Here is a 54,983-nt window from a genome sequence, read left to right on the forward strand (position 1 = left end):
GCGACGTCGCCGAGCACCGCCCGGTGGGCGACGTGACGACGCTCGCGGACTCCTCGGTGATGGCGCTGATCTCGGCGGGCCTCGACAAGCCGGCCGCGGGCTCCGACGAGGGCTGACGCGAGCACCCACCGCCGCTCCTGGTACTGAGGTGGCCCGTGGGACTGGTGTGACCCACCCCGTCACCCCCGCACCCCACCCCCGTACCCCACTCCCGAACACGCACCGCCGCTCTTGGTACGGATGCGACGCGTGAGGCCCGTGCGACACCACACCAGCCGCACCGGTTACTCCTGCCACAAGAGCGGCGGTGGGTGCACGGGCGTCAGCCGCCCGACGCGCGGGCAACGGGTAGCCCGGCACGACCACGGGCACGCGTCAGCTGCCCGGCGCGCGGGCGGCTCAGTAGCGGTAGACCGTCTCCGCGCGCGGCACGCCCCGGGGGCCGTAGGGCGCCTTCTCCAGCCACGTGGAGGCGGCCTCGTCCTGCGGCGCCCGCTCGGCGGCGGCGCGCACCTCGGCGGCGCGCTCCGGCGTCGGGCGCAGGTGGGCCAGCGCCTCGCCCGCGGCGTCGCGGTTGAACAGCGCGGCCGAGCGCCGCGCCAGGGCGAACGTCTCGACCGCTGACCGCGCGGCCGCCGGGTTGGTCGCCTGCCGCGCGAGCACGACGGCGAGGGCGGCCGCCTCGGCGTCGGGCACGCCCGAGTTCAGGCCGCGTGCGCCGAAGGGCGCGAACAGGTGCGCGGCCTCCCCCACGAGGAGCACGCGGCGCGTGGGGTCGGCGAAGTCGTGCGCGACGAGCTGGAGGAACTGGTAGGTGGAGACCCAGGTGGTGCGGTCCGCGTACCCGGCCGGCAGGACGGCGTCGAGCCACGCGCGCACGCCCTCGGGCGAGGCGAGGGCCTCCGGGTCGTCGCCGTCGACCAGCTGCAGGTCCACGCGGTAACCGCCCGCGAAGGGCACCACGAGCACGTTGCGCCCGCCGACCGCGGGGTGCGCGTAGTGGAAGTGCCGCTCGTTGGGCAGCGCGGGCTGCTCGAGCTCGGCGACGTCGACCACGATGTACCAGCCCTCGTCGCGGCTGCCCTCCATGCGCGCGCCGATCTGCCGGCGCACCACCGACCGCGACCCGTCCGCGCCGATGACGTACGGCGCGCGCCAGGCGGTCCCGGCCGCGGTCGTCACGGTGACGCCCTCGGCGTCGGCCGCGACGTCGGCCACCTCCTGGTCCCACGCGAACTCGACGCCCGCCGCGACCGCCCGGGCGTACAGGTACGCCTCGATGTGGACCTGCGGGAGCGACGTGAAGTGCGGGTACGTGCCCGCCGGCGGGTCGGGGTAGGTCTTCGCGTAGACCTCGCGGCCCTCGTAGAACGTGCGCTGGGTGTTCCAGTAGACGCCGTGCGTCGACAGCTCCGCGCCGAGGCCGGGGCTCAGCCGGTCGAGGATCGTGAGCGTGTTGGAGTGCGTGAAGATCGCGCGGCTGCCCGGGCGCTGACGCCCGTCGGGCCCCGCCTCCAGCACCGTCACCGGCACCCCGTAGGAGCGCAGCGCGAGCGCCGCGGTCAGCCCCACCGGTCCCGCGCCGACGACGAGCGCCTCGCGCTGCTCATACCCCGCCATGTCGCTCCTCGGTTCGGCCCGTCATCACGAGCGCGTCGAGCACGAGCGGTCCGTCGGCGGTGAGGCGGACCGGGTTGCAGTCCACCTCCGCGACGTCGTCGTGCTCGCTGACCAGTGTGCCGATCGCGCGCAGCACCGCGGCGAGCGCCGGGCGGTCGACCGCGGGCGCGCCGCGGAACCCGGCCAGCACCGCGGACGGCAGCGCGTCGACCATCTCCAGGGCCCGCTCCGGCGACAGCGGCGCGAGCCGCAGCACCGGCGGGCCGGCGAGCTCGGCGGCCACCCCGCCCAGCCCGAGCAGGACGACCGGCCCGAAGACCGCGTCCCGCAGCGCGCCGACGATGAGCTCGACCCCGGCCGGCGCCAGCTCCTCGAGCAGGTACCGCCGGCGCTCGCCCGCCTCCGCACCGCCGTCGCCCGGGACCTCGATCGCGTCGATCGCGTCGAGGGCGGCGTCGAGCGCCGCCGGGTCACGGACGCCGACGTGCACGCCGCCGACGTCGGACTTGTGCAGCACCCGCGCGTCGAGCACCTTGACCACGACCGGCCCGCCCAGGGCCGCCAGCGCGGCGTGCGCGGCCGCGCGGTCGTCCGCGACGACGCGCCGCGGCGTGCGCAGGCCGTACCCGGCCAGGAGCGTCTTGGCCTCGTGCTCGTCGAGCGTGCGGCCGATCGAGCGCGCGGGCCCGGCGGGCTGGGTCGGTACGGCGGCCGTGGCGGGCTCGGGCACGACGTCGCGCACGGCCCGGGCCCGCGCGTCGGCCACGACCGCGGCCAGGCCGGTCGCGAGGGCGCCCGGGCTGGTCAGCAGGGGTACGCCGAGGGCGTCCAGAGCCCGGCGCCGGTCGGCCAGCGCCGCGTCGGGGCCGCCGGTCGCGAACACCACGCGGCCCGCTGCGCCCGCGCCGGCCGTCGCACCGCGGGCTGCCGCCGACGGCTCGAGCGCGCCGGGCTCGTCGAGCGCGAAGACGCCGACGACGTCGATCGCCGGATCGGCCGCGACGGCCTCGACCACGGCCGGGAAGGTCTCGGTCGGCCGGCCGGTGTCCACCGGGTTGGCCTGGTAGGTCAGCGGGGGCAGCAGGCCCGCGAGCCGCTCGCGCGTCGTCGGGGCCAGGGCCGGGAGCACGATGCCGCGGGCGCCCAGTGCGTCGGCCACGACCAGGCCCGGCCCGGCCTGCCCGGTGACGAGCCCGACCCCGACCTCGCGCGCCGCGGGCACGCGCACCGCCCGCAGCACGGCGAGCGCCGCGACGAGGTCGTCGAGCCCGTCGACGACGACGGCGCCGGCCTGCTCGAGCGCGGCCCGCGTGAGCGCCCAGGAGCCCGCCATGGCGCCGGTGTGCGACCGCGCGAAGGCCGAGACGTCGGACCGGCCGACGCAGAACGCGACCACCGGCTTGCGAGCGACGGTCCGGCGGACCGCCGTGACGAGGGCGCGCCCGTCGGCGACGCCCTCGACGTGCAGCCCGACGGCGGTCGTCCGCTCGTCGGCGGCGAGGAAGTCCAGGACGTCGGCGAAGGAGACGTCCGCGGCGTTGCCGAGCCCGACCCCCAGCCGCAGCCCGACGCCCGCGCGGGCGAGCAGGAATGCGATCGCCAGGTTGATCCCGCCCGACTGCGCGACGACGCCCACCGTCCCGGGCAGCAGGTCGGCGACCGCCGGCATGAAGTTCGCCGTGGCGCGGTCGACCGGGTTCATGAACCCGGAGGTGTTCGGGCCGAGCAGCCGGATGCCGCCCGCGCGCGCCACCGCGAGCGCGCGCTCCTGGAGTCGGGCACCCTCGGGCCCGCTCTCGGCGAAGCCGCCCGCACAGACGACGGCGGCCCGCACCCCGGCGGCGGCCGCGTCCTCGAGGGCGCCCGGGACGACGTCGGGCGGCACCACGAGCACGGCCAGGTCCGTGCCGGGCGCCTCGCGCAGGCTGCCGATCGCGGGGCGGCCGAGCACCTCCCCGCCGCGCGGGTTCACCGGGTGCAGGACGCCCGGGAAGCCCCGCAGCGCCTGGACCATGGCGTAGCCGGCCTTGCCGGGGCTCGCGGACGCCCCGACGACGGCGATGCTCGCCGGCCGGAACAGCGGCGCCAGGGCGTGACCCGCGGGCTCCACGGCCTCGTCGGCCGCCGGGCGGACGGCCGTCACCGGGCGCCCGGGCGGTCGGCGTAGGCGATGGCGCCGTCGTCGGTCACGCCGACCTCGAGCCGGCCGAGCCGCTCGATCTCGACGGCGACGCGCTGGCCCGCCGCGATCGGCCCGACGCCGGCCGGCGTTCCGCTGGCGATGACGTCGCCCGGGTGCAGCGTCATGACGTGGCTGGCGTACGCGACGAGCTGCGCGACGTCGAAGATGAGCTCGCCGGTCGACACGTCCTGGCGGAGCTCGTCGCCCACCCAGCAGCGCAGGCGCAGGGCGCCGGGGTCGCCGACCTCGTCCGCGGTGGTCACCCACGGGCCGATCGGCGTGAACGTGTCGAACGACTTGCGCGTGGACCGGTCCTCGCCGGAGCGCACCGTGATGTCCAGCAGCGGCACGTACCCGAAGACGTGGTCGAGCGCCCGCTCGGCCGGCACCCGGCTCGCCGTCCGCCCGATGACGACGCCGAGCTCGCCCTCCTGGTCGGTGCGCACGTCGCGGTACGGCAGGCGGATGTCCTCCCCCGGCCCGATCACCGAGCTGCTCGCCTTGAGGAAGACGCCGTAGTCGGCGATGGTCCGCTGCTCGTGCATCTCGACCTTGTGGTCGACGTAGTTGACCGGCGCGCCGACCACCTTGCCGGGGCGCGCGAGGGGTGCGGCGAGGCGGGCGCCGTCGGCGGACGGCGCGGACGGCAGGGCGTCGAGGTCGAGGGCCGCGAGCGCCTCGGCCGCGTCGCCGCGCTCGAGGAGCGCCAGGAGCGGCCCGCCCGGCCCGACGCCCGGGCCGGCCGCGAGGCCGAGGGCGTCCGTGACGTCCACCAGCCGATCACCGGTCACGACGACGAGGCGCGCGTCCACCGTGCTGGCTAGCCTCATCGTCGTTGACTCCCCGCTCGGCGTGTCACCGTTTGTGTGTGACACGACTATCGACGAGCGCCATAGGATGTGTCAACCATCGGAAGGAGGCCGGACATGGCCGGACCGGCAACCGGCGAGCCCCCGCGCGGGCGCGCACCCCGCACGCGGCAGGGCTCGCCGCCGAGCCTCCTGCTCACGCTCCTCGGCGACTACTGGTGGGGGCAGACCGAGCCGTTGCCCTCGGCCGCGCTCGTCGACCTGCTCGCAGACTTCTCGGTCAGCGACGTCGCCGCCCGCGCGGCGCTGAGCCGCATGGTCAAGCACGGGCTCCTCGAGTCCTCCCGCAACGGCCGGAACACCTTCTACTCGATGTCCGAGCGCGGCCAGCACGTCATGCGCGAGGGCGCCGTCCGCATCACCGACTTCGGCAAGGTGGACGGCCAGGACTGGGACGGCCGCTGGAGCCTCGTCGCGTTCTCCGTGCCCGAGGCGAACCGCTCCGCGCGCGAGGCCCTGCGCACGCGCCTGCGCTGGCTGGGCTTCGCGCCGCTGTACGACGCGCTGTGGATCTCCCCGCACCCGCGGCACGCCCAGGCCCTCGCCGAGCTCGCCGAGCTCGGGGTCACCAACGCGACGTCGTTCGTCGCGACGTCGCCCGAGACCTCGACCGAGGCGCTGCCGCCGCAGGCCGCGTGGGACCTGGACGGGCTCGCCGACCTCTACCGGGCGTTCGTCGACGAGTGGTCCCCGACCCGCGCCGCCCTCGGCAAGGGCGCCATCACGCCCGTCGACGCCCTGGTCAAGCGCACCGAGCTGATGGACGCCTGGCGCGCGTTCCCGGGGCTGGACCCCGACCTGCCGCGCCGCCTGCTGCCGGCCGACTGGCCGCGCGACCGTGCCCGCGAGCTGTTCCTCGAGACGTACGAACAGCTCGGCGCCCCGGCGTCCGTGCGCGTGCGGCAGGTCATCGCCACCTACGCGCCCGAGCTGGCCGACCGCGTCGTCCAGTTCTCCGTCACCGCGGACCCGCCCGGACCCCGGCCGGTCGCCTGAGCGTGGCGGGCGCCCCCGCGCTCAGCCCTCGAGCGCGGCCCGGAGCCCGTCCGGCAGCGGGGCGGCGCGCCCGTCGTCGTCCACGTGCACGCACGTGATCGAGCCCTCGACGCACACCTGGCCCTCGCGCAGCACGCGCCAGCCGTAGGTGATCGAGGTGCGCCCGAGCGCCGTGGGCCGGATCTCGACCACCACCTCGTCGCCGAACCGCAGCGGCGCCAGGAACTCCGCCGCGACGCGGCGCCGCGGGAACGACGTCAGGTCGCCCCAGCCGGCCCCGCGCAGCAGCTGGTGCTCCGCGCGCTCGGCCCAGCGCAGCGCCGCGGTGTGGTGGATGCGCCCGCCCGCGTCGGTGTCGACGAACTCGACGCGGACGGGCTCGCTGTGGCTGCGCACCGCTCAGCCGGCGGGCTCGAGCGGGGCGTCGAGCGGGGCGTCGAGCGGGGGGAGCGTGATCCCGCTGGCCTGGCGATGCGCGGCGAGCGCGCCCTCCCACGCCTGCCCGATGGCGTCGGCCGTCCAGCCGCCGTCGTGGTAGGTGACCCCGACCTCCTCGGAGTACGTGTACAGCGACAGCTTGTCGCCGCCGATGCCGAACGCCTGCCCGGTGACGTCGGCGGCCGCCGCGGAGGCGAGCCACACGACCAGGGGCGCCACGTCCTCGGGGCCGCCCAGCGCGTGCTCGCGGCGGACGACGGGCGGCAACGGCTCCCCGCGGTCGTACGCCTCGGCGACGCCCTGGTACACGGGGATGGTGGCGGTCATCGCCGTGATGGCCGTGGGCACGACGGCGTTCACCGTGATCCCCGCGCGGGCGAGCTCGAGGGACCACGTGCGCGCCATCGCGACGATGCCGGCCTTCGCGGCCGCGTAGCTCGTCTGGCCGAAGTTCCCGTGCTGGCCGGCCGGTGAGCCGACGAGCACCAGCCGCCCGCCCTCGCCGCGCTCGCGCATGTGCACGGCGGCGGCGCGCGCGGTGGTGAACGTGCCGCGCAGGTGCGTGGCGACGACGAGGTCGAAGTCGTCGTCGGTCATCTTCCACAGGACGCGGTCGCGCAGCACGCCCGCGTTCGTGACCAGCGCGTCCAGCCGCCCGAAGGACTCCACGGCCGCGGCGACGAGCGCGTCCGCGGTCTCGGTCGGGCCCACCGGTGCGACGACCGCGACCGCCGCACCGCCGTCGGCCGTGATCGCGTCGACGGCCGCCTGCGCGGTGGCCGCATCGACGTCGTTCACGACGACGGACGCGCCCGCCGCGGCGAGCGCCCGCGCGTAGGCCAGCCCCAGGCCGCGTCCGCTGCCCGTGACGACGGCGACGCGGCCGGTCAGGTCCGTGCCGCTCACGCCCGCGCTCGCGCCGCTCACGCCCGCGCTCACCGGTAGTACCGCACGATCATCGTGGCGGCCATGGCCGGCTTGGCCTGCCCCTCGACCTCGACGACGTTCTCGAAGACCGCCTGGAGCCCACCCGCGACCTCGGCGACCTCGGCGAGGGTCGACGTCAGCCGGATCCGCGAGCCCACGCGCACCGGCGCGGGGAAGCGCAGCCGGTCCAGCCCGTAGTTCACGCCGGTGCCGACGCCGGTCACCTGCACGACGTCGGCCATCAGGGGCACCACCAGCGCGAGCGTGAGGTAGCCGTGCGCGATGGTCCCGCCGAACGGCGTCCCCGCGGCGAAGTCCGGGTCGAGATGGACGGGGTTGTGGTCGCCGGTGAGGTCGGCGAACCGGTTCACCTCGTCCTGGGTCACCTCGCGCCACGACGAGGGACCGAACGTCATCCCGACGTGGCTGGGCAGGTCGGCGAGGGGGATGTCGGCGCGGGCCGGTGCGGTCGTCATCGTCGGTCTCTCTCTCGGTCGGGTGTGGAGCGTTTCCGACAGAAACGCCGGGCGTGTCGGTCGGAAACGCTCCACTCGGGGTGCGAACGCTCCACTCGGGTGGGCGTGGTGGTTCGGGGGTCAGCCGTCGACGCGGACGACGACGGCGCCCGCCGAGTCGCCCGCCGCGCAGCCCGTGAAGAGGCCGAGGCCGCCGCCACGCGCGTGCAGGGCGTGCACGAGCTCGGTGATCGCGCGGGCGCCGGTCGGACCCTGCGGGTGGCCGTACACGAGCGAGGACCCGTACGGGTTCATCCGCTCGAGCGGGTAGCCGGTCTGGTCGGCGAACCACAGGTCGTTGACCGCGAACGGGTTGTGCGTGGTCACCACGTCGACGTCGGCGATGTCGACGCCGGCGTCGGCCAGCGCGCGCCGGGCCGCCGCCACGGGCGCCTTGGGCATGTACGCGGGCGCCGCGCGGCCGAAGCCCGTGGCCAGCACCTGCGCGGTCACCCCGCCCCGGCCCAGCTCGCGCGCCCGGCCCTCGTTCGCGACGACGACGCCGGCGCACCCGTCCGCCGGGTGCGTCTGCGCGCCGTAGGTCACGACGCCGCCGGGCTTGACGGGTGCGAGCCGCGCGAGGCCCTCGGCCGTCGTCGGGAAGACGCCGTGGTCCGCCTCGAGCCAGTCCTCGCCCTTCCGGCGCGGGATGCGCACGGGGACCATGTACTCGCGCTGGATCGCGCGGTCGTCGGCGAGCGAGGTGAGGTACTGCTCGTAGCGCATCAGCGCGACGTCGTCGACCTGCTGGCGGGAGTACCCGCCGTCGGCCGCGGTGTTCTCGGCCGTGTCGTTCATGCTCTGGCCGGTGGTCGGGTCGAGCTTCATCGGATCGAGCACCCAGTGCTCGGCGACGGGCGCGCCGCCCGCCCCCTGCGCGCTGCTCCACAGCATCAGCGGGCCGTTGCTGGTCCGGTCGGTGATGACGCCGATCGTCGTGGCGTGCGCGCCGAGCTCCACCTGCGTGGCGAGGTGCTCGACGACGACCGCCGACGTCGCGCAGGCCCGCGAGAGCCACGGCCCGCCGTGGTCGCCGGCGCCGAGCCGGCGCGAGATGCCCGTGACGCCGTAGAACCCGTACTGCTGCGGCACGGTGCAGCCGAGCGTCCACTGCGTGATGTCCTCCGGCGCCAGCCCGCGGTCGGCGAGCGCGCGGCCGGTCACGTCGACGGCCATGTCGAGGCTGTTCAGCTCCGCGAGCGGCCCCTGCCACTTCGCGAACGGCGAGGTCCAGCTCATGCCGAAGGGGATGTACGCCTGGGTGAACCTCATCGCTGCACTCCCTCGGGGTCGGTGGTCAGGAGCTCGCGGGCCTGCGCCCGCAGCGAGCGCATGTTGAGCTTGCCGCTGGGGCTGCGCTCGAGGCGGTCCACGAGGAGCACGCGCCGCGGCTTCTTGTAGCCGGCCAGGTGCCGCCCGACCTCCGCGCGGACCTCCTCGGCGGTGAGCGTCGAGCCCGGCACGGTGACGACCATCGCGGCGACGATCTCGCCCCACCGCTGGTCGGGCAGCCCGAGCACGACGGCGTCGGTGACGTCCGGCATCGCGAGGATCACCTCCTCGACCTCGGCCGGGTAGACCTTCTCCCCGCCCGTGTTCACCACGCCCGACCCGCGCCCGAGCAGCTCGACGTACCCGTCGCCGAGCACGCGCACGTAGTCGCCGGGCATGCAGTGCCGGACGCCGCGGATGGTCGGGTAGGACTGCTCGGTGCGCACGGGGTCGCCGTGGTAGCCCAGGGGCATCAGGCCGCGGTACGCGAGCGTCCCGGTCGCGCCGACGACGTCCTGCACCTCCGCGAGGTCCGCGTCGAGCACGACGGCGCCCGGCGCCAGCCGCGGCCGGCACGGCAGGTCGCCCGGCCCGCGCACGACGCCGTAGGCGAACGGCCCGCCCTCGCTCGCCCCGACGATGTCGATGAGCGTCGCGTGCGGGGCGCGCGCGAGCAGCCGGGCCTTGAGGTCGTCCGACCAGGCCATCCCCGAGCTGAGGACGGTGCCGAGGGAGGACACGTCGAGGTCCGCCCCCGCGGGCTGCTCGAGCGCCTCCACGAGCGGCCCGACGACGGCGTTCCCCGCCACGATCAGGCGCGTCACGCGATGCTCGGCGATCGCCCGGAGCGCCGCCCACGGGTCCAGGCTCGCCGCGGACAGGAAGACCACCGCCCCGCCCAGGACCATCGCGTTCATGACGTTGAACAGCGCGGTCGCGTGCATCATCGGCGTCAGCGGCAGGCAGACGGTGGGCGGCAGGTCCTCGCGCGCCGCGATGCGCGTGACGTCGTCGAGCGTGGCGGGCGGGTCCACGGGCAGCGAGCCGTAGATCGAGAACTGCTGGGAGTCGAACAGGTTCCCGTGCGTCCAGACGACGGCCTTCGGCCGGCCCGTGGTGCCGCCCGTGAACATGAAGATCTTGTGCTCCGGTGACAGCGCGCGCGGCGGCAGGGGCGCCGCGGTCAGCGCGCCCGCGAACGGCAGGCCCGGCTCGAGGGGGGCGTCGTCGTCGGGCACCGCGAGCACGAGGCCCGGCAGGGCGATGCGGTCCGCCGCGTCCACGACGGCGGCGCGCAGGCTCGTGGGGAACACGAGCGCCTGCGGCCGCGAGACGTCCAGTAGCTCGGCCAGCTCGGCGCCGCCGTAGCGGAAGTTGATGTTGACCGGGATCGCGCCGATCTTGTACGCCGCGTACAGCGTGGTCAGGTACTCGACGCGGTTGTACATGAAGATCGCGACGGTGGAGTCCGGGCCTAGCCCGTGGCGGGCGAACGTCGTCGCGAGCCGCGCGGCGGCGTCCTCGAACTCGCGGTAGGTGAGCACCCGCCCCTCGGCGACCACCGCGGGCCGCTCCGGCACGGCGCGCGCGACGGCGTCCCACACCGAGGCGTAGTTGGCGCGGCCGAGGTCGCCGGGGGACGCCGCCGTGGCGTCCTGGCCGGCCGTCGCGGGTGCGTCGGTCACCGCTCACCTCCTCGTGACGCGGTCACGCCGTCGTGTCCGCGGGACGGGTCGCGGACGGCCCGTCGCAGGCATCGTGCGCCGTAGACACGGCAGACGTCAAGCAAAACCGTGACGATCGTCAGCCAGACGTAGAACGTCAGCGGGCGCGCGCCGGTGCCAGCCGCCGCGCCAGCTCGCCCCGCGCCGGACCCGCGAGCGCCTCGTGCAGCCCACGGAACAGCGCGACCGACGCCGTCGACGGCCAGTCGACGTCCAGGTGCTCCACCGGCAGACGGGGCACGGCCCGCAGGAGCGCGAGCCAGTCCGCCACGAGCGCCGTGAGGTCCCGGACGGCCGTCGTCGGGCCCGACCCCGGCCCGGGCCAGGCAGCCCACCGGTCCTGGAACGCGTCGTGCCGCTCGCGGATCTCCCCCAGGCGCCAGGCCGTGCGCACGCTGCGCGCGGCGGAGAAGCCGGGCACCTCGACGGCGCGGAACGCGGCGAGGTCGAGGCCCGGCGCGTCGGCGGGCACCTCGCCGAGCACCTCGGCGACGTCCACCTCGCCCGGCGCGATCCACAGGCCGTCGCGGAGCAGCCCGAAGCCGGCCCACGCGAGCTGGGCGCGCAGGCGGTGCCGCAGGTCGCGCTGGCGCTCCGGCACGGAGAACGTGACGAGCGTCCAGCCCGCGCCCTCGGGCGCGAAGGGGTCGTCCGCGAAGATCCGGCCGTGCGCGTCGCGCAGCACCCGCTCGCTCGCCGGCGTCAGGTCGTAGGCCACGGTCCGGCCCGAGCGCACGGGCGCGAGCAGGCCGCGGCGCGCCATGCGCGCGAGCGCGGCGCGCGTCGCGGGCTCACCGACGTCGAGCTCCGCCAGGACGTCGACGAGCACCGCGGACGGCACGGGCGCGACGTCGTGGCCCAGCACCAGCTCGCCGAGGAACGCGAGCAGCAGCTGCTCGGGGCGGCGCCGCACGCGGTCCGCCCCGCCCTCCCCCTCGAGCCCGGACGGCATGGGCGCGAGTATCGCAGGCGAACCTCGCCATTGACACATGTGACATTACGACTGCACGATTGCCGCTCAAGTGTCATGCATTGCGCGCCACGCATCACCGCGGCCGGCCTGGCCGGGCCACGCACGAGCCGTTCCGCGAGCCGAGATTCAACGCAGAATTGAGGACCCCCCATGACCCGACGTCCCGCCTTCGCGGTCGCGCTCGTCGCCGCCCTGTCCCTCGGGGTGGCGGCCTGCTCGTCCGACGCCGAGACCGAGCCCGACGCCCCCGACACCCCCGACACGACCGAGACGGACGCCGCCGACCAGGCGGACGCCGACCCCGTCGCCATCACCATCGGCGCCCTGAGCATCAGCGAGACGGCCCCGCTGTGGGCCGCCGTCGACGCCGGCGTCTTCGCCGAGCACGGCCTCGACGTGACCGTCCAGCCCATCCAGGGCGGCGCGCAGGCGATGCCCGCGCTGGTCAACGGCGACGTCGACTTCTCCGTCGGCCAGCCGTTCGGCGCCCTGCGCGCGAGCCTGCAGGGGCTCGACGTGAAGATCATCGCCAACTACGCCTCGAGCTACGCCGAGGGCGACGACATCAACGCCGTCGTGGCGCCGGCGGGCAGCGACATCGCCAGCCCGGCCGACCTCGCAGGCAAGCGTGTCGCCGTCAACTCCCTCGGCGCGGCCGGCGACCTGACGATCTCCGCCGCGGTCGAGGCCGACGGCGGCGACCCGAGCACGATCGAGTTCGTCGAGGTCGCCTTCCCCGACGCCAAGGCCCAGCTCGAGGCCGGCAACATCGACGCCGCCTGGGTGCCCGAGCCCTTCGTCTCGATGATCGTGGGCGCCGGCGGCAGCGTCGTCGTCTACCCCTACCAGGCGGTCCTGCCGGGCCTGCCGACGCTCGTCATCCAGGCCACCGGCTCCACGGTCGCCGACGACCCCGAGCTCGTGGCCAAGGTCCGCGAGGCGTTCGCCGCGGCCTTCGCCTGGGCGGCCGAGAACGACGACGCCGTGCGCCAGGCCCTCGTCGACAACCTGAACCTGCCGGCCGAGGCGGCCGCCGGCCTGCCCCTGCCCACGTTCACGACCGACCTGGACCGCGACCTGATCCAGGGCCTGGCGGACCTCGCGGTCGAGCACGGGTACTTCGACTCCGCGCCCGACCTGGCCCAGGTCATCGCCGAGTGACAGGCTCCATCACCATGACGGCGGTGCCCGCTGCAGCCACAGCGGGCACCGCCGTGCCTGCCCCCGGGCGACCGGCCGGACGCCCGCCCCGCACGCGGTCCCGCCGCCGCCGCAAGGCCCTCCTGGGCTTCCTCGGCGTCCTGGGCTTCGGGGCGACGTGGGAGCTGTTCGCACGGTCCGGCGTCGTGAAGCAGGAGTACCTGCCGACGTTCACGACGACGGTCGGCAGGCTGGTCACCGAGCTCGGCACCACCAAGCTCTGGTCGGTGGTCGGCGACACCGTGCTCACCTGGGCCATCGGCCTGGCCCTCTCGGTGTCCGCCGCGCTGGTGCTCGGCACCGTCATCGGGCTGGTGCCGTTCCTGCGCCGGGCGACGCACACCACCGTGGAGTTCCTGCGGCCGATCCCCTCGGTCGCGATCATCCCGCTCGCCGTCCTGCTCGCCGGGCTGTCGCGCGAGGCCGCGCTCATCGTCGTCGTCTACGCGCCGTTCTGGCAGGTGCTCATCCAGGTCATGTACGGGATCGCCGATGTCGACACCGTGGCCCAGGACACCGCCCGCAGCTTCGGGCTGGGCCGCTGGCACCGCCTGCGCCACCTCGTGCTCCCGACGGCGCTGCCGTACGTCATCACGGGCTTCCGGCTCGCCGCGTCCATCGCGCTCGTGCTCACCATCACGGCCGAGCTCGTCATCGGGAACCCCGGCATCGGCCTGCAGATCAACCTGTACCGCTCCGCGCCCGACGCACCCGGGCTGTATGCGCTCGTCCTGGTCACCGGCCTGCTCGGCCTCCTGGTGAACCTCGGCACGCGCGCGATCGAGCGGCGGGTCCTGCACTGGCACCCGTCCGTGCGCAGGGAGGGCCCCCAGTGAGCGGCGCCACCATCCGTCGGGCCGCGGCATCGTTCGCGTTCGCCGTGGGCCTGCCCGTGCTCATCGTGCTCGGCTGGGCCCTGGCCACGCGCGACACCGTGAACCTGTACCTGCCGTCGCCGGCGCGCGTCGCGCAGGCCTTCGTCGACACGTGGCTCGACCCCGAGACGATCACCGGCGACGTGCTGCCCAGCCTCGCGCGGTTCGGCATCGGCGTCCTGGCCTCGATCGCGATCGGCATCGTGGCGGGCACGGTCATCGGCTCCACGCCCTGGCTGCGCGCCCTCCTGGAGCCCATGCTCGAGTTCTTCCGCGCCATCCCGCCGGTCGTGCTCGTCCCGGTGCTCATGCTCGTGCTCGGCATCGGCGACTCGATGAAGCTCGCCGTCATCATCTCCGGCAGCGTGTGGCCGGTCCTGCTCAACACCGTCGAGGGCGTGCGCGCGATGGACCCGGTCCTCGCGGACACGTCGCGGTCCTACCGGATCCGCGGCCCCCTGGCGTACCGGTACTTCATCCTGCCCGCCGCCAGCCCGCAGATCATGGCGGGCGTCCGGCTGAGCCTGGCGATCGGGCTCATCCTCATGGTCATCTCGGAGATGTTCTCGTCGTCGTCCGGGCTGGGCTTCCAGATCGTCTACTTCCAGCGGCAGTACATGATCGCCGAGATGTGGAGCGGCACCCTGCTGCTCGGCCTCGTCGGGGTCGTGGTGGCCGCGATCTTCACCGTCGTGGAGCGGCGGGTCCTGCACTGGTACCACGGCTCGAGAGAGGTGGCACGTGGCTGAGCGCTCCGTCCTGCTGTCCGTCCAGGACCTGAAGAAGACCTACGTCAGCGCGACCGGGCCCGTCGAGGCGATCGGGTCGATCACGTTCGACGTCCGCCCGGGCGAGCTGGTCTGCATCGTCGGCCCCTCGGGCTGCGGCAAGACGACGCTGCTCAAGTGCCTGTCGGGGCTCCTGGCCCCCACCGCGGGCAGCGTCACGCTCGACGGCGCCCCGGTCACCGAGCCCCCGCGCACGATGGCGGTGGTCTTCCAGGAGTACGGGCGCAGCCTCTACCCCTGGCTCACGGTGCGCGACAACGTCGCGCTTCCGCTGCGCGCCCGGGGCGTGCCGCGGGCCGAGCGCACGACGGCCGTCGAGCGCGCCCTGGAGGAGGTCGGCCTGTCGCAGGTGCTGCACAAGTACCCGTGGCAGCTGTCGGGCGGCATGCAGCAGCGCGTCGCCATCGCGCGCGCGGTGGCCTACCAGCCGGAGATCCTCGTCATGGACGAGCCGTTCGCGGCCGTGGACGCCCAGACGCGGGCCGATCTCGAGGACCTCGTGCGGCGGGTCTGGCAGGACCTCGGGGTGACGGTGCTCTTCGTGACGCACGACATCGACGAGTCGGTCTACCTGGGCGAGCGCGTGCTCGTGCTGTCGAGCTCGCCGACGTTCGTCCAGGAGGACCTGGCGATCGACCTGCCGGCGCAGCGCGACCAGCTCTCGACGCGCGCGCTGCCCCGGTTCACCGAGCTGCGCACGCACGTGTACGAGCAGATCCAGCGGGCCAAGCGCGCCGAGACGGCTCCTACGCCCTGAGATCTGGCCGCGCGTCCGACCCCTGCTGCGGCGGGCGCGCGGCCAGCACCACCGTCAGGAGCCGCTGCAGCTCGGCCCGCTCGTCAGGGGTGAGCGGCGCGGTCAGGACGGCGTCGACGCGCGCGGCGTCGGGCATGGCGTCGCGCAGCGTCCGACGGCCGTCGTCCGTCAGGCGCACGACGTTGCGGCGGCGGTCCGCCGCGGCGCGCACGCGCGCGACCAGCCCCCGGGTCTCCAGGCGCGCGACCAGCCCCGCGACCGTCGACCGGTCCAGGTCCAGGGCGTCGCAGAGCTCGCGCTGGCTGGCCTCGCCGAGCCGGGCCAGCACGTTGAGCACGCCGAACTGCACGTTGCTCAGCCGCGGCCCGACCTCGGCCGCCCACACGGCCAGGTGCGCCTGCTGGGTCCGCCGCACGAGGAAGCCGGTGTGGTGGGCGAGATCCAGCGCAGGGCCGTGAGCAGGGCCGTCGAGGGCAGGGGCGTCGGTCACGGCCCCATCCTCCCCGGTCCGCACCGGCGCGCGGGGCCCGGCGCGGCGGGGTCTCACAGCCAGCGGGGCGGCGGGGGCGGCGGCGCACCGTCGGCGCGCGTCACGCCGCGCGCGCCGCGGCCGGTCGCCCACTGCGCGAGGTCGGCGGCGCGCCCGCGCAGCCGGACCGCGCCCTCGCCGTCGTCCCCGACGACGAGCGTCGCGTCCGCCGGCCGGTCGAGCGGCTCCAGCACCAGGGGCGGGACCGCCGCGCCCGCCGGTCGGCTCCGCCAGACGCGGACGACGTCGGCCAGCAGGGCGTCGACGAGCTCCGGCGGGAACTGCCGGAACGAGGCGCCGTGGTCGAGGTCGACGGCGTGCACCCAGACCTCACGCGTGCGCATCCAGACGGTCTCGCGCGCGGGGACCACCCGGCCCTGGGCGGTGCGCACCTGGGCCTCCCACGCCTCGGGCGCGAGGTCGCGCCACTCGACGTCGAGGTGCACGGCCGCGTGCGCGGACAGGTTGCGCAGCGCCCGGGCGGGCAGGGTCGCGGCGAACGCGATCTCCTCGTCGCGATCGGCGGGCGACGCGTACATCGGCGTCTCGACGCCGGTCGCGGCCCACTCGGTCAGGTGCGTGAGCGCGCGCGCGTTGAGCCCGACGTGCGCGGCGACGTGCCGGCGCGTCCACCCGGGCACGAGCGAGGGCGCGTCGAGCTCGTCGCCCAGGAGCTCGTTCAGCGCGCGGGAGAAGAACGCCTGGCCGCGCCGCGCGAGGAGCAGCTGCGCACGCAGCACCGGGTCGGTGGTCCGGTCGGTCCGCGCCGGCACCTAGGCCTCCGCCACGACGTCGTTGCGCAGCTCGCCCAGGCCGGTCACCGAGGTGGTCAGCACCTGACCGGGCCGCAGGTAGCGGGCGGGCGTGCGCGCGTGCCCGACGCCGCCGGGCGTCCCGGTCGCGATGACGTCGCCCGGGTTGAGCGTGACGATCTGCGACACGTACGCGACGAGCGCGGCCGGCCCGAACACCATGTCGGCGACCTGCGTGCGCTGCACCTCCTCGCCGTCGACGGCGGTCACCAGCTCCCCCACCGGCCCGCCGGACGGCGCGTCCCCGCCCTCGGCGGGCACCGTCAGCCACGGCCCGAACGGCGTCGTGGCCTCGAAGGTCTTGCCCTGGAGCCACTGCGGCGTCCGGTACTGGTAGTCGCGCATCGTCACGTCGTTGAGCACCGCGTAGCCGGCGATCGCGCGCGCGGCCGCGGCCTCGTCCAGGCGCCGCGCCCGCGCCCCGACGACGACGGCGACCTCCCCCTCCCAGTCGACCGCGTCGGCGGCGTGCGCCGGCAGGACGATCGGGTCGTAGGGGCCGATGAGCGCCTCGGCGAACTTGGCGAACAGCGTCGGGTGCGCCGGGAGCTCGCGGCCCATCTCGCGGATGTGCCGGGCGTAGTTCAGCCCGACGCAGACGATCTTCGACGGCCGGAGGACCGGCGGCGCCCAGGCCGTCGGCGGCAGGTCGGCGAGCACGTGGCGGCGCCCGTCGGCGGCCGCGGCGAGCGCCCGCCAGGCGGGGTCGCGCAGGAGGTCGCCGACGTCGTCGTGCCCGGTCTCGACGGCCGTCGCCGCGTCCACCCGGACCGCGACGGTCCGGCCGCCGCCCGTCCGCAGGGTGCCCAGGCGGAGCTCGGTCACGGCAGGTCCTCGTTGCGCCGGCCCGGCACGAACGTCCGCGTGAAGTGCAGCCGGTCGATGATCGGGCCGTCGGTGAAGCGGAACAGGTCGAACTGGCTGTCCGCGTGCAGCGACCAGGGCACCCAGCTGGGGACCGCGAAGAGGTCGCCGGTGGTCACCTTGTGCTCCGTGTCGCCCAGGACGACGGTGCCGTCGCCCTCGAACACCTGCCAGACGGCGGACCCGACCTCGTGGCGCGCCGGGGTCTCGGCGCCGGCGCGGAGGCGGTGGAACTCGCAGCGGATGGTGGGCATGACGTCGCCGCCGGTCGTCGGGTTGACGTACCGGATCGCCGCGTGGCCCTGCTCGACGGTCGCGGGGTGCCCCTCGTCCTCGAGCCGCAGCTGCTCGGTGAGCGCCCGGTCGGTGAACTCCCACCGGTACGCCGCGAGCGGCGAGCTCGTCTGGTCGTCCAGCCCGGACAGCGGGCGCAGGCCGGGGTGGGCCCACAGCCGCTCGGAGCGCGAGATCGGCGGCGAGGCCTCGTCGGTGACCCGCTCGGACCCGAACTCGAAGAACCCGACGTCGGCGTAGTGCGAGAACGGCACGTCCAGGCCGTCGATCCAGGCCATCGGGGCCGCGGTGTCGTTGTGGTGGCCGTGGTAGTTCCAGCCCGGGGTGAGCAGGAGGTCGCCGCGGCGCATCGCGACGGGGTCGCCGTTGACGACGGTCCACACCCCCTCGCCCTCGACGACGAAGCGGAACGCGTTCTGGCTGTGCCGGTGCTCGGGCGCGGTCTCGTGGCCGCCCAGGTACTGGATGGCACACCAGAGCGTCGGGGTCGCGTACGCGGTGCCCGGCAGGCCCGGGTTCGCGAGCCCGATGGCGCGGCGCTCGCCGCCCCGACCGACCGGGACGAGGTCGCCCGAGCGGCGCGCGAGCTCGTAGAGCGTGCGCCACTGCCACACGTGCGGCACCGCCTTCGGCGACGGCGTGAAGGGCATGAGGTCGTCCCGCTGCGTCCAGAGCGGGGAGAGGTTGCCGGCCTCGAAGTCGGCGTAGAGCTGCTGGAGCTCGGGTGTGTCGGCCGTGCCGTCCATCTGCTGCACCGGGGCCTCCTCGAGTGGCGTCGTCGCCGTTCGTTGGTATGCCAACGATAAGCCCGGGCGGCGCCAAGCGAAACCCCTGACGACGACCGACCGAGCCACGCATCGCGCCGCGCCCATGGTGTGATGGACGCATGGCGACGCCCGCGCCCGTCCACCGGCACGACGGCCCGCTCTCCGTCACGACGGCGGACCAGGTCCGCGCGCTCGCCCAGTCGGTCGAGGCGCACGACGGGGTCGCCGCCTTCGGCGAGCAGGCCCTGCTCGACCTGGCGAACCCCGGCGCGCAGGTCGTCCACCTCGTCGCCGAGAGGCACGGCGGGCTCGCGGGGTACGCCGTCGTCGGCCTGCGCGGGCCGCTCGCGAGCGCAGAGCTCGCCGTCGTGCCGGGGTCGCGCCGCGCCGGCATCGGGCGCGCGCTCCTCGCCGCCGTGCGGGCGGTCGGCGACGAGTTCGGCCTGGGACCGACCCTCGTCTGGGCGCACGGGGACCTCGTCGGCGCCCGCGCGCTCGCCGCGCGTGCCGCGCTCGCCGTCCGCCGCGAGCTGTGGCAGATGGCGCGCGACCTCGGCAGCCCCTTCGAGTCGCCCGCGCTGCCCGACGGCGTCACCCTGCGCGCCTACCGCCCCGGGCTGGACGACGACGCCTGGCTCGCCGTCAACGCGCGGGCGTTCGACTGGCACCCCGAGCAGGGCCGCCTGAGCGCGAGCGACCTCGCCGCGCGTCGGGCCGAGCCCTGGTTCCGCGCCGAGGACCTGGTGCTGGCCGAGCGCGCCGGCCGCGTGGTCGGCTTCACCTGGCTCAAGGTCGAGCCCGGGGCCGACGAGGGCGAGCTGTACGTGCTCGGCGTGGACCCCGACGCCCAGGGGCTCGGGCTCGGGAGAGCCCTGACCGCCGTCTCGCTCCAGCGGCTCGCCGCTCGAGGGCTGCGGCGCGTGGTGCTCTTCACCGAGGGCGACAACCACGCCGCCGTCGCCACGTACCGTCGGGCCGGCTTCGCCGTCGTCCGCCGGGACGTCCAGTACGGCTAGGGCCACTGGCGCACCCACCCCCGGGCGATGCGACGATGACGCCATGACCACGCAGCCGCGGACCCGCCGCGCCGTCGCCCCCGACGCCGACCCCCAGCAGTCCGCCGACCAGGCGGCCGAGGAGGCGACGGCGGCCGCCGACGCCGCGGCACTCGTCGAGGAGGGCGTCCCGGTCACCCCGGCCGCGCCCGGAGGCAACGGCACACCCGGCGACGACGCTGCGCTTGACGGCGCCGCGCTCGCCGACACCGTGCCTGCCGACGCCGCAGGGTCCGACGCTGCCGGGGCCGAGCTGAGCGCCGCCCTGGCCCCCGCGCTCGCGCCGGACCAGCCGCTGCCCGCCGACCGGTTCGCCGACCGCGAGCTGTCCTGGCTGCAGTTCAACGAGCGCGTCCTCGAGCTCGCCGAGGACACCGCGCTGCCCCTGCTCGAGCGGGTGCGCTTCCTGTCGATCTTCGCCTCGAACCTCGACGAGTTCTTCATGGTCCGCGTGGCCGGCCTGCGGCGGCGCATCGCGACCGGCATGGCCGTCACCGCAGCCTCCGGCCTCACCCCGCGCCAGGTCCTCGACGCGATCAGCGCCGAGGCCCACCGGCTGATGGACCGGCACGCGTCGGTGTTCTTCGACTCGGTCCAGCCCGCGCTGGACGCCGAGGGCATCTCGCTCGTGCACTGGGACGAGCTCGGCGAGGCCGAGCAGGAGCGGCTGCGCAAGTTCTTCCGCCGCCAGATCTTCCCGGTGCTGACGCCCCTGGCCGTCGACCCGGCGCACCCGTTCCCCTACATCTCCGGGCTCTCGCTGAACCTGGCCGTCGTCGTCGTGAACCCCACCACCGGCAAGGAGCACTTCGCGCGCGTGAAGGTGCCGCCGCTGCTGCCGCGGTTCATCGCCGTCGACGCGCGGGGCAAGCCGAGCGCGCCCAGCACGCGGGCCGCGGACCCGGCCAAGGGGCCGACGTCGTTCGTGCCCCTCGAGGACGTCATCGCGGTCCACCTGGACCAGCTCTTCCCCGGCATGGAGGTGCGCGAGCACCACACCTTCCGCGTCACCCGCAACGAGGACGTGGAGGTCGAGGAGGACGACGCCGAGAACATCCTCCAGGCCATGGAGAAGGAGCTGCTGCGCCGGCGGTTCGGCCCGGCCGTGCGGCTCGAGGTGGCGCAGGACATCGCGCCGCGCGTGCGCGAGCTGCTCGCGCGCGAGCTCGGCGTCGACCCCGCCGAGGTGTACGAGCTCCCGGCGCCGCTGGACCTCACCGGCCTCGACCTCATCGCCGACCTCGACCGGACGGACCTGTCCTACCCGCGCTTCGTCGGCGGCACCCACCGCGGCCTCGCGGAGGTGGAGACGGCGATGGCGACGGACGTGCTCGCCGCGATGCGTCGCCGCGACATCCTGCTGCACCACCCCTACGACTCGTTCGCCACGAGCGTCCAGGCGTTCCTCGCCCAGGCCGCGGCCGACCCGCAGGTGCTGGCCATCAAGCAGACGCTCTACCGGACGTCGGGCGATTCCCCGATCGTCGACTCCCTCATCGACGCGGCCGAGGCGGGCAAGCAGGTCCTCGCGCTCGTGGAGATCAAGGCCCGGTTCGACGAGCAGGCCAACATCTCCTGGGCGCGCAAGCTCGAGCAGGCGGGCGTGCACGTCGTCTACGGCATCGTCGGGCTGAAGACGCACTGCAAGCTCTCGCTCGTGGTGCGCCAGGAGGACGACGGGCTCGTCCGCTACTGCCACGTCGGCACGGGCAACTACAACCCGAAGACGGCGCGCCTGTACGAGGACCTGGGCGTCCTCACGTGCGACCCCGAGGTGGGCCAGGACCTCACGCGCCTGTTCAACCAGCTCTCCGGCTACGCGCCCAAGGCGCGGTTCAACCGCCTGCTGGTCGCGCCGCGCGCGATGCGCACCGGGCTGATCGAGCGGATCGGGCGGGAGACGGTCAACCACCTGGCCGGCAAGCCCGCGTGGATCCGGATCAAGGTGAACTCGATCGTCGACGAGGCGACGATCGACGCGCTCTACCGGGCGTCGCAGGCCGGCGTCCCCATCGACCTGGTGGTGCGGGGCATCTGCGCCGTGCGCGCGGGCGTCCCGGGCCTCTCGGAGACCATCCGGGTGCGCTCGATCCTCGGTCGCTTCCTGGAGCACGCGCGCATCTACGCCTTCGCGAACGACGGCGAGCCAGAGGTGCTCATCGGCTCGGCCGACCTCATGCACCGCAACCTCGACCGCCGGATGGAGGTGCTCCTGAGCGTCGGCCCGGACCACGCCGCCGAGCTCATCGAGCTCCTCGACCTCTCCATGGACGACCACACCGCGTCGTGGCGGCTGGAGCCCGACGGCACGTGGCGCCGGCACGCGCGCGACACGCACGGCCACCGGCTGCGCGACCTCCAGGAGACGTTGATCGCCCGCCACCAGCGCCGCCGTCCGGCGCGCGACAGGTGAGCGGCCGCGTCGCCGCGGATCCCGTCGTCCACGCCGCGGGGGCCATCCCCTGGCGTGAGCGCGGCGGGCGGCTGGAGGTCGCCCTCATCCACCGGCCCCGCTACCGCGACTGGTCCTGGCCCAAGGGCAAGCTCGACCCCGGCGAGTCCGTGCCGGGGGCCGCGTGCCGCGAGGTGGCCGAGGAGACCGGGACGCCCGTCGTGCTCGGGGCGCCGCTGCCGACCCTGCGCTACCGGATGCCCGACGGCTCCCGCAAGGAGGTGCGCTACTGGGCGGCCCGCGTGGCCACCGACGCCGACGCCGCCGCGCTGGACGCCCGCGACCTGGTGCACAGCGCCCCGCTCACCGAGATCGACGACGTCGTGTGGGTCTCCGCGCCGACGGCGGCGGACCTGCTCACCCGCCCGACCGACCGCAAGCCCCTCGCCGTCGTCACCGAGCTGCACGCCGCGGGGCGCCTCGCGACGCGGGTCCTCGCCGTCGCGCGCCACGGCCGCGCCAAGCAGCGGTCCGCGTGGACGCGAGGGGAGGCCAGCCGGCCGCTCACCGCGCAGGGCGAGGCGCAGGCGCGAGCGCTCGTGGAGGTCCTGTCCGCGTTCGGCGTCGCCGAGGTCGTCACGAGCCCGTGGGCGCGCTGCCTGCGCACGATGACGCCCTACGCCTCGCGCACGGGGCTGACCCCGCAGCAGGTCGACGCGCTCACCGAGGACGCCGTGCGCACCGACCCGAGCCGGGCGGAAGAGCTGGTCGCCGGCCTGCTCGCCGAGGCCCGGGACGCCGTCGTCTGCACGCACCGGCCGGCGCTGGGCGCGGTGCTCCCGGCGCTGTCCGACGCCACCCGCCGCTGGACCACGGGCACGGTGCCCGACGCCGACCCGTGGCTGCGCACGGGTGAGGTGCTGGTCGCGCACGTCGCGGGCCGCGGCCCCGACGCGCGCGTCGTGGCCGTGGAGACGCACCGGCCCCCGCACCCCCAGTAGGGGTCGCGGACGGACGTCGCGGCGGCCGGGCCGGGCCGGTCAGCCGATGATGGCCGCGAGCAGCCAGTACATGAGCGCCGCGACGGAGGCCGCGGCCGGGATGGTCAGCACCCACGCGATCGCGATGTTGCCCGCCACGCCCCAGCGCACCGCGGACACCCGCTTGGTCGCGCCGACGCCCATGATCGCCGAGGTGATCGTGTGGGTCGTCGAGACCGGCGCCTGGAACGCGAAGGCCGTCGTGTAGAGCACCGAGGCGGCGACCGTCTCGGCGACGAACCCGCGGGCGGGGTCGAGCTCGATGACGCGGCGGCCCAGCGTGCGCATGATCCGCCAGCCGCCGGAGTAGGTGCCCAGGGAGATCGCCGAGGCGGCGGCGAGCTTCACCCACAGCGGGATGCTGTCGCCGTCGTGCAGGCCGCCCGCGACGAGCGCGAGCACAATGACGCCCATCGTCTTCTGCGCGTCCTGCAGGCCGTGGCCCAGCGCCATCGCCGCGGCGGACGCGGTCTGCGCGATGCGGAAGCGCCGGGTCACCTTGTGCGGGTTGGCGTTCTTGAACATCCAGAGCAGGGCGACCATGAGGAAGAACGCGAGGGTGAACCCGATCACCGGGGACAGCACCATCGGGATGACGACCTTGTCGAGGATCACCGACCAGTGGACGGTGATCCCGGCGGCCATGCCGACGCCGGTGAGCGCGCCGATCAGTGCGTGCGACGACGACGACGGCAGGCCGAACCACCACGTGATGAGGTTCCACACGATCGCGCCGATGACGGCGGACAGGACCATGACCAGCCCGAGGTGCTGGCTGTCAGCCTCGTTGATGTCGATGATGCCGCTGCCGATGGTGTGCGCCACCTCGGTGCCGAGCATCGCGCCGATGAGGTTGAACACCGCGGCCATGAGGAGCGCCGCGCGGGGGGTCAGCGCGCGCGTCGAGACCGACGTGGCGATGGCGTTCGCGGCGTCGTGGAAGCCGTTGGTGTAGTCGAACCCCAGCGCGAACGCGACGACCACGACGACGAGGACGAGCTCCACGTGCTCAGGACTCCTTGAGCGCGATCGTCTCGACCGTGTTGGCCACCCGCTCGAAGCTGTCGGCGGCCGCCTCCAGGGTGTCGACGACGTCCTTGAGCTTCATCGCCTGGATCGGCTCGAGGCCGTCGTTGAAGAGCTCGGCGACGAGCCGGCGGTAGGTCCGGTCGCCCTCGTTCTCGAGCCGGTTGATCTCGACCCAGTACTCGGTGAGGTTCTTCATCGAGCGCAGGCGCGGCATCGCGTCGGCGGTGAGCTCCGCGCAGCGCTGCAGGACGTCGACCTGCTTGATGATCAGCTCCGGCAGCACGCCGAGCTCGTAGAGCACGACGAGGTCCCCGGCCTCCTCCATCGCGTCCATGCAGTCGTCCAGGCGGCTCGCGAGGCCGTAGATGTCGTCCCGGTCGAACGGCGTCACGAACGTCTGGTTGAGGTTGCGCATGATCGTGTGCGTCGCCTCGTCCGCGTCGTGTTCCGCCTCGCGGAGCTTCGTGGCAATGGCCTTGCGGTCCTCCTTGTCCGCGCCCAGCAGCTCGGCCAGGAGCGCGGCTCCGCGCACCAAGTGGCTGGCCGACTCGGCGAGGAGGTCGAAGAAGGAAGCGTTGCGCGGGGTGAGGCGCAGTCTCACGAGGGGACTCCCGGTCCTGAAGAGCACACGGTCGACTCAGGCTAGGGCAGTCGAGGGCCTCTCGCGCAAACGCCGGGGTGTCGCGCTCTCACCGCCGCGCCACGGGTTGTTCATACCCGGTCCACCTCGTGCTTGCCGGGCGTTGCCGCCCGCAGGGCCCGCGGGGCGGCATCTGCGGGGGTGCAGCAGCCGCGGGCGTACGGCATCCGCGGGAGGTGAGAACGACGCCGGGCCGGGAGCGCCTCTCGGCGCGTGGCCGCTCGAAGCGGCGGAAAGTGGAGCCCGGGGCTACCGCGGCCCGGCGTCGTCCCCCCACTGTAAGTGCCCCTCGCCGCGGCGGAAACCCGGCACCGAGGTGAGAACCTTCACGGCCCGCCCGGGAATACCGCGGCCGGGTCAGTCCAGGCGGCCCGCGCGCCAGAGACGGGCGGCATCCTCGAGCTCCTCGGCGGTCCGCAGCAGGCCCGAGGCGCCGCGCGTCATGCGGCCGGCGAGGTCGACGTCGTCGACCAGGTCCGCGTCCAGCGCCGAACCGGTGACCAGCACCCGGCAGAAGGCCCCCGCGCGCTCGAGCGCGACGGCCAGGTCCGCCGTGTAGACCCCCGACAGCACCGCGTCGGCCACGGCCATCACCTCCGCGGGTCCCGGCGGGCTCGCGACCCCGGCGACGGCGTCGGCCACGTGCGCGCGCTGGGTACCCAGCCGGTAGCGCTCGGCGATGGTGCGCGGGTCCCGGCGCACCCACTCGCGCAGCGCGTACAGCCGCCAGAGCGCGCCCGGGAGCGTCCCCGGTGCGCTGTCGGCCCACAGCGCCGCCACCGTGTCCAGGCCCTCGGCCTCGACCAGGCGGACGAGCCGGTCGTGCACCTGCGGGTCGTCGCTCGCGCGGCCACCCGCCACGAGCGCCCGCGCGGCGCGGTGCGCCACCTCGCCGCGCTCGGTCGGGTCCGCGCCGTCCGGCAGCTGCTCGGCCGTGTACTGGTCGAGGCTCGCCGGCCGGCGCGGCTGCCGACGCTCGGTCACCGGCCGCCCGTCGGGTCGTCGGGCGCGGGTGCATCGACCAGTTCGAAGCTCAGGGACACGGAGTTCATGCAGTACCGGTCGCCCGTGGGCGTCTGGGGGGCGTCGTCGAACACGTGGCCCAGGTGGGAGCCGCAGCGGGCGCAGCGGACCTCGGTGCGCACCATGCCGAGGCTGCGGTCCTCGATCAGCTCGACGGCGTCGTCGGCGGTGGGGGCGTAGAAGCTCGGCCAGCCGCAGTGCGAGTCGAACTTCGTCTCGGCACGGAACAGCACGGCGCCGCACGCGCGGCACCGGTAGGTGCCGAGGCGCTTCTCGTCGAGGAGCTCACCCGTCCACGGGCGCTCCGTCGCCGCCTGGCGCAGGACGGCGTACTCCTGCGGGTCGAGCTCCGCGCGCCACTGCTCGTCCGGCTTGGTGACCTCGTAGGCCATCGCGGTCTCCTTCCGTCCTCCACCATCGTCCCCCGGCGCACGCACAACGCACGCCGTGGGGCCGCTGTTCCCCCGCGCGTCCGGGAACGTTCCCAGACTTCACCCCTGCAAGACTCACCTGCGGTGGGGCGACTGCCGATCACCCCGGTAAGACCTTCCGCCGATGCGAACCACCTCCCCCAGCCCTCGTCCGAAGGAACCGCCGTGACGGAGCCGACACGCCCCCAGGGGCTGCCCGCCGCGCCGCGGACCGACCGTCGCCCGACGACGATCGGCGTCCTCTCGCCGTCGGCGGGCGGCTACTTCTTCGGCGAGGTCCTCTCCGGGATCGTCTCCGCCGTGCGCGGGTCCGGCGCGGGCCGGGTGGTGCTGCTGCAGACCGTCGACGCCGCCCGGTCCATCCACGTCGCCCCGGTCGGCGACACGACGCTGCCCCTGGCGTGGTCGCAGGTCGACGCGCTCGTCTCCATCGCCTGGGCGGCCGGCGACGAGTACCTGGCCCGGGCGCGCGCGGCTGGGCTGCCGGTGGTCATGGCCAGCAACCAGATGCCGGGCGTGGACGGGGCGGCGGTCGTCGTCGACAACGCCGCCGGCGTGCGCGCCACCGTCGACCACCTCGTCGAGCACGGCCACACCGCGATCGGGTTCGTCGGGCACGTCGGGCAGAGCGACGTGGCCGAGCGGTACGCCGCCTACCAGGACACGATGCGCGCGCACGGGCTCGAGCCGCTGCCGCTGGTCGAGTCCGTCAACCAGGTGGCCTCCGGCGGCGCCGGGGCAGCCCCCGCGGTCGCGGCCGCGCCCGTCCGCTGGACCGCCGCGGTCGCCGGCACCGATCTGGTCGCCATGGGCCTCATCGGTGGCCTGCGCGACCTGGGCGTCCGGGTGCCGGAGGACCTCGCGGTCGTCGGCTTCGACGACACCGAGGTCGGCTGGTACGCCGACCCGCCGCTGACGACCGTCCGGCAGGACTTCGCCCTGGTCGGTTCGATGGCCGCCGAGCTCGCGCTGGCCGAGGCGGGCGGGCAGGACGTCCCGCACGAGCGGACCGCCGTGCCGGCCACGTTCGTGCGACGGGAGTCCTGCGGGTGCCCCCCCAGCCGGGCCGCGGTCCCCGCGGCGGGCCGGCCCGAGGCGGAGGCGCTCGCCCGCGACCTGTGGGCCGTCGTCGGGCCGGCGGACGCCCCGGTCCCGGCCTCCACGGTGGACGACGACGCCCTCGCGGTCCTCCCGTTCGACGACGTCGACCACGCGCGCCTCGACGAGACGATCAGCGGGGCGGTGCGGCGGCTCCTCGCCTCCTCGCCGCCGCCCGAGACCATCGAGGGCTTCGCCCAGACCAGCGCCCAGCTCGTCGCGCAGGCGGCCGCGCGGCTGCCCGGCACGTCGGGGGGCCGCCGGACGCTCGAGTACACCGTCGCCCGGCTGACCGCGCTCCTGGCCCGCGAGCAGGCGCAGCACCACCGCGAGCGCGTGCAGGGCCTGGCAGGGGCGCTCGGCGGGCAGCTCGACGTCGGCCTGCGGCTCCTCGGCAGGCCGCTGGGCGACGACCCCGCGAACCTGCACTGGCTCGACATCGTCGGAGCGCGCACGGGCTGCCTCGGCCTCTGGGCGGACGACAGCCGGACGACGCTGCGGATCGCGGGCGTGCAGGACGTCGACGGGCACGGCCTGGCCTCCCTGATCGGGACCACGATGCCCGTCGAGGAGTTCCCGCCGCGCGAGGTGCTCGACCTCGCCGAGGCGACGAGCGACACCGTCGCGTTCGTCGTCCCGGTCCGCGGCGCCAGCGGCGACCACGGCGTGCTGTGCGTCGTCGCGCCGCACGACCCGGAGTACGGGCCGGCCCGCACGACCTACGACAACTGCGCCGCGCTGCTCGGGGCGGCCCTGCGCGAGCAGCACCTCCTCGAAGGCCTGCAGAAGAGCGAGGTGCGCTACTCGCTCGCCGCGCGCGCCGCCGCGGACGGCCTGTGGGAGTGGGACGCCCTGACCGGCAGCGTCTACGTCTCGGACCGGGCGCGCGAGCTGCTCGACGTCGAGGGGCCCGTCGAGCGCGCCAGCACCATCCCGTCCGTGCACCCGGACGACCGCGAGCAGCTCCGCGAGGCGCTCGCCACCGCCGTCCAGGCGCCCGACCTGCCCGTCGAGGTCGAGGTGCGCCTCGTGCGCCGCGACGGGTCCACGCGCTGGGCCGTCGTCCGCGCCCTCGGCTCGTGCGACGAGTCGGGCCGCGTGCGGGGCCTCGTCGGCTCGCTGTCGGACATCGAGCACCGCAAGTCGCTCGAGGACAAGCTGCGGCGCGCGGCCCTGTTCGACCACGTGACCGGGCTGCCCAACCGACGGCTGTTCCTGGACCGGCTCAGCCACGCGCTGGAGCAGCGGCACCGGCGGGCCAGCGCCCGGTTCGCGGTCTTCTTCCTGGACCTCGACGGGTTCAAGGTCGTCAACGACTCCCTCGGCCACCTCATGGGCGACGAGCTGCTGCAGGTCGTGGGCGAGCGCCTGCGCTCCGACCTGCGCAGCGTGGACACCGCGGCCCGCTTCGGCGGCGACGAGTTCGCCGTGCTGCTCACCGACCCGGTGCCCGAGGACCTCCTCGTGGTCGCCCGCCGCATCCAGCAGCGGATCAGCGCGCCCGTGCGCCTCGGCGACCAGGAGGTCACGGTCACCGCCAGCATCGGCATCGCCACGTCGGCCACGCCGTACTCGGACGCCGAGGACGTGCTGCGGGACGCCGACATCGCGATGTACCGGGCCAAGGAGTCCGAGCGCGGCACCGCGTGCATCTTCGACCCGTACATGCACGAGCGCGCCCTGGCCCGCCTGCAGACGCGGTCGGCCCTCGCGCAGGCGCTCGAACGGCACGAGTTCGTCGTGCACTACCAGCCGGTGGTCGACCTCGCCCACCCGCGGGTCACCGAGTTCGAGGCCCTCGTTCGCTGGGCGCACCCCGAGCGCGGGCTGCTGCCGCCCTCGGAGTTCCTGCCGCACCTGGAGGGCAACCACGCCGTCGTCGCGCTCGGCCACCAGGTGCTGGACCAGGTGTGCGCCCAGGTCGCGGTGTGGCGCGACCGGCACGGCGAGGACGTGACGGTCGCCGTCAACCTGTCCCACCGCGAGTTCTGGTCGGCGGACCTCACGGACACCGTGCGGCAGGCCCTGGCGCGGCACGGGCTGCCCGGTTCCGCGCTGGTCCTGGAGACGACGGAGTCCGTGATCCTGCCGGACCCCGAGGCGGCGGGCGCCGTCATCGCCGAGCTGCGGCAGGCGGGGGTGCGGGTGCGTCTCGACGACTTCGGCACCGGGCACTCGTCGGTGCACCTGCTGCGCCACTTCCCCGTGGACGCGCTGAAGATCGACGGCTCGTTCATCGCCGCACTGGGCACCGACGAGCAGGCGACGGCGCTGGTCTCCGCGCTGCTGGCGCTCGGCCGGGCCATGGGCACGCAGGTGCAGGCGGAGTGGGTGGAGACGCCGGAGCAGGCGGCGCTGCTGCGGGACCTCGGCTGCACGACGGCGCAGGGCTGGCTCTTCGCCCGCCCGTTGCCTCCCGAGGAGGCCGACACCCTCATCGGCACCGAGCTCGCTCCGCGGCTCGCCGCGTCGGTGCCAGCATCAGATGCCCCCGGACCGCTAACGTCCCGTCAGCTCGTCGCCGATACGAAGACGAAACGTTCCGACCAATGACGGAGAGGGGCCGCGTGATCCACATCGGCGTGCTCTCCCCCGTCACGGGTGGGTTCTACTTCGGCGAGGTCCTCGCCGGGGTGGTCCGCGCCGTGTCGGCGGCAGGTGGCCGCGTCACTCTCGTGCAGACGCTCGAGGCCGGCCGCGCCGCCGAGCAGTTCTCGTCCGCGGCGAACGTCCTGACCCCCGCCGGCTGGGCCAACCTCGACGGGTTCGTCGCGATCTCCTGGGCGGCCACCGAGCGGTACCTGCGCACGCTGCACGAGACCGGCAAGCCGCTCGTGCTCGTCAGCAACGACGTGCAGCTGGACGTCGACACCGTCGTCATCGACAACGACTCGAGCGTGCGGCAGGCCGTCACGCACCTCGTCGCGCACGGCCACCGCAAGATCCTGTTCGTCGGCAACCTCGGCCAGACGGACATGGCCGAGCGGTACGCCGCGTACCGCGCCACCCTCGCCGAGCACGGCCTGCCGCACCGCCACGTCTCCGCCGTCGACCACGTCGAGCTCGGCGGGGAGTCCGCGGCCCCGGGCGTGCTCGCCGCGATGGACGACGGCTACACCGCCGCGTTCTGCGTGACCGACCGGGTGGCCCTCGGCGTCATGGCGGCCGTGCGCGCGGCGGGCAAGCGCGTGCCCGAGGACCTCGCGCTCGTCGGCTTCGACAACGTCGAGGCCGGCTGGACGTCGGAGCCGCCGCTGTCCACCGTGCAGCAGGACTTCTCGGCGCAGGGCGTGTTCGCCGCCGAGCTGCTCCTGGACGCCCTTCGCGGCACGACCACCGAGCACCGCCGGCACACGGTCCCGACCACCTTCGTCCCTCGCGAGTCGTGCGGCTGCCGCCGGGGCGACCGGCGCCTGGGCGACGGCGTCGCGCACGCGGGCAGCCAGGGCGCCCGCGAGGCCGCGGCGGTGCTGACGGTCCTGCTCGCACACCTCGACCTGGACCCCTCCGACGGCCGGGCCCGCATCGGGCTGGCCGACGTCGACGTGCACGCCCTCGACACGCTGATCCGCACCACCATCGACGGCCTCGAGACCCGCCGCGAACCACCGGAGAACCGCCGCGCCTTCGTCGAGACGTTCGTGCGGCTCGCCGCGCGGCACGCGCGCGAGCTCGCCGAGCAGGGCCTCGACGCGGCCGAGGTCATCCAGCACTGCACCATCGGGGTCTGCGAGGGCCTGATGGCGTCGCGGACGGGCGAGGCCCTGCGTCGCGTCGACCGGCTCACCGAGTCGCTGTCCCAGCAGTACGACGTCGGGCTCGCCCTGCTGGGTGAGCTCGAGAGCGAGCCGGCCGAGCTCGGCTGGCTCGACCTCGTCCCCGCGAGCGCCGGGTGCCTGGGCCTGTGGGAGGGCCCGCCCGAGGACGGCCTGCTGCGCATCCAGGGCGTCTACGACCCGACCGGCAGCCTCGACCACCTGCGCGGTCAGCTCTGCCGGTACGAGGAGTTCCCGCCCCGGGCGGTCACCGAGGTGCCGCCGAAGGCGAGCACCGGCGCCGACGAGGAGGTCGCCTACGTCGTGCCCGTGCGGGGCCCGACCGGCGACCACGGCATGCTCTGCGTGGTCGGCCCGATCGACTCGGAGTTCGGCTCCGGGCGTGCGACGCACAACCACTGGGCCGCGCTGCTCGGCGCCGCGCTGCGCGAGCGGCGCCTGCTCGAGAGCGTCCGCCGCAGCGAGGAGCGGTACGCCGCGGCCGCCGAGGCGGCCAAGGACGGGCTCTGGGAGTACGACACCACCTCCCGCGAGCTCTACCTGTCCGACCGCTGCCGCGACCTCCTCGGGGCCGACGTCACGGTCGACGACTGGCTCGACCGCGTCCACCCTGACGACCGGCTCCGCCTGCACGAGACGACGGTCGCCGCCGTCGCCCAGGCCGGGCGGGCGGTGGAGGTGGAGTTCCGGATCGCGCCGCCCGGCACCGTCGCGCGCTGGCTCGCGATGCGCGCCCTCCTGGTCGACGGCGACGACGGGCACCAGCGCATCGTGGGGTCGCTCTCCGACGTCGACGGGCGCAAGCAGCTGGAGGAGCAGCTGCGCCAGGCCGCGCTCTACGACACCGTCACGGGCCTGCCCAACCGGCGCCTGTTCCTCGAGCGCCTGACGTGGGCGATCGAGCAGTCGCACCGCCGCGAGGACGCCGGGTTCGCCGTCGTGTTCCTCGACCTCGACGGCTTCAAGCTGATCAACGACTCGCTCGGGCACCTCATGGGCGACCAGCTGCTGGAGACGATCGGCGACCGGCTCCGGGAGGGCCTGCGCTCCGTCGACACGGCGGCGCGGTTCGGCGGCGACGAGTTCGCCGTCCTGCTCGACGGGCTCCACCCCGAGGACGTGCTCACCATCGTCGAGCGGATCCAGCGGCGGATCGCCGCACCCGTGCTCCTCGGCGACCACGAGGTCGCGGTGACCGCCAGCGTGGGCATCGCCTCCTCGGAGACCGGCTACGACAGCGCCGAGGACGTGCTCCGGGACGCCGACATCGCGATGTACCACGCCAAGGAGGCCGAGCGCGGGACGGCCTCGGTCTTCGACCCGGTCATGCACCTGCGCGCGACCGGGCGGCTGCGGGCGCAGTCCGAGCTGCGCACCGCGCTGGCCGAGGAGCAGTTCGTCGTCCACTACCAGCCGGTGGTCGCCCTCGACGGCGGCGCCCTCACGCAGATGGAGGCGCTGGTCCGCTGGAACCACCCGGACCGCGGCATCCTCCTGCCGGCCGACTTCCTGCCGGTGATGGCCGAGACCGGGACGATCGTCGTCCTCGGGCAGTGGCTGATCGACACGGTGTGCGCGCAGATCGCGCAATGGCAGCAGGAGTACGCCGGCCCCGTCACCGTCGCCGTGAACCTCTCGCACCGGGAGTTCTGGGCCACCCAGCTGCTCAGCACCGTCACGACGGCGCTGGAGCAGCACGGGATCGGCCCCGAGAGCCTGATCCTGGAGATCACCGAGTCGGTCATCATGTCCGACCCCGACGCGGCGCGGCAGATCATGTCCGACCTGCACGCGGTGGGCATCCGCATGCACATCGACGACTTCGGCACGGGCCAGTCCTCGCTGCACGCCCTGCGGGCGTTCCCGGTGGACGCGCTGAAGATCGACCAGTCGTTCATCCACCAGATCGACATCGACCACCAGACCACCGAGCTCGTGCGGATCATCGTCGGGATGGGCCGCACGCTCGGGCTCGAGGTGGTCGCCGAGGGCGTGGAGACGACCGCGCAGGCGGACCGGCTGCGGACCATGGGCTGCGCGACGGCGCAGGGCTGGCTGTTCGCAGCGGCGGTCCCCGGCGAGGAGGCGGGGCGCATGCTCGGCCGACCGCTGGGCCCGAGGGTCCCGACGCAGCGCTGACGCGGCGCGGGCGTCGCACCCCGCGCGCGCCGGCGTGCCCTGCGACGATGGCCGGGTGGGAGAGATCTGGGACCGCGTGACGGCCGTCCAGCCGCCGCCCAGCACGTCCGTCCTGGCGCTGACGGCGGCCGTCGCGGCGGCCCTCGTCCTGGTCCCGGGCCTGTGGCCGGTCGCGCGGCACGCCGTGACCGTCGCACACGAGGCCGGTCACGCCGTCGTCGCCGCGCTCACCGGACGCCGGCTCACCGGCATCCGCCTGCACGCGGACACGTCGGGGCTGACGCTCTCCCGCGGCCGGCCGCGCGGCCCAGGCATGGCGCTCATGCTCCTGGCCGGCTACCCCGGGCCTGCGGTGCTCGGGCTCGGCGCCGCCGCCCTCGTCGCCGCGGGGCGCTCGGTGCTCCTGCTCTGGGTGCTCGTCGCGGCCCTGGCCCTCATGCTGCTGCTGGTCCGCAACCTGTTCGGGCTGTGGGTCGTGCTGGCGGGCGGCGTCGGCGCCTGGGCGGTGAGCTGGTACGCCACGCCGGACGTGCAGACCGCCGTCGCCTGCACGCTGGCCTGGTTCTGGCTCCTCGCGGCGCCCCGCACCGTGCTCGAGCTCGCCGTGAGCCGTCGCCGCGCCGGCGCCCGCACCTCCGACGCCGACCAGCTCGCGACGGTGACGCACGTGCCCGCCGTCGTCTGGGTGGCGGTCCTGCTGGTCGTCACGGTGGCCGCGGCGCTGGCCGGCACGGCGATCCTGCTGCCCGACGTCGTCGCGCAGGTGAGCGGCGGTCCCCCCAACGGGTGAATCGCACATCTCGCCCACCTGGAGCCTTCCGCCCACGGCTGGGACCGAGCACAGTGGCCCCCATGACAGCGCTTGTCGTATACGAGTCCATGTACGGCAGCACGAAGGCGATCGCGGAAGCGATCGGCGAAGGTCTGGCCCCCGTAGGACCGGTTCGTGTGCTGGAGATCAGCGCGCTCGCGGCTGCCCCCGGCGGCCGCACGATCTCCCCCCAGATCGACCTGCTCGTCGTCGGTGCCCCGACCCACGCCTTCGGGCTCAGTCGTCCCAACACCCGGCAGGACGCTGCCGCCGACGCCCCGGAGGGGAAGGTGATCTCGGACGGCAAGGGGCTGCGCGAGTGGCTCGCCGAGATCAGCCTGCCGCTCGGAGGCACCCGGTTCGCCGCCTTCGACACCAAGGTCGTCCGGCCAGCCCTGCCCGGGTCCGCGGCGAAGGGCGCGCACAAGGCCCTCGTGCGGATGGGCGGCCGGCCGGTCGTCGACCCGCGCTCCTTCGGCGTGCACGGCAAGAACGGGGGCCTCGTCGACGGCGAGCTGCAGGCCGCCGGCGAGTGGGGCTCGGCGCTGGCGCGGCTCGTGGGCGCGGGCGTCAAGTAGCAGGCACGGCCGAGGAGCACCGCGCCCCCCACCGGGACGCGGTGCGCGTCAGCGTGCCAGCGCGTCCACCAGGCGGGTCAGGCTCGAGGCGAGGCGCCAGCGGTCGGCGAGCGCCATGAGGCGCTCGGGGTCCGCCGGGGCGAGCGGCAGCGCGTCGCGGACCGTCGGCAGGGGCAGGTCACGGGCGACCTGCACGACGCCCGGCGCCACCGCGAGGTAGTCGCGCGCCTGCAGGAGCCGCCCCCGCTGGGACGCGGTGAGGCCGGGGTCGCCGGACTCGGCGGCCGCCAGGATCCCCGCCAGGTCGCCGAAGCGGCGCAGCAGCGCGACGGCGGTCTTCTCGCCGATGCCGGGCACGCCGGGGAGCCCGTCGCTCGGGTCGCCGCGCAGCACCGCCATGTCGGCGTACCCCTGCCCCCCGGCGACGGCGTACCGCTCCGCCAGGCGCGCCTCGTCGACGACCTCGAGCTCGCCGATGCCCTTGATCGTGTACAGCACGCGGACGCCGGCGTCGTCGTCGACGAGCTGGAACAGGTCGCGGTCCCCGGTGACGATCTCGACCGCCGCGCGCTCGGCCGCGGGCCGCGCGGCCTCCCGCGCGGTGAGCGCGCCGATGACGTCGTCCGCCTCGTAGCCCGGCACGCCGATGCGCGCGACGCCGAGCGCGTCCAGCACCTCGGCGATGACCGGGACCTGGGGCGCGAGCGCCGCCGGGACCTCCTCGCCGCCGTCGGGCGACTGGCGGTGCACCTTGTAGGACGGGATCGCGGCCACCCGGAAGGCGGGCCGCCAGTCCGCGTCCCAGCAGGCGACGAGCCGGCCCGGCCGACGGGCGGTGACCAGGCGGGTCATCATGTCGAGCAGCCCACGGACGGCGTTCACGGGCGTCCCGTCGTCGGCCCGGACGGTCTCCGGGACCCCGAAGAACGCACGGAAGTACAGCGACGCGGTGTCCAGGAGCAGCAGGGGCCGGGCGTCGGGCATGGCGCCACCGTAGGTCATCGCCCCGACAGGTCATCGCCCCGACAGGTCAACGGCCCGACAGGTCACAGGCCCGCGCCTGGACGCGCGGGCGCGGTGCGCCGCGGTTACCGTGGTCCGACGCGGACCGGAGGGAGCGGCGGGTGCAGAGCGTGCGGGTGGTGCGGGCGGGCCGGGCGATGCGCCCGGCGAGCCCCGCTGTCGAGCTCGCGTTCGCCGGCGGCGAGCTGCGCCGGGTCCGGCGCGTGGTCGCCGCCCTGGGCGAGGAGGCCAGGTTGCCCCGTCGCCGCATCGACGAGCTGACCGTCGCCGTCAACGAGCTGGCGGCCAACAGCGTCGACCACGGCGGCGGGCGCGGGACGCTGCGCGGCTGGCTGGAGGCCGACGCGCTCGTCGTCGAGGTGTCGGACGCGGGTTCGCTCGCGGAGTCCGCCGCGGGGCAGGAGATGGGCATGGCCCGGCCGCACGCCGACTCCGAGCGCGGGCGCGGGCTGTGGATCGCCCGGCAGCTCGCGGACGACCTCGAGGTGCTCCCCGCCGGGGACGGCGCCGACGGCCGTCGCGGGACCGTCGTGCGGGTGGTCATCGCGCTCTGATCGGCACGGCGCCCTGACGGGCACCTCTGACCGGCGCCTACGCGGCCGGCCTCAGGGCGCCGGGCGCTCCGCCGGGACGATCCGCGTGTCGGGCCCGGGGAAGACGAGGGTCCGCTCACCGCTCTCGGCCCACTCGACCAGGAACGGTGGCGTCCCGTCCGGGTGGTGCACCTCGACCACCGTGCCGCGCCGGACGGCTCCGGCGACGTGACCCGACTCGACGACGACCTCGTCGCCCACCGACGCTCTCATGGCACCCTCCAGCGGGACCGCCGACCTCCCGTCCATCATGCTCCGCCGGACGGCGGACGCGACAGGGGCAGGTCAGTCGGCCGGGACCGTCCGGGCCCTCGCCCACTGGCGCAGCGCCTCGACCTGCTCGGCCATGACGACCGACAAGGGCCGCGTCGCGCTGACCTCGCGCAGGAGGTGCTGCGCGGTGACGGTGCCGCCGTCGGCGTGCGCGGCGTAGGCCGCCGAGACGACGACCTGCTCGATCTCCGCGCCCGAGAAGCCCTCGGTGGCGAGCGCGAGCGCGTGCACCGCGGCATCGTCGAGGGCGATGCCGCGGGAGCCGGCGTGGATCCGGAACACCTGGGCGCGGACCTCGGGCGTCGGCAGGTCGACGAAGAACGTCTCGTCGAACCGGCCCTTGCGGATGAGCTCGGGCGGCAGCCGCGAGATGTCGTTCGCCGTCGCGACGACGAACACGCGCCCGTCGCGCTCCGCGAGCCAGGTGAGGAACGTGCCGAGCACCCGCTGGGACGACCCGGCGTCGCCGTCGGAGGTCGCCAGGCCCTTCTCGATCTCGTCGATCCAGACCACGCAGGGAGACATCACCTCGGCCGTCGCGAGGCTCTCGCGCAGCCGCCGCTCGGACTCCCCGACGTACTTGTCGTGCACGGCCGCCAGGTCCATCCGCAGCAGCGGCACGCCGAGGACCTTCGACGCCACCTTGGCCGCGAGGCTCTTGCCGCAGCCCTGGACGCCGAGCAGGAGGATGCCGCGCGGCGGGTCGAGCTCGGGGGCCGAGCCGTCGAACGCCGCCCGGCGGATGTCCAGCCACTCCTTGACGCGGCTCATGCCCGCCAGGTCGTCGACGCCGGCCGGGTCGTACTCGAAGGTCAGCACGCCGCCGCGGTCCAGCAGCTCGTACTTGGCCTTGGCGACGAGCGGCACGTCCGCCGGCGTCACGGCGCCGTCGTGGAAGATGGCCGTCCGGGCGAGCCGGCGCACGTCGGTCACCGCCAGCCCGGCGAGGTTCTCCACGAGCATGGCCACCGACGCCTCGTCCGCCCGCACCGCCGTCCCGGTCTGCGCGACCCACTCGCGCGCGACCTCGTCGACGATCGCGCGACGCTCCGCGACGTCCGGGTAGGCCAGCTGCACCCGCGCCGCGAGGTAGGACAGCTCCTCGGGGAGCTCGACCTCGTTGCTGACCAGGACGAGCGTGCGCGGGTTGGCGTCGTAGCCGAGGCAGATGTCCTTGATCACCCGGACGAGCGTCGGCTCGGTCAGGTACGGGTGCAGGTCGAGCATGACGTAGACGCCCGGCATCGCGTCGAGCAGGAACGTCAGGACCTTCTCGGGAGGTGCGTTGAAGGCCTGCGGGGCGCCGAGGTCCACGTCGATCCGCTTGAGCCCGCGCGTCGCGGCCCACTCGAAGACCGGCAGGGGCGGGTTGACGGCGCGGGCGGCCTGGAGCACCTCGGCGACGGCGCGCGCCTCGTCGCGCGTCTCGAGGACCACGAGCGGGACGCGGCTGCGCAGGATCGCGGCGAGGTCGCCGCGCGTCGGGGGCATGGCGGGAAGGTAGCAGCAGCCCGATGGCGATGATCTAGGTCCCAGGGGCCGGCGGCGTGGCGGCCGACGGGGCCGTGACGCCGAGCTCGTCGGTGAGGAAGAGGAACGCCCGGGCGTACGGGTTCGCCTCGACCGCCCGCCGGACGTAGGCCCAGTCGATCTGCTCGCGCAGCGCCCGCGCGATGGGCAGCAGGTGCCCCATGTCGCAGTAGTGCTCCGCGAGGACGCTCAGCTGGCCGGTGAGGACGTCCGTGGCGCTCAGGACGGGCATCCGCACCGCGAGCACCTCGAGGGTGTCGGCGCGCTCGAACAGCCCGGCGTCGACGGGCTCGCCGCACATCCGGAACAGGACGTCCACGAGGGCGCCCTTGTGGAACGCCTTGAACAGCCAGTTCTCCGCGGGCTGGTGGACGTCGAGGCCGGCGTCGGCGATGGCGCGCCGCGCGACCTCGATGTCCTGCTCGCGGATGACGAAGTCGGCGTCGTGGTCCGGCTCGGGCGCCCCGCGCGCCCAGGCCGCGTACCCCCCGCAGAGCGCGTACGGGATGTCCGCCTCGGCGAGCGCGACGGCGGCGAGCCGCAGGCCGTCGTGCAGGGCGGCGCGCGCGTCGGTGGTGGTCATGGATGGTGTGTACACGAGGCGAGGCGGCTCCGCGCGTCGGGCGGGCCGGGGTGCGCGGGCCGCGGGCCGGCGCGAGACTCGAGGGGATGCGCCTGGCGACCTTCAACATCCTGCACGGCCGGTCCCCGGTCGACGGCGAGGTGGACCTGGACCGGTTCGCCGCGGCGGTCGCGGCGCTGGACGCGGACGTCCTCGCGCTGCAGGAGGTGGACCGCGACCAGCCCCGCTCGCACGGCGCGGACCTCACGGCGGTGGCCGCCGAGGCTCTTGGTGCCGAGCACCACCGCTTCGTCGCGACGCTGGCCGGCACGCCCGGGGTGTGGACCGCAGCGACGGGCGAGCTGCAGCCCGACACCGCGGCGTACGGCATCGCCCTGGTCAGCCGCTACCCGGTGGTGGGCTGGCACACGCGCACGCTCGCCGCCCTGCCCGGCCCGGTGCCCGTCTCGTTCCGGCGGGGCGGGCCGCCGACCCTCGTGCACGACGAGCCGCGCGCGGCGCTCGCCGCCGACGTCGAGGGGCCTGACGGGCGGCTCGCCGTCGTCGCGACCCACCTGACGTTCGTGCCCGGCTGGAACGCCGTGCAGCTGCGGCGGCTCGTCGCGTCGCTGGCCGACCACGACCGCCCCGTCGCGCTCATGGGTGACCTGAACCTGCGCGGGCACCTGCCCGAGCGGCTCACCGGCTGGCGCGCGCTGGCGACGGCGGAGACCTTCCCCGCGGACGCGCCCCGCCGGCAGCTGGACCACATCCTGGCCGACGGCGACGTGGTCGCCCTGGGGCCCGGCGAGGCGCGCGACACCGGCCTGTCGGACCACCGCGCGCTGTTCGTCGACATCACCCCCCGGGGGTGACCGCGCCCGGCGGGTGACCGCGCCCAGCGGGACACCGCGCGCGGGTGGCGCCGCAACGATGCGGTCCGCCCTGACCTGGGACGGCGCGAGTGTGAACGGGCAAGGCGATCGCGCCCGATGCGCGTCAGCGCGTCGCGTGTCGCGCCAGAACCGCGCCGTCGACGCCGATGTGAGCGCGAACACGCCATCGCCGGGACGTAGGTCCCAATTCCTCGGCTGCTCCCGGCGAAATCACCTGCCCAGCACCGGCGGTGTGACGTAGGTCCCGTTCAGGGTCAAGATCGAAGCGCCGGAAGACCCTGCGGCAGCCGAGCCCTCGGCAGCCGTAAGGGGACAATGATGCGGATCCGTACGTGGGGTGCCCTGGCACTCCTCCTGACCGGCCTCGTGGCGGTGCCGACCACCGCCGCCGAGGCCGCGACCAAGCCCGACGCCACCACCACCGGCGTCGCCGCCGGCGCCACGCTGACCGCGATGAGCGGCGGCTGGGTCTCGACCGGTGGCACCACCATCGCCAACAAGGTCATCACCGGGGACGTCACGTTCGCCGGTTCCAACCTCACCGTGCGCAACGTCCGGGTGACCGGGCACGTGCTGTTCACCGGCGACAACGTCGTGATCGAGGACTCCGAGTTCGGCTCGTGGGCCCTCTCCGGCACCGCCGGCGTCCAGGCCAGCCGCGTCGAGGTCTTCGGCAACACCGGCCAGGACGGCCTGCACATCACGTCCGACTCCGGGCCCGTGCAGAACGTGGTCATCCGCGACTCGTGGATCCACGGCGCCAAGGTCACGGCCAGCTCGCACTACGACGGCATCCAGGTGCGCGGCGTCGACGGCCTGACGCTCGAGCGCACGCTCGTCGAGCCGGGCAGCGCGTACGTGCCGCAGCACAACAGCGCCCTGTTCCTCGAGAACGCGAACGGCGGGAACCGGAACATCACCGTCAAGGACTCCTGGCTCTCGGGCGGCGGCTACACGCTCTACACCTTCGCCAGCAACGTCCAGTTCTCCGGCACCCAGCTGGGCCGCGGCAACTACGGCTACCTGTACCCGGGCTCGGGCGGCATCACCACCTTCTCGGGCAACGTCAGCGCGACCGGCGCGGCCCTCGCCTACTCGGGCGGGACGATCGTCGAGTCCGGCACCGCGGCTCCGACGCCCACTCCGACGCCCACCCCGACGCCGACGCCCACGCCCACGCCCACCCCGACCCCGACGCCGACGCCGACGCCCACGCCGACGCCCACCCCGACCCCGACGCCCACGCCCACCGGCCTGCCGACGGCGGCGACCACCGGCGTCGTCAGCGGCGCCACGCTCGCGACGATGTCGGGCGGCACCGTGGGGACCACCGGCACCATCGCCAACAAGGTGATCACCGGGAACGTCCTGTTCACCGGCTCGAACCTCACGCTGCGCAACGTCCGCGTGACGGGCGAGGCGATCTTCCGGGGCGACAACGTCGTCATCGAGGACTCCGAGTTCGGCGCCCTCTCGTTCTCGGGTACCGAGAACGTCACCGTCGCCCGCGTCGACGTCTTCGGCTCGACCGGCAAGGACGGCATCCACATCACCGCCGACACCGGCGCCGTGCGCAACATCGCCATCCGCGACACGTGGATCCACAACCCGCAGGTGCTGCCGGAGTCGCACTACGACGGCATGCAGGTGCGCGGGGTCGACGGCCTCACCCTCGAGCGCACGCTCATCGAGCTCGGCACGTGGAAGTCGCAGTACAACGCGGCGCTGTTCCTCGAGAACGCCAACGGCGGCAACAAGAACGTCACCGTCAAGGACTCGCGGCTCACCGGCGGCGGCTACGTGCTCTACACGTTCGCCAGCAACGTGCAGATGACCGGCACGACGTTCGGTCTCGGCAACTGGGGCATCCTCTTCCCGACGTCGCCCGTGCCCGTCGTCTTCACCGGCAACACCGACACGAGCGGGCAGGCGCTGGCCTGCAACGGCACCACGATCGTCACGACGACGAACCCGACGCCGACCCCGACGCCGACGCCCACGCCGACCCCGACGCCGACGCCGACGCCCACGCCCACGCCCACCCCGACGCCCACGCCCACGACGCCGGCGACGCCGACGGCCGCGAACACCGGCGTCGTGACCGGCGCCACGCTGACGGCCATGAGCGGTGGCTGGGTGAGCACCGCGAACACGACCATCTCGAACAAGGTCATCACGGGGAACGTCACGTTCGCGGGCTCGAACCTGACCCTGCGCAACGTCCGGGTGACCGGCGAGGCCGTCTTCAAGGGCGACAACGTCGTCGTCGAGGACTCCGAGTTCGGGTCCGTCGCCCTGTCGGGCACGGCGAGCGCACGCCTGACCCGGGTCGACGTGTTCGGCGTCTCCGGCAAGGACGGCGTCCTCGTGGTCTCCGACAGCGGGCCCGCGTCCGGCGTCGTCATCAAGGACTCGTGGATCCACAACCCGGTCGTGAGCTCCGGCGGCTCGTACGAGGGCGTCATCGCCCGCGGCGTCGACGGCCTGAGCCTGCAGAACACCGTCGTCGACCTCGGCACCTACGCCGCCGGCAAGAACGTCGCGCTCATGCTGCAGAACGCGAACGGCGGCAACCGCAACGTCACGGTGACCGGCTCGCGGCTGCTCGGCGGCGACTACGTCGTCTCCAACGGCGGCGGCGCCCTGTCGGTCAGCGGCTCGGTGCTCGGCAACGCCCGCTCCGGCTACCTTGCCCCGGGCTCGACGGCGCTGACGTTCACGGGCAACACGGCGCCGACCGGCGCCGCGCTGACCTACGCGGGCGGCGCGATCAAGTAGCCGGCCCGCCGACCGATCCGGGCCCCGGAGGACGACCGTCCTCCGGGGCCCGGCGTCGTCGGGGGTTCCGCCCGCGGCGATCGCGACGGATCATGGGCCGGGTCCCACCCCGCGCCGGAGGAGCCCCGCCGTGACCGAGACCACCACTCCCGAGCCCACCACGTCCGAGCCCACCACCCTCACGGTCGACGTCGTCGTCCTCGGCGCCGGGGCGGTCGGGGAGAACGTCGCCGACCGCGCCGGCCGGACCGGCCTGAGCGTCGCCATCGTCGAGGAGCACCTGGTCGGCGGCGAGTGCTCCTACTGGGCGTGCATGCCGTCCAAGGCGCTGCTGCGGCCGGGCGCCGTGCTCGCGCAGGCCCGCGCCGTCGCCGGCGCGGCCGGTGCGGTGACCGGGGGCGTGGACGTCGCCGCGACGCTGGCGAGCCGGGACGCCATCGTGCACGGCTGGGACGACGACTCCCAGGTCGAGTGGCTGGACGGCGTCGGGATCCGGCTCGTGCGCGGGCGCGGTCGCCTGGCCGGGCCGCGCCGCGTCGCGGTCACCGCCGACGACGGCGCACCCGTGGTCCTCGAGGCGCGGCACGCGGTGGTGGTCGCCACGGGCAGCACCCCCGTGCTCCCGGACGTGCCGGGGCTCGGCGACGTCGAGGCGTGGACCAGCCGCGAGGCGACGGCGGTCCGCGACGTCCCCGCGTCGCTCGCGATCGTCGGCGGCGGGGTGGTCGCGACCGAGATGGCCACGGCCTTCGCCGACCTGGGCGCGCGCGTCACGCTCCTGGTGCGCGGCGACCGCCTGCTGCCGGCCTTCGAGCCGTTCGCGGGCGAGGCCGTCGCCGCCTCGCTGGCCGCCATGGGCGTCGACGTGCGCCTCGGCGCCCGGCTCGCCAGGGCCGCCCGGACCGACGCCGGCGGCGCGCACCTGGAGCTCGCCGACGGCGCCGCGCTGGACGTGGAGCGGCTGCTCGTGGCGACGGGCCGTCGGCCGCAGACCGGCGACCTCGGGCTGGAGACCGTCGGCCTGGAGCCCGGCGCCCCGCTCGCGGTCGACGACGCCGGCTGCGTCAGCGCTGTCGACGGCGGCTGGCTCTGGGCCGCGGGGGACGTGACCGGGCGAACGAACACCACCCACCAGGGCAAGTACGACGCCCGGGTCACCGGGGACGCGGTGGCCGCGCGGTTCGGCCCGCGCGCGGGCGACGGCCCGGTCGACGCCGACGGCGACGACGGCTGGTCACCGCTGCGCGCGCTGGCGGACCACGCGGCGATGCCGCAGGTCGTCTTCACGCGCCCCGAGGTGGCCGCCGTCGGCCTGACCGAGGACGCCGCGCGCGCGGCCGGCCTGCACGTGCGCGCGGTCGACGTCCCGTTCTCGTCCGTCGGCGGCACCACGGTCTTCGGCACCGGCCCGCACGACGACGGCGGCGCGGCGCGCATCGTGGTCGACGAGGCGCGCCGGGTGATCGTGGGCGCGACGTTCGTGGGGCCCGAGGTGGCGGAGCTGCTGCACGCGGCGACCATCGCCGTCGTCGGGCAGGTGCCGTTGGGGCGGCTGTGGCACGCGGTCCCCGCCTACCCGACGCGCAGCGAGATCTGGCTGCGCCTCCTGGAGGCCTACGGCCTGTGACCGGGCGGGCGCCCGTGCTGGCGCGACCGCCCGGTCAGCGGCTCGCCGGCCTCAGCCCGCGCTGCTGAGCGCGGCGTCGGAGGAGAAGACCAGGCCGAGCGCGATCTGGCCCTGCTGCAGCGCCGCCTTGGTGAGCGGGCCGCCGGCGTCGAGCGAGGTGAACTCGCCGATCTGGAGGCCGTAGAGGTTCTCCAGGCCCGGCTGGCAGAAGGGCCGGTCGGGGCACTCCGGCGGGCCGCCGAGCGCGATGTCACCGCAGGTCTCGGCGAGCTCGCTCAGCGTCGAGACGCCGTTCTCCTCGGCGAACGCGACGGTGACGGCGAAGGCGTTCTGGTCCTGGGCGGCGGCCGGCTGGCCGAACACGAGACCGACCTGCTCGCCGAGCGGCGCCAGCGCGGCCATCGTCGCGTCGAGGTCCGAGCTCGCGACCGCCTCGGCGTCGGCGCCGTTGACCTTCTTGTTGAGGAACTCGGTCAGCGTGCCGGCGTACTCCGGCACCACGGTGAGGTCGCCGAGCTCGAGGGCCGGCTCGTAGGTCTCGCGGTTGCCGATCGTCTGGGTGCTCGCGTCGAACCCGGCCGCGTCGAGCGCGGCCGCGTAGATCTCGGCGAGCGTCGCGCTCTCGGAGAAGTTCGCCGCACCGACCAGCACGGACGCGCCGCCGCCGACCGCCTCCTGCTGGTCGAGCCCCTGCTCGGCGACGAACTCGGCGGCCACCTCGCTGGACGTGCGGCGGTCGACGTCGACGGCGCGGTTGAGCTCGATGAGCGTCGGGGTGTCGAGGGTCGCGGACACGGCGTCGAGGACCTCGATCAGACCGGGCGACGCCTCGGCCGCGGCGGCGTTCACCGCGGGCACCACGTTGTCGACGGTCTGCAGGCCGAGGTCGTCCTCGAGCACCACCAGGGCGTCGTCCGCCACCGGCGCGCACGCGGCCAGGGTCTCGCCACCGGCGGCGGCCTCGCTCGTCTCGGGCGCCGAGGACCCCCCGCCCGACGAGCCGGCCTCACCGCAGCCCGCGGTCAGCAGCAGGAGGGCCGCACCGGCCACTCCCAGGAACGTGTGTCGCAGCGTCATCGGACCCCCAGCTGGTTGCTTCCCCGGTCGCGCGGGCGGGCAATTGCGATCAACCGTAACAACCCGCCCCGACACGCGATTCCCGGGGCGGCCGGGCGAGGTCAGCCGACCCGTGCCCGCACACGCATCGGCCGCGGGGTGAGCACCCGCTGGCCGATCGCCAGGACGAGCTCCGCGAGCAGGCACAGCCCCGCCACGAGCACGGCGCCCGCGACCACCTCGCCGAACCGGCGGTTCGCGAACCCGCTGACGATGATCGTGCCCAGCCCCCCGCCCCCGACGAGCGCCGCCAGCGGCACCGTCGCGACCACCTGCACCGCGGCCGTCCGCAGGCCGGCCCCGATGAGCGGCAGGGCCAGCGGCAGCTCGACCGACAGCAGCGCCCGCGCCCCCGACATCCCCATCCCGCGGGCGGCGTCGCGCGCGGCGGGGTCCACCTCACGGATCCCGGTGAACGCGTTCGCCAGGATCGGCGGGACCGCGAACAGGGCCGCCGCGACGACCGTCGGCCGGTTGCCGAAGCCGAGGCCCGTCATCGCGAAGATGTACAGGAGCGCGAGCGTGGGCAGCGCGCGCGAGGTGTTCGTCGCGACGACCGTCGCCGTGCCGCCGCGGTCGCGGTGCCCGAGCCAGACGCCGAGCGGCAGCGCGACGGCCGCCGCGAGCAGCACGGCCGCCAGCGACATGCCCAGGTGCTCGACGACGAGCGCGGGCACGCCCTCGGAGCCCTGCCAGTTCAGGGGGTCGTTGAGCCAGAGCAGCGCCAGCTGCAGGACGTCGTCGTCGCTCATCGCCCGCCCCCGGCGCGCGCCCAGGGTGCGGCGAGGCGCCCGGCCAGCCACAGCACGACGTCGGCGAGCAGGGCGAGCGCGAGCGTGAGCACGGTCGCCGTGACGACCTCGGCCCGGTACTGCGAGTTGAACCCGCGGTACATCAGCTGCCCCAGCCCGCCGTACCCGATGACGACGCCGATGGTCACCAGGGCGATCGTCGTCACCGTCGCCAGCCGCAGGCCCGTGACGATGGCCGGCAGGGCGCCGGGGAGCTGCACGGTGAACAGGAGCCGCAGCCGCCCGAAGCCGAGCCCGCGCGCGGCGTCGACGACCGCGGGGTCCACGCCCTGGAGCCCCACGAGGATGTTGCGCACGAGCACGAGCAGCGCGTACATCACCAGCCCGATCAGCACCGACTCACGCCGATCCCGAAGGATGGGGTTGAGCAGCGCGAACAGGGCCAGCGACGGGATCGTGTACAGGACGCCCGACAGTCCCAGCACCGGGCCGACCAGCCGCGGCCGCGCGTGCGCGAGCAGGGCCAGGGGCAGGGCGATCGCCGTCGCGACGAGGATCGCCTGGAGGGTCAGCCCGACGTGCTGGCCGAGCGCCTCCGTGATGTCGCCCCAGTTGGCCTGCACGTAGTCCCAGGAGAACCACGGGTTGGGCGCGGCGTCGGCGGACAGCGCGCCGCGCGCGGCGACCCCCATGACCTCCACCCCCGGCACGCTACCCGCCACCCCCGACGCCGTCCCCCGCTCCGGCCTCCCGGCCGGCCTCCCCCTCCGCCCCCTCGCCGTCCCCATGCCCGAGGTCGAGCGTCTCGCCCGAGGTCGAGCGTCACCACCCTCGACCTCGCGCGAAAGCCTCGACCTCGCCGGAGGTCGAGCGTGCGCCTGGACGCGCAGCAGGACGGGCGTCGGCGGGCACCGGTAGCGTCGCGGGCATGGGCGCACCCACGGACGACGTCATCGCGTTCGAGGGCGCCCGGATCGTCTACCCCGGCGGCGCCGTCGCCGTCGAGGGCCTCGACCTGACCGTGCGCAGGCACGAGCTGATGGTCCTGGTGGGGCCGTCGGGCTGCGGCAAGTCCACGACGCTGCGCATGGTGAACCGCCTGGTCGAGCTCACCTCCGGCCGCGTGCTCGTCGAGGGCGACGACGTGGCGCGCACCGACCCCGTCGCGCTGCGCCGCCGGATCGGGTACGTCATCCAGCACGTGGGGCTGTTCCCGCACCGGACCGTCGCGCAGAACGTCGGCACCGTCCCGTCGCTGCTGGGCTGGTCGCGCGAGCGCACCCGCGAGCGCACGGCCGAGCTGCTGGACCTGGTCGGGCTGGAGCCCGCGACCTACGCGCGGCGCTACCCGCACCAGCTCTCCGGCGGCGAGCGTCAACGCGTCGGCGTCGCGCGGGCGCTGGCCGCCGACCCGCCCGTGCTCCTCATGGACGAGCCGTTCGGGGCCGTCGACCCGATCGGGCGCCGCCGCCTGCAGGAGGAGTTCTGGCGCATCCAGCGCCGCGTGGGCACCACGGTGATCTTCGTGACGCACGACGTCGACGAGGCCGTGAAGCTCGGTGACCGGGTCGTCGTCATGAGCAAGGGCGGGCACGTCGAGCAGGTGGCCGACGCCGTCACGCTCCTCGCGCGGCCCGCGCCCGGCATGGTCACCGACTTCATCGGCGCGGGCCGGACGGCGCGGCTGCTGCCCATCACCGAGCTCGCCGCGGAGGACCTGGCGGAGGACCTGGCAGCCGACGACGGCGTCGCGCACGACGGCGCGCCCGTCCCGGCGGCGTCGCGCGCCGGTTCCGCCGTCGGGCCCGCACCCGCCCAGCCACCCCTGGCGCCCCTGGCGCTGGGTGACCGGCTCGACGCGGCCTTGGCGGCGCTCGTCGCCAGCGGCGACGGCGCGGTCCCCGTGCACGACGGCGCGGGCCGGGCCGTCGGGACGCTCACCGAGGCCGGGTTGCTGCGGGCGCTGCGCCGCGCCGTCGCCGCGGCGAGCGACGACTGACGTCCGCGGCACGCGGCCGACCGACCCCGAGGAGGACGAGATGGACGTGGCCGAGCTGCTCACCGACGCGTACGGGCGCGTGCACGAGGAGGTGCACCGCGTGCTCGACGGCCTCGACCCGGCCCTCCTGGGCGCGCGCGTGGACCCGGGCGCGAACTCGATCGCCTGGCTCGTGTGGCACCTGACCCGCGTCCAGGACGACCACGTCGCGGACGCGTTCGGCACCCAGCAGGTGTGGACGGCCGACGGCTGGGCCGACCGCCTCGCCCTGTCCTTCGACCCGTCCGCGACCGGCTACGGCCAGAGCCGTGCCGACGTCGACGCCCTCGCCGCCGTGCCCGCCGACCTCCTGCTCGGCTACCACGACGCCGTGCACGCGCGGACGCTCGGGCTGCTGGGGCAGGTGCGCGCCGGCGACCTCGACCGCGTCGTCGACACGCGCTGGGACCCGCCGGTCACGCTCGGCGTGCGCCTGGTCAGCGTCCTGTCGGACGACCTCCAGCACGTCGGCCAGGCCGCCTACGCCCGCGGCGTCCTGCGCCGGTCGGCGACCCCCTGACCGCTCAACTGGAGCACGGCGGCGGCGAAACGGCTCAAGTGGAGCACGATGGCGCCACCGCGCTCCACTTGAGGATCAGGCCGCCGACGTCGCGGGGTGCGCCGCCACGATGTCCGTCACGCGCGCGCCGGACAGGGTCTCCTCCGCCAGGAGCGCCGCGGCCAGCGCCTCGAGCGCGGGGGCGTGCTCGGCGAGCAGCGCCGTCGCGGCGGTGTGGGCGTCGCGCAGCAGGGCGTCGATGCGCGCGTGGGCCGCGGCGGCGAGCGCACCGCCCATCCGCAGCGTGTCGGCGTCGACCTGCGCGTAGCCGAAGTCCGTCATGCCGTACTGGGTGACCATCGCCGTCGCGAGCCGCGTGGCACCCTGCAGGTCACCGGCCGCGCCCTGCGTGTGCTCGCCGTCGAGCAGGTACTCCTCGGCGGCCCGCCCGGCGAGGGCGACGGTGAGCTGCGCGAGCGCCTTGCGACGCGGCAGGAAGACGTCGTCGTTGCCGGCCATCCACGTCGCGCCACCGGCCGGGCCGCGCGGCACGATCGTCACCGAGACCGGGTCGTCGGCGTCGGGCAGCAGGGCCGCGGCCAGGGTGTGCCCGGCCTCGTGCCAGGCGGTGATCCGCCGGTCCTCGTCGGTGACCAGGGCGGACGTGCGCGCCCGGCCCATCGCGACGGTCGCGATCGCCGCCTGGAAGCAGTCGGCGTCCACCTCCGCGAGCCCGCGCCGGGCGGCCTCCATGCAGGACTCGTTGACCACCTGCGCAAGGTCCGCACCCGACATCCCCGGGGTCTGCCGCGCCACGCTCACCAGGTCCACGTCGGCGCCCATCGGCCGGCCCGCGGCGTGCACCTGCAGGATGAGCGTCCGCCCGCGGCGGTCCGGGTTGGGCACCTGCACCTGCCGGTCGAGCCGGCCCGGGCGGGTCAGGGCCGGGTCGAGCGTGTCCGGCCGGTTCGTGGCCGCGAGCACGACGACGCGCGACCCGCCGAACCCGTCCATCTCGTTGAGCAGCGAGATCAGCGTGTTCTCGCGCTCGCCGTCGCCGCCCTGCTGCACGCCGCTGGTCCGCGTGCGCCCGACGGCGTCGACCTCGTCGATGAAGATGATCGCCCGCTCGGCCTTGCGGGCCTGCGCGAACAGGTCCCGCACCCGCCGCGCACCCACGCCCACGTACGTCTCGACGAAGTCCGAGCCCGCGAGCGCGAAGAACGGCACCTCGGCCTCGCCCGCGACGGCGCGTGCGAGCAGCGTCTTGCCGGTGCCGGGCGGGCCGACGAGCAGCGCGCCGCGCGGCCGCGTGGCCCCGAGGGCCTCGAACCGCGCCGGGTCGCGCAGGAACTCCACCATCTCGCGCAGCTGGTCCACGGCCTCGTCGGCGCCGGCGACGTCGGCGAACGTCACCTCGGGGACCTCGCCCTCCGCCAGCGCCCGGCGCGGCGCACCCGCGGCAGCGTTCGGGTTCACCCGGCGGACCACCCACACCAGCACGCCCACGATGACCAGGACCGGCAGCAGCCGCAGCGCGACGTCGCCCGCGGACGCGCCGCTCGGCTCGGCGTCCAGGTCGACGTCGGCGTCCAGCAGCGCGGCGGTGAGCTCGTCCGCGTACTCCTGGGGGAAGGCCACCTCCGCCTCGCCGCCGGCGGTGAGCTCGAGCGTGAGCCGGCCCGCGCGGTCGTCGATCCGCGCCTGGTCGGCCCCGCCGCTCTCGATGACGGCGAGGCCCTCCGTGAGGGTCAGCTCGTCGGGCGCCGGCTGCGCGGGCTGGGCCAGCAGCACCGCGAGCCCGACGACGACGATCCCGGCCACGACCGCGGCGGCGACCCACGCCCGGGTGCTGGGCCGGCGACGCCGGCGCCGGTCCCGGCCGGGCCGCGGGCGCGCGACGGGCGCGTCGTCGTCGGCCGTCCGCTGGGGGTCGGCCGCGGGCCGGGCGACGTCGTCGGCGGCGGCGCGCGGACGGGGCGGCGCGTCGAGGGCGGGCGCGGCGGTGGCGGGGAGTGGTCGCGGGCTCACCCCGGTGCTATCGGGCACCACGAGCGTGCTCCCAAGCGGACCGGCCGACGACGCGCGGGTGATGCCTGCCGCGCACCACCCGCGAACCACTCCCGGCCGGATTCCCCCGGCGATGGTCATGGAACCAGGTCGCCCCGGGCTCGCGTCACCAGTCGAGGCTGACGACCACCTCCGTGTGGCCGAACGAGGTCACCTGATGCTTGCGCGCGCCCGAGGCGTCCATCACCCAGATCTCGGCCCAGGCGTCGCGGAAGTACTCGACCCAGGCGATCGAGGCGCCGTCCGGCGACCACGCGGGCATCCCGTAGCCGGAGGGCTGCGCCGGGTCGCCGTCGTGGAGCCCGGACCCGTCCACGAGCACGCTCACGCGACCCGAGCGCACGCTCCCGACGACGATGTCGGTCGCCACCCACCCGCTGTCCTCGCCGGGCATCCGGACCATCACCAGGCGGGCGCCGTCGGGCGACCAGTCCGGGGAGGCCAGCGGGGTGTCACCGAACGGGTACCGGAGCTCCGACCTGCTCACCGGCGCCGCCGTCCCCGCCACCGCGCGCCGCACGCGGGCGGCCGGGACGACCGCGACGCGGCGCCCCATCCAGGGCTGCGGCGCGTCGGGACCGACGTCGAGCGCGAGCCCCGAGCGCGGGTGCCAGCGCACGGCCCCGACCACCTGGTCGTGGCCGAGCTGGGTGACCTGCCGCACGGTCCACGCGGCGACGTCGACGGCGACCACCTCGACGACGTCGCGTCGCTGCTGCCCGGGGAGCCGGGCGCTGCACCGCTGGAGCACGAGCAGCGTGTGGTCGTCGAACCAGGTCGGTTCCATCTCGCCCCAGCCCAGCTCCACGGCGACGTCGCCGCTCACGGCGTCGTAGATGCGGGTGGCGTTGCCGGACGCGGAGCCGCTGGGCGTCCCCCAGCCGACGAGCCGCGTCCGGTCCGGCGACCACTGGCCGCCGCGATGGCTCAGCGCCTCGGGCGAGGCCTGCTGCGAGACCCGCGTCACCGCGCCCGTCGCGGGCGTGAGGCGGGAGATGTCCTCAAGATCGCCGGTCACGTCGGCGGTGTACGAGCTGAAGGAGATGTCGTCCTGAGCCGAACCCTTGTCCGGGGTCACGGTCCCGTGCGGAGCCATGGCTGCGCCTTCCTGCGCACGGCGGCCGTGGGTGGGACCGCCACGGCTGCCGCGTCCCGCCGCCGCCATGCAGGCCGGCTCCCCTGCTGTTCGCCGCGCCGCCCCCTTGATCACGAACGTAGTCCTGACGGGCGCGCCCGGCGGCTCAGTAGGCGGCGAAGTTCTGCGTGAGGTAGTACCCCTCGGCGCCGAACGCGACGCCGACGCCCAGGTGCGTGTACTCCGGGGTGAGCAGGTTCTCGCGGTGCCCCGGCGAGTCCATCCAGCCCTGGTGCACCGCGCGCGCCACGTCCTCGGCCGGCACGATGCGCGTCTCGCCCATCCAGCCGACGTTCTCCCCCGAGACGGACCAGCCCGACGGGATCTGCCGGCTGTAGTCGGGGTTGTGGCTGATGCCGTCGCCGGCGTCGGCGAGCGCCTGCGACCACCCGCGCGCGACGGCGCCGAGCTCCGGCATCCGGGTCAGCGGCGCCAGGCCTTCGGCCGCCCGCGCGTCGTTGGCCAGGGCGAACACCTGGTCCTCGATCTCGGCCAGCAGCTCGGCGGGGGCGCCGTCGTCGGTGGGCGACGGGGTCGCGGGCGGCTCGGGCGTGGGCGTCGACGGGGCCGACGGGGCCGGCGGGGCGCCGCGGGTCGACGTGGGCGACGGCGCGAGGGTGACGACGTCCGGCGCGACCGCGTCGTCCACCGAGCACCCGGCGCACGCCGCGACCGCCAACGAGCCGAGCAGCGCGACGACGACGCGCGAGCGGTGGGCCATGGGTCGACGCTAGCCGGGCGGCGCGTCCGCCGAGGCATCCCCGGCGGCCGGTGCGCGCGCCGGCTGCCGGGGATTCCCCGACGCGCGGGCTCGCCAACCCGTGCTTAACCTGCGGCAATGATCACGCCCGCCGGGGAGGCCCCGCCCCCCGCCGACCCGCCCGGCCACCATCCCGGGCGTCGGCACCGGCTGGCGCGCGCGGTGACGTTCGCCGCCGCCCTGGTCCTCCCGGTCGCCGCGCTCGCGCTCCTGGTCCGCGCGAAGGGCTCGCCGCTGGTGACCCTCGACGAGGCGGCGATCCGCGCGGGGACGGACCTGACCAGGGAGAACCCAGCCCTGCGCGACGCGCTGCTCGCCTGGCAGACCGCGTTCCAGGCGCGCTGGGTCAACCTCGTCGTCGCGCTGGTGTGCCTGGGGGCCTGGCGTCGCCACGGGCTGCGGACGCGGGCGCTGTGGGCGTTCGTGACGCTCCTGGTCGCGTGGAACCTCGGTCTGCTCGCCAAGTACGTGGTGCAGCGCGCCCGGCCGGTGGTCGACGACGCGATCACCCTCGCCCCCGGCTACAGCTTCCCGTCCGGTCACGTGACCAACGCCGCCTCGGCCGGCCTGACGCTCGTGATCCTGCTCTGGCCGCTGCTCGGCCCGCGCGCCCGGGTGGCGGTCCCGACGGCGGTGGGCGCCGCCGTCGTCGTCACCGGCCTGGACCGCGTGCTGCTCGGTGCGCACTACCCGACCGACGTCGTCGCGGGGGTCCTGCTCGGCAGCGCGATGGCGGGCGCCTCCTACCTCGGCTACCTCGGCCGGCACCCCGCCGCGCCCGGGGCCCACCCCGCGTCCCCCGCGAAGGAGCACCGATGACGACGTCGTCCCCCGCCGCCGAGGGCGTCCGCGCCCGGTTCGACGCGTTCGTGCACAGGTACGAGCTCGACCCCAGCCGGCCGACCGTCGCGCAGGCCCGCCGCGACCTGGTCCGGCGCACGCTGGCCCCCGCCGTCGGCCTGTTCGCGGCCGTGGTCGCCGTCGGGCTGCTCATCGTCGGGCCGCTCGACTCGCTGCCCGGCGAGGTGGTGGTCAACGAGGAGCTGCAGAAGGAGCGGACGCCGCTGCTCAACCAGCTCACGGCGATCTGGTCCGCCGTCGGGAACACCGAGGTCATCATCGCCGGCTGCCTGCTGGTCATCGCCCTGGTCTGGTGGCGCACCCGGCAGTGGTGGGTCGCGGTGATCCCGGGGATCGCGGTCGCCGTGCAGGCGGCGGTGTTCATGCTGTCGGCGCTGGTGGTGGGCCGGGAGCGCCCCGACGTCGAGCTCCTCGACGAGGCGCCACCGACGTCCGGCTTCCCGAGCGGGCACGCGGGCGCGTCCGTCGCGTTCTACGTCTCGCTCGCGCTGCTCGCCCGGCGGATCCGCCGGCGCTGGCTGCGCTACCTCGTGACCACGCTGTGCGTCCTGGTGCCCGCGCTCGTCGCGTACGCGCGCCTCTACCGCGGCATGCACCACGCGACCGACGTCGGCGTCGGGGTGCTCAACGGGCTGGTGTGCGTCGCGCTCGGCTGGCGCTACCTGCAGCGCGAGCCGGCGGCGGAGCCTCAGACCCTGCCGACGCGCGCCCGGACGAACGAGTAGACGCCGTACGCGACGAACCCGAGCGCGACGATCGTGAGGAGCCACTGGCCGAAGGGCGCGTCGCGCAGCGTCTGCAGGGCGCCGTCGAGCCCCTGGGCGCGGTCGGGGTCGGCGGTGGCCGCGGCGGCCACGAACAGACCCCCGACGACGCCGAACGCGACGCCGCGCGCCACGTAGCCGAGCCGGCCGGCGCGGACCACCCAGGGCCCCGGGTGCTCGCGGAGGTCGCGCAGGAACGTGCGCGTCCAGCCCTTGTGCACGTGGTAGGCGCCGACGGCGATGACGCCGGCACCGACCGCGGCGACCAGCAGCCGGCCCAGCGGCTGGGCCATGAGGTCGGCCGTCCAGCCGGCCTCGCTCGAGCCGCCGGAGCCGGACGAGCCGGACCCGCCCTGGTCGACGACCCCGTACGCCGCGACGGCGAGCGCCAGGTACACGACCCCCTTGCCGGCCGCCTTGAGCCGCTCGCCGGTACGCCCGCCGAGCAGCGCCGTCGTGAGCTGCCAGAGGCCGAGCAGCGCGAACCCGACGAGCAGCACCCACAGGAGGAACCCGCCGACCGGGGTGCCCGCGAGGGTCCGGAGCGCGCCCGTCGCGCTCGCCTCCTCGCTCCCCGCGCCCCAGGCGACCTGGAGCGCCAGCCAGCCGATGGCGAGGTTGAGGACACCGTTGGCGGCGTAGCCCAGGCGGGCCCCACGCTGGAAGGCCGGGCGGCCGCGGACGTCGGCGACGGAGGCGCGCGTGCTCATGGTGGTCACCATCGCACCGGGCGCCCGCCCCCGCGCGTCGAGCCGCCCGCCCCGCCATCGCACCCCGCCGTTGCACCCACTCCGGCACCCCACCACCGGACGCGGGGGCCGACGCGCGAGGGCCCAGCCCCCAGGGGAGCCGGGCCCTCGCGGGATCGACCGGTCAGCCGCCGAGCAGACCGCCGAGGCCGCCGCCGCTGGACTTCTGCTGCTGGGCGCCGCCCTGCACCACGGACTCGCTCGGCTGCACGAGCACGTAGCCCTGGCCGCCGAACGCCATCTGCAGCAACTCGCCGGTGCCGCCACGGATCATCGACTTGATGCCGCCGGTGTCGACGCGGATGTCCATGCTCACGCCGGAGGTCCACAGCACGACGGCCTGCGCGTCGGCGAACGTCGGGGCGCTGGCGACGTCGAGCGCCACCGGGTCGCCCTTGGTGGTCACCGCGACGTAGCCGGTGCCGCGCAGGGAGACGTTGTACAGCCCGCCGGTCATCATCGCGCCGCGCGCCTGGACCCGGTGGATGTCCCACTCGATCGAGCTGGAGAACGCCAGGACGTTCGCGCCGTTGACGGAGATCA

At 75.2% G+C, this 54,983-nt stretch carries 50 protein-coding genes (2 of these 50 only partly in view); 21 read left to right on the forward strand and 29 right to left on the reverse strand.

The genetic code is table 11. The annotated features are described in order from the left end of the window. Positions 1-116: the 3' end of an acetate--CoA ligase gene (gene acs / locus AFE02nite_RS09340; RefSeq protein ID WP_034249208.1), read on the forward strand. 1,891 nt of this gene lie to the left of the window's left edge; 116 of the gene's 2,007 nt are visible here — the last part of the coding sequence; the start codon falls outside the window, past its left edge; it ends in the stop codon at positions 114-116. 283 nt (positions 117-399) lie between these two features. Here the strand turns inward: acs and AFE02nite_RS09345 are convergent, their stop codons facing one another. The 3 genes from AFE02nite_RS09345 to AFE02nite_RS09355 are packed head-to-tail and all read right to left on the reverse strand — an operon-like array spanning position 400 to position 4,632. Continuing rightward, on the reverse strand, positions 400-1,620 hold the full coding sequence (locus AFE02nite_RS09345) for an FAD-dependent monooxygenase (protein WP_146819522.1): 1,221 nt from the start codon (positions 1,618-1,620) through the stop codon (positions 400-402). After that, positions 1,607-3,763, reverse strand: coding sequence for an acetate--CoA ligase family protein (locus AFE02nite_RS09350; protein WP_261765563.1), 2,157 nt, complete (start codon positions 3,761-3,763; stop codon positions 1,607-1,609). Before AFE02nite_RS09350 ends, AFE02nite_RS09345 begins: the two co-directional genes overlap by 14 nt. Beyond that, a complete protein-coding gene (locus tag AFE02nite_RS09355; RefSeq protein WP_146819523.1) occupies positions 3,760-4,632 on the reverse strand; it encodes a fumarylacetoacetate hydrolase family protein in 873 nt (290 codons plus the stop codon). Before AFE02nite_RS09355 ends, AFE02nite_RS09350 begins: the two co-directional genes overlap by 4 nt. A 96-nt stretch (positions 4,633-4,728) precedes the next feature. Here AFE02nite_RS09355 and AFE02nite_RS09360 point away from each other — a divergent pair, with 96 nt between their 5' ends. Next, positions 4,729-5,667 (forward strand): PaaX family transcriptional regulator, encoded by a 939-nt coding sequence (locus AFE02nite_RS09360; protein WP_052113764.1) that lies wholly within the window; start codon positions 4,729-4,731, stop codon positions 5,665-5,667. Positions 5,668-5,688: 21 nt separating this feature from the next. Here AFE02nite_RS09360 and AFE02nite_RS09365 read toward each other — a convergent pair whose 3' ends face one another. The 6 genes from AFE02nite_RS09365 to AFE02nite_RS09390 form a co-directional block, all read right to left on the reverse strand. Next, a complete protein-coding gene (locus AFE02nite_RS09365) occupies positions 5,689-6,063 on the reverse strand; it encodes an acyl-CoA thioesterase (RefSeq protein WP_034247010.1) in 375 nt (124 codons plus the stop codon). Between the two features lie 3 nt (positions 6,064-6,066). Continuing rightward, the gene (locus tag AFE02nite_RS09370) at positions 6,067-7,044 is read right to left on the reverse strand and encodes an SDR family NAD(P)-dependent oxidoreductase (RefSeq protein ID WP_307726042.1); all 978 of its coding nucleotides are present in this window, start codon (positions 7,042-7,044) and stop codon (positions 6,067-6,069) included. Beyond that, positions 7,041-7,508, reverse strand: coding sequence for a MaoC family dehydratase (locus AFE02nite_RS09375; protein ID WP_146819524.1), 468 nt, complete (start codon positions 7,506-7,508; stop codon positions 7,041-7,043). The genes AFE02nite_RS09370 and AFE02nite_RS09375 overlap by 4 nt, the downstream gene beginning before the upstream one ends. A gap of 120 nt (positions 7,509-7,628) precedes the next feature. Further along, positions 7,629-8,819 (reverse strand): thiolase family protein, encoded by a 1,191-nt coding sequence (locus tag AFE02nite_RS09380; protein ID WP_034247008.1) that lies wholly within the window; start codon positions 8,817-8,819, stop codon positions 7,629-7,631. Beyond that, positions 8,816-10,504 carry an AMP-binding protein gene (locus tag AFE02nite_RS09385; RefSeq protein ID WP_146819525.1) on the reverse strand — a complete coding sequence of 563 codons (1,689 nt, stop codon included), beginning with the start codon at positions 10,502-10,504 and terminating at the stop codon, positions 8,816-8,818. Before AFE02nite_RS09385 ends, AFE02nite_RS09380 begins: the two co-directional genes overlap by 4 nt. Positions 10,505-10,640: 136 nt before the next feature. Beyond that, positions 10,641-11,495 (reverse strand): PaaX family transcriptional regulator, encoded by an 855-nt coding sequence (locus AFE02nite_RS09390; RefSeq protein ID WP_052113763.1) that lies wholly within the window; start codon positions 11,493-11,495, stop codon positions 10,641-10,643. Positions 11,496-11,666: 171 nt separating this feature from the next. Here AFE02nite_RS09390 and AFE02nite_RS09395 point away from each other — a divergent pair, with 171 nt between their 5' ends. From AFE02nite_RS09395 to AFE02nite_RS09410, 4 genes are read left to right on the forward strand one after another with little or no spacing between them, the layout of a single operon-like run. Then, positions 11,667-12,677 (forward strand): ABC transporter substrate-binding protein, encoded by a 1,011-nt coding sequence (locus AFE02nite_RS09395; protein WP_034247006.1) that lies wholly within the window; start codon positions 11,667-11,669, stop codon positions 12,675-12,677. A gap of 14 nt (positions 12,678-12,691) precedes the next feature. Next, positions 12,692-13,552 carry an ABC transporter permease gene (locus AFE02nite_RS09400; RefSeq protein ID WP_146819527.1) on the forward strand — a complete coding sequence of 287 codons (861 nt, stop codon included), beginning with the start codon at positions 12,692-12,694 and terminating at the stop codon, positions 13,550-13,552. Continuing rightward, positions 13,549-14,340: an ABC transporter permease gene (locus tag AFE02nite_RS09405; protein ID WP_261765565.1), complete on the forward strand. Its 792-nt coding sequence runs from the start codon at positions 13,549-13,551 to the stop codon at positions 14,338-14,340. The genes AFE02nite_RS09400 and AFE02nite_RS09405 overlap by 4 nt, the downstream gene beginning before the upstream one ends. Continuing rightward, positions 14,333-15,136: an ABC transporter ATP-binding protein gene (locus tag AFE02nite_RS09410; RefSeq protein ID WP_034247004.1), complete on the forward strand. Its 804-nt coding sequence runs from the start codon at positions 14,333-14,335 to the stop codon at positions 15,134-15,136. Before AFE02nite_RS09405 ends, AFE02nite_RS09410 begins: the two co-directional genes overlap by 8 nt. On the opposite strand, the gene AFE02nite_RS09415 is transcribed toward AFE02nite_RS09410, so the two are convergent. The 4 genes from AFE02nite_RS09415 to AFE02nite_RS09430 are packed head-to-tail and all read right to left on the reverse strand — an operon-like array spanning position 15,126 to position 18,381. Further along, positions 15,126-15,626, reverse strand: coding sequence for a MarR family winged helix-turn-helix transcriptional regulator (locus tag AFE02nite_RS09415; RefSeq protein ID WP_052113762.1), 501 nt, complete (start codon positions 15,624-15,626; stop codon positions 15,126-15,128). The two genes, AFE02nite_RS09410 and AFE02nite_RS09415, sit on opposite strands and share 11 nt — an antisense overlap. 53 nt (positions 15,627-15,679) lie before the next feature. Then, positions 15,680-16,438 carry a maleylpyruvate isomerase family mycothiol-dependent enzyme gene (locus tag AFE02nite_RS09420; RefSeq protein WP_146819529.1) on the reverse strand — a complete coding sequence of 253 codons (759 nt, stop codon included), beginning with the start codon at positions 16,436-16,438 and terminating at the stop codon, positions 15,680-15,682. Next, on the reverse strand, positions 16,439-17,302 hold the full coding sequence (locus AFE02nite_RS09425; protein ID WP_034249247.1) for a fumarylacetoacetate hydrolase family protein: 864 nt from the start codon (positions 17,300-17,302) through the stop codon (positions 16,439-16,441). Next, the gene (locus tag AFE02nite_RS09430) at positions 17,299-18,381 is read right to left on the reverse strand and encodes a cupin domain-containing protein (protein ID WP_052114093.1); all 1,083 of its coding nucleotides are present in this window, start codon (positions 18,379-18,381) and stop codon (positions 17,299-17,301) included. Before AFE02nite_RS09430 ends, AFE02nite_RS09425 begins: the two co-directional genes overlap by 4 nt. Positions 18,382-18,521: 140 nt before the next feature. On the opposite strand from AFE02nite_RS09430, the gene mshD reads away from it, so the two are divergent. From mshD to AFE02nite_RS09445, 3 genes are read left to right on the forward strand one after another with little or no spacing between them, the layout of a single operon-like run. Next, positions 18,522-19,418 carry a mycothiol synthase gene (gene mshD, locus AFE02nite_RS09435; protein ID WP_146819530.1) on the forward strand — a complete coding sequence of 299 codons (897 nt, stop codon included), beginning with the start codon at positions 18,522-18,524 and terminating at the stop codon, positions 19,416-19,418. A 43-nt stretch (positions 19,419-19,461) separates the two neighbouring features. Further along, entirely contained in the window at positions 19,462-21,870 is a 2,409-nt protein-coding gene (locus AFE02nite_RS09440; RefSeq protein WP_146819531.1) for an RNA degradosome polyphosphate kinase, read from the forward strand. Next, entirely contained in the window at positions 21,867-22,850 is a 984-nt protein-coding gene (locus tag AFE02nite_RS09445) for an NUDIX hydrolase (RefSeq protein WP_034248059.1), read from the forward strand. Before AFE02nite_RS09440 ends, AFE02nite_RS09445 begins: the two co-directional genes overlap by 4 nt. A 39-nt stretch (positions 22,851-22,889) precedes the next feature. On the opposite strand, the gene AFE02nite_RS09450 is transcribed toward AFE02nite_RS09445, so the two are convergent. From AFE02nite_RS09450 to msrB, 4 genes are all read right to left on the reverse strand, one after another. Beyond that, positions 22,890-23,894: an inorganic phosphate transporter gene (locus AFE02nite_RS09450; RefSeq protein ID WP_034248061.1), complete on the reverse strand. Its 1,005-nt coding sequence runs from the start codon at positions 23,892-23,894 to the stop codon at positions 22,890-22,892. A 4-nt stretch (positions 23,895-23,898) separates the two neighbouring features. Beyond that, entirely contained in the window at positions 23,899-24,519 is a 621-nt protein-coding gene (locus AFE02nite_RS09455; RefSeq protein ID WP_034248062.1) for a DUF47 domain-containing protein, read from the reverse strand. A gap of 396 nt (positions 24,520-24,915) precedes the next feature. Next, a complete protein-coding gene (locus AFE02nite_RS09460) occupies positions 24,916-25,542 on the reverse strand; it encodes a hypothetical protein (protein ID WP_146819532.1) in 627 nt (208 codons plus the stop codon). Then, the gene (gene msrB / locus AFE02nite_RS09465; protein WP_034245348.1) at positions 25,539-25,973 is read right to left on the reverse strand and encodes a peptide-methionine (R)-S-oxide reductase MsrB; all 435 of its coding nucleotides are present in this window, start codon (positions 25,971-25,973) and stop codon (positions 25,539-25,541) included. The genes AFE02nite_RS09460 and msrB overlap by 4 nt, the downstream gene beginning before the upstream one ends. Before the next feature lie 204 nt (positions 25,974-26,177). Between msrB and AFE02nite_RS09470 the strand changes: the two genes are divergently transcribed. The 4 genes from AFE02nite_RS09470 (at position 26,178) to AFE02nite_RS09485 (ending at position 34,414) form a co-directional block, all read left to right on the forward strand. After that, on the forward strand, positions 26,178-29,663 hold the full coding sequence (locus tag AFE02nite_RS09470) for an EAL domain-containing protein (protein ID WP_146819533.1): 3,486 nt from the start codon (positions 26,178-26,180) through the stop codon (positions 29,661-29,663). A gap of 14 nt (positions 29,664-29,677) precedes the next feature. Continuing rightward, the gene (locus AFE02nite_RS09475) at positions 29,678-33,025 is read left to right on the forward strand and encodes an EAL domain-containing protein (RefSeq protein WP_186814517.1); all 3,348 of its coding nucleotides are present in this window, start codon (positions 29,678-29,680) and stop codon (positions 33,023-33,025) included. A gap of 55 nt (positions 33,026-33,080) precedes the next feature. After that, positions 33,081-33,815: a M50 family metallopeptidase gene (locus AFE02nite_RS09480; protein ID WP_222594376.1), complete on the forward strand. Its 735-nt coding sequence runs from the start codon at positions 33,081-33,083 to the stop codon at positions 33,813-33,815. 62 nt (positions 33,816-33,877) lie between these two features. Next, complete coding sequence (locus AFE02nite_RS09485) at positions 33,878-34,414, forward strand: flavodoxin family protein (RefSeq protein WP_034245337.1); 537 nt, start codon at positions 33,878-33,880, stop codon at positions 34,412-34,414. 48 nt (positions 34,415-34,462) lie between these two features. Here AFE02nite_RS09485 and AFE02nite_RS09490 read toward each other — a convergent pair whose 3' ends face one another. Continuing rightward, positions 34,463-35,398: a 5'-3' exonuclease gene (locus AFE02nite_RS09490; RefSeq protein WP_034245345.1), complete on the reverse strand. Its 936-nt coding sequence runs from the start codon at positions 35,396-35,398 to the stop codon at positions 34,463-34,465. A 140-nt stretch (positions 35,399-35,538) separates the two neighbouring features. On the opposite strand from AFE02nite_RS09490, the gene AFE02nite_RS09495 reads away from it, so the two are divergent. Continuing rightward, on the forward strand, positions 35,539-35,991 hold the full coding sequence (locus AFE02nite_RS09495; RefSeq protein WP_052113601.1) for an ATP-binding protein: 453 nt from the start codon (positions 35,539-35,541) through the stop codon (positions 35,989-35,991). 51 nt (positions 35,992-36,042) lie between these two features. Here AFE02nite_RS09495 and AFE02nite_RS09500 read toward each other — a convergent pair whose 3' ends face one another. The 3 genes from AFE02nite_RS09500 to AFE02nite_RS09510 form a co-directional block, all read right to left on the reverse strand. Continuing rightward, positions 36,043-36,243 (reverse strand): DUF1918 domain-containing protein, encoded by a 201-nt coding sequence (locus tag AFE02nite_RS09500; RefSeq protein WP_034245342.1) that lies wholly within the window; start codon positions 36,241-36,243, stop codon positions 36,043-36,045. 72 nt (positions 36,244-36,315) lie between these two features. Continuing rightward, positions 36,316-37,794, reverse strand: coding sequence for an AAA family ATPase (locus AFE02nite_RS09505; RefSeq protein WP_034245336.1), 1,479 nt, complete (start codon positions 37,792-37,794; stop codon positions 36,316-36,318). 34 nt (positions 37,795-37,828) lie between these two features. Continuing rightward, the gene (locus AFE02nite_RS09510; RefSeq protein ID WP_034245335.1) at positions 37,829-38,416 is read right to left on the reverse strand and encodes a nucleotidyltransferase family protein; all 588 of its coding nucleotides are present in this window, start codon (positions 38,414-38,416) and stop codon (positions 37,829-37,831) included. A gap of 86 nt (positions 38,417-38,502) precedes the next feature. On the opposite strand from AFE02nite_RS09510, the gene AFE02nite_RS09515 reads away from it, so the two are divergent. The 3 genes from AFE02nite_RS09515 to AFE02nite_RS09525 all read left to right on the forward strand — a co-directional run bounded on the left by AFE02nite_RS09515 (position 38,503) and on the right by AFE02nite_RS09525 (position 43,696). Further along, a complete protein-coding gene (locus AFE02nite_RS09515) occupies positions 38,503-39,270 on the forward strand; it encodes an endonuclease/exonuclease/phosphatase family protein (protein WP_034245334.1) in 768 nt (255 codons plus the stop codon). A 339-nt stretch (positions 39,271-39,609) separates the two neighbouring features. Continuing rightward, a complete protein-coding gene (locus AFE02nite_RS17610) occupies positions 39,610-42,069 on the forward strand; it encodes a hypothetical protein (RefSeq protein WP_222594377.1) in 2,460 nt (819 codons plus the stop codon). 130 nt (positions 42,070-42,199) lie between these two features. Then, positions 42,200-43,696: a dihydrolipoyl dehydrogenase family protein gene (locus AFE02nite_RS09525; protein ID WP_186814518.1), complete on the forward strand. Its 1,497-nt coding sequence runs from the start codon at positions 42,200-42,202 to the stop codon at positions 43,694-43,696. Between the two features lie 51 nt (positions 43,697-43,747). Here the strand turns inward: AFE02nite_RS09525 and AFE02nite_RS09530 are convergent, their stop codons facing one another. The 3 genes from AFE02nite_RS09530 to AFE02nite_RS09540 all read right to left on the reverse strand — a co-directional run bounded on the left by AFE02nite_RS09530 (position 43,748) and on the right by AFE02nite_RS09540 (position 46,256). After that, on the reverse strand, positions 43,748-44,773 hold the full coding sequence (locus AFE02nite_RS09530) for a glycine betaine ABC transporter substrate-binding protein (protein ID WP_146819536.1): 1,026 nt from the start codon (positions 44,771-44,773) through the stop codon (positions 43,748-43,750). Between the two features lie 101 nt (positions 44,774-44,874). Further along, positions 44,875-45,564 carry an ABC transporter permease gene (locus tag AFE02nite_RS09535; RefSeq protein WP_034248763.1) on the reverse strand — a complete coding sequence of 230 codons (690 nt, stop codon included), beginning with the start codon at positions 45,562-45,564 and terminating at the stop codon, positions 44,875-44,877. Then, the gene (locus tag AFE02nite_RS09540) at positions 45,561-46,256 is read right to left on the reverse strand and encodes an ABC transporter permease (RefSeq protein ID WP_034248760.1); all 696 of its coding nucleotides are present in this window, start codon (positions 46,254-46,256) and stop codon (positions 45,561-45,563) included. The genes AFE02nite_RS09535 and AFE02nite_RS09540 overlap by 4 nt, the downstream gene beginning before the upstream one ends. 236 nt (positions 46,257-46,492) lie before the next feature. Between AFE02nite_RS09540 and AFE02nite_RS09545 the strand changes: the two genes are divergently transcribed. Together AFE02nite_RS09545 and AFE02nite_RS09550 are read left to right on the forward strand one after the other, a co-directional pair. Next, positions 46,493-47,563, forward strand: coding sequence for an ABC transporter ATP-binding protein (locus AFE02nite_RS09545; RefSeq protein WP_146819537.1), 1,071 nt, complete (start codon positions 46,493-46,495; stop codon positions 47,561-47,563). A 40-nt stretch (positions 47,564-47,603) separates the two neighbouring features. Further along, positions 47,604-48,122, forward strand: coding sequence for a mycothiol transferase (locus AFE02nite_RS09550; protein ID WP_034249475.1), 519 nt, complete (start codon positions 47,604-47,606; stop codon positions 48,120-48,122). A gap of 75 nt (positions 48,123-48,197) precedes the next feature. Here the strand turns inward: AFE02nite_RS09550 and AFE02nite_RS09555 are convergent, their stop codons facing one another. The 3 genes from AFE02nite_RS09555 to AFE02nite_RS09565 all read right to left on the reverse strand — a co-directional run bounded on the left by AFE02nite_RS09555 (position 48,198) and on the right by AFE02nite_RS09565 (position 52,027). After that, a complete protein-coding gene (locus tag AFE02nite_RS09555; protein ID WP_146819538.1) occupies positions 48,198-50,150 on the reverse strand; it encodes an ATP-dependent metallopeptidase FtsH/Yme1/Tma family protein in 1,953 nt (650 codons plus the stop codon). A gap of 127 nt (positions 50,151-50,277) precedes the next feature. After that, positions 50,278-51,267 (reverse strand): TolB family protein, encoded by a 990-nt coding sequence (locus tag AFE02nite_RS09560; RefSeq protein ID WP_034249839.1) that lies wholly within the window; start codon positions 51,265-51,267, stop codon positions 50,278-50,280. Between the two features lie 145 nt (positions 51,268-51,412). Continuing rightward, the gene (locus AFE02nite_RS09565; RefSeq protein WP_146819539.1) at positions 51,413-52,027 is read right to left on the reverse strand and encodes a CAP domain-containing protein; all 615 of its coding nucleotides are present in this window, start codon (positions 52,025-52,027) and stop codon (positions 51,413-51,415) included. A 117-nt stretch (positions 52,028-52,144) separates the two neighbouring features. Between AFE02nite_RS09565 and AFE02nite_RS09570 the strand changes: the two genes are divergently transcribed. Both AFE02nite_RS09570 and AFE02nite_RS09575 read left to right on the forward strand, forming a co-directional pair. After that, on the forward strand, positions 52,145-52,885 hold the full coding sequence (locus AFE02nite_RS09570; protein ID WP_146819540.1) for a phosphatase PAP2 family protein: 741 nt from the start codon (positions 52,145-52,147) through the stop codon (positions 52,883-52,885). After that, positions 52,882-53,652 carry a phosphatase PAP2 family protein gene (locus AFE02nite_RS09575; RefSeq protein ID WP_146819541.1) on the forward strand — a complete coding sequence of 257 codons (771 nt, stop codon included), beginning with the start codon at positions 52,882-52,884 and terminating at the stop codon, positions 53,650-53,652. Before AFE02nite_RS09570 ends, AFE02nite_RS09575 begins: the two co-directional genes overlap by 4 nt. Here the strand turns inward: AFE02nite_RS09575 and AFE02nite_RS09580 are convergent. Continuing rightward, positions 53,616-54,401, reverse strand: a complete 786-nt coding sequence (locus AFE02nite_RS09580) for a DUF1206 domain-containing protein (RefSeq protein ID WP_034249043.1) — start codon at positions 54,399-54,401, stop codon at positions 53,616-53,618. The genes AFE02nite_RS09575 and AFE02nite_RS09580 overlap by 37 nt on opposite strands. Before the next feature lie 163 nt (positions 54,402-54,564). Then, on the reverse strand, positions 54,565-54,983 hold the 3' portion of the coding sequence (locus AFE02nite_RS09585) for an AIM24 family protein (RefSeq protein ID WP_034249041.1). 307 nt of this gene lie beyond the right edge of the window; only the last 419 of its 726 coding nucleotides appear in the window; the start codon falls outside the window, past its right edge — the gene reads right to left on this strand; the stop codon is at positions 54,565-54,567.

Source organism: Actinotalea fermentans, assembly GCF_007991475.1.
In the GTDB taxonomy this organism is placed as follows: Bacteria; Actinomycetota; Actinomycetes; order Actinomycetales; family Cellulomonadaceae; genus Actinotalea; species Actinotalea fermentans.

What these genes read in the sequence shown, in the direction of transcription:
- AFE02nite_RS09345 (WP_146819522.1), bottom strand. Translation starts at nt 1,620, where the DNA reads ATGGCGGGGTATGAGCAGCGCGAGGCGCTCGTCGTCGGCGCGGGACCG.
- AFE02nite_RS09355 (WP_146819523.1), bottom strand. Translation starts at nt 4,632, where the DNA reads ATGAGGCTAGCCAGCACGGTGGACGCGCGCCTCGTCGTCGTGACCGGT.
- AFE02nite_RS09360 (WP_052113764.1), top strand. Translation starts at nt 4,729, where the DNA reads ATGGCCGGACCGGCAACCGGCGAGCCCCCGCGCGGGCGCGCACCCCGC.
- AFE02nite_RS09375 (WP_146819524.1), bottom strand. Translation starts at nt 7,508, where the DNA reads ATGACGACCGCACCGGCCCGCGCCGACATCCCCCTCGCCGACCTGCCC.
- AFE02nite_RS09380 (WP_034247008.1), bottom strand. Translation starts at nt 8,819, where the DNA reads ATGAGGTTCACCCAGGCGTACATCCCCTTCGGCATGAGCTGGACCTCG.
- AFE02nite_RS09390 (WP_052113763.1), bottom strand. Translation starts at nt 11,495, where the DNA reads ATGCCGTCCGGGCTCGAGGGGGAGGGCGGGGCGGACCGCGTGCGGCGC.
- AFE02nite_RS09395 (WP_034247006.1), top strand. Translation starts at nt 11,667, where the DNA reads ATGACCCGACGTCCCGCCTTCGCGGTCGCGCTCGTCGCCGCCCTGTCC.
- AFE02nite_RS09400 (WP_146819527.1), top strand. Translation starts at nt 12,692, where the DNA reads ATGACGGCGGTGCCCGCTGCAGCCACAGCGGGCACCGCCGTGCCTGCC.
- AFE02nite_RS09430 (WP_052114093.1), bottom strand. Translation starts at nt 18,381, where the DNA reads ATGGACGGCACGGCCGACACACCCGAGCTCCAGCAGCTCTACGCCGAC.
- mshD (WP_146819530.1), top strand. Translation starts at nt 18,522, where the DNA reads ATGGCGACGCCCGCGCCCGTCCACCGGCACGACGGCCCGCTCTCCGTC.
- AFE02nite_RS09440 (WP_146819531.1), top strand. Translation starts at nt 19,462, where the DNA reads ATGACCACGCAGCCGCGGACCCGCCGCGCCGTCGCCCCCGACGCCGAC.
- msrB (WP_034245348.1), bottom strand. Translation starts at nt 25,973, where the DNA reads ATGGCCTACGAGGTCACCAAGCCGGACGAGCAGTGGCGCGCGGAGCTC.
- AFE02nite_RS09485 (WP_034245337.1), top strand. Translation starts at nt 33,878, where the DNA reads ATGACAGCGCTTGTCGTATACGAGTCCATGTACGGCAGCACGAAGGCG.
- AFE02nite_RS09490 (WP_034245345.1), bottom strand. Translation starts at nt 35,398, where the DNA reads ATGCCCGACGCCCGGCCCCTGCTGCTCCTGGACACCGCGTCGCTGTAC.
- AFE02nite_RS09500 (WP_034245342.1), bottom strand. Translation starts at nt 36,243, where the DNA reads ATGAGAGCGTCGGTGGGCGACGAGGTCGTCGTCGAGTCGGGTCACGTC.
- AFE02nite_RS09505 (WP_034245336.1), bottom strand. Translation starts at nt 37,794, where the DNA reads ATGCCCCCGACGCGCGGCGACCTCGCCGCGATCCTGCGCAGCCGCGTC.
- AFE02nite_RS09510 (WP_034245335.1), bottom strand. Translation starts at nt 38,416, where the DNA reads ATGACCACCACCGACGCGCGCGCCGCCCTGCACGACGGCCTGCGGCTC.
- AFE02nite_RS09515 (WP_034245334.1), top strand. Translation starts at nt 38,503, where the DNA reads ATGCGCCTGGCGACCTTCAACATCCTGCACGGCCGGTCCCCGGTCGAC.
- AFE02nite_RS17610 (WP_222594377.1), top strand. Translation starts at nt 39,610, where the DNA reads ATGCGGATCCGTACGTGGGGTGCCCTGGCACTCCTCCTGACCGGCCTC.
- AFE02nite_RS09530 (WP_146819536.1), bottom strand. Translation starts at nt 44,773, where the DNA reads ATGACGCTGCGACACACGTTCCTGGGAGTGGCCGGTGCGGCCCTCCTG.
- AFE02nite_RS09535 (WP_034248763.1), bottom strand. Translation starts at nt 45,564, where the DNA reads ATGAGCGACGACGACGTCCTGCAGCTGGCGCTGCTCTGGCTCAACGAC.
- AFE02nite_RS09540 (WP_034248760.1), bottom strand. Translation starts at nt 46,256, where the DNA reads ATGGGGGTCGCCGCGCGCGGCGCGCTGTCCGCCGACGCCGCGCCCAAC.
- AFE02nite_RS09545 (WP_146819537.1), top strand. Translation starts at nt 46,493, where the DNA reads ATGGGCGCACCCACGGACGACGTCATCGCGTTCGAGGGCGCCCGGATC.
- AFE02nite_RS09550 (WP_034249475.1), top strand. Translation starts at nt 47,604, where the DNA reads ATGGACGTGGCCGAGCTGCTCACCGACGCGTACGGGCGCGTGCACGAG.
- AFE02nite_RS09560 (WP_034249839.1), bottom strand. Translation starts at nt 51,267, where the DNA reads ATGGCTCCGCACGGGACCGTGACCCCGGACAAGGGTTCGGCTCAGGAC.
- AFE02nite_RS09565 (WP_146819539.1), bottom strand. Translation starts at nt 52,027, where the DNA reads ATGGCCCACCGCTCGCGCGTCGTCGTCGCGCTGCTCGGCTCGTTGGCG.
- AFE02nite_RS09570 (WP_146819540.1), top strand. Translation starts at nt 52,145, where the DNA reads ATGATCACGCCCGCCGGGGAGGCCCCGCCCCCCGCCGACCCGCCCGGC.
- AFE02nite_RS09575 (WP_146819541.1), top strand. Translation starts at nt 52,882, where the DNA reads ATGACGACGTCGTCCCCCGCCGCCGAGGGCGTCCGCGCCCGGTTCGAC.
- AFE02nite_RS09580 (WP_034249043.1), bottom strand. Translation starts at nt 54,401, where the DNA reads ATGAGCACGCGCGCCTCCGTCGCCGACGTCCGCGGCCGCCCGGCCTTC.